Genomic DNA, 57,671 nt, shown 5'->3' with positions numbered 1-57,671 from the left:
ATAATGAATAGCATAATCGGTAGCAACATCACAGGCATGCAATGCAATCATGACATCGGTTTGTTTAGGAGCATGGGTTTTTACATCACCACACACAAAATCCAAACCGTGATGATCTAATGTTGCCGCAGTTTGATTACATAAATCAGCTAAAGCTTGACGTAACTCCACCCCAGTAACCTGTGCATCATTTTGTAATGTATGGCGTAAATAATCATGAATAGCAAAGGTTAAGTAACCTTTGCCAGATCCAAAATCGACATCATTAAGTGGTGTGCTTGTATCCCTTGGAGAAACTTCTAATGCCTGGCTAAAAATCTCAATAAATTTATTGATTTGCTTCCACTTATTAGACATAGCAGGGATCAATTTTTGGTTTTTATCAGTGACTTTTAACGCGGTTAAAAAAGGACGCTGAATGTCTACATAACGATGTTTTTCGCGATTATGAGCAGCTGGCGTAGCTTGCATTTGCTTAGCTTTATGTTGCGATATTTTTAACTTACCTTTTTTACTAAACTCTAATTGGATTTCTGAATCTTGCAGCGTTAAATAGGCACTTTTGAAGTCATCACCCAAAAGTGCAGTAATCTCCAGTAATGCATTTTGAAGGTTATGATTTTTGGTAATATGGTTAGTTTGATGTTCATAAACAAAACTTAATACCGCTTCATTTTGCAAAGTAAGTGGTCGAATATTCAGCCTATTTAAGCTTTTATCTTGACCTCGATATTTGCTCAAGAGTAGCTTCACCACTCCATTACTCTCAAGTTGAGTTGACAGTAATTGATAAAAATCTTCAAGCGAATTAAGTACAGCAGATGACATAGCAGTTTCCGAGAAAAATAAAAAAGACAATACAAACGAGCATTCTAACAGTTAAGACGAGACCAAATCTATTACTTAGCAGATCATTTGGCTTCGCCAAACAACTAACCATCACACAGCATTGATACTGAGTGCAATTTTGTTTAAACCATCATTCACTTTGTATCAACAATAGCCTCACAGACTACTACCTAAAAGTCGACCTCTTGATCATCCAATAACGGTACTTCACCATCCGCTAAGGCTTGCAAATAAACCTGATTCATTTTCAATGCCAAATACAGATCGGGTCTAATTAAGATGCCACCAGCAGCAATCGGGATTCCCACCACATTGCACCATTTCATCATTTGCCTTTTTCGGCCAGCAATAACTAAACGGACTCCCTGTTTTTTTAAATCTCGATGTAAATCATCTAACATTGCCATCACACTCACATCAAAATGCGTGAAACAAGGCACTCCATCAATAATCAAACATTCTGTTTGTGGCTCTGTGAGTAACTGCTCTAGTACTCTACGCTTAAAGTACATGGCATTAAAATAAGTCAATGGAGAGTTAAATCTATAAATGAATACCCCTGGAATAGTTTTAGTTCGATCTGATGAATCCATGCTACGAATGATTCCATTATCGTCTAAGCCTAGTACCTGATCCGTCGGGCGCATCACCGCACGTAAAAATTGAAATAATCCTAATAAAACGGCCAGTGTAATACCGGGAATAACACCAACAAACAAGACCGCTAACAGGGTAATTAACGCCAGCACAAAGGCGGATTTATCATGCTTTCTTAATAACCATAACGCCTTGAAATCAATTAAAGAAATAGATGCTAAGATTAATACAATTCCCAATGCGGCTTCAGGGACATACTGTAATGGAGTAGTGGCAAACAAGGCCACCAGCGCAATAATTAATGCAGCAATAATCGATACTAATTGTGTTTTGCCACCATTCTCATCGTTTACAGCAGTACGAGAACTGGCACCACTGACCGCAAATCCCTGTGATAATGCAGAAGCAATATTAGCAAGACCAAGCGCTCTAAACTCTTTATCTCCATCAATATCGTAGCCATTTTTTGCAGCAAAGCTGCGTGCAGTTAACATCATGCTAACAAAGCTTACCATCGCTAGATTCAATGCAGGCATCACCAACTGACGACTAATACCTAAGTCAAAAACAGGCGCTTGAAAATCAGGTAAACCCACTTTTATTTCACCAATAGTAGCAATATTAAAATCACCAAGTTTAAATAACCACACCAATAGACCAGTACTTGCCATCGCAAATAAAGCCGCAGGCCATTGTGGCACTAAGCGTTTGATAGCAATAAACACCAGCAATGCAATCAGACTGATAGATACCGTTGGCCAATGTGCAGACAACAGATAACTGTGTCCAGACATCACCTGTTCAAGTAAATAAGTTTCGTCAAAACGTACGCCTAATACTTTAGATAGTTGCCCAACAATAATAGTAATAGCGACACCATTAATTAATCCCATTAAAATAGGTTTAGACAGGAAATCAGCAAGTACTCCGAGTTTGAAGCGACTGGCTAATAAACACCAAACACCGGTCATTGCAGTCATGGTCATCACTAATTGCCAATGCTTAACTGCGTCACCTGCAGCTAATGGCGTGACCACTGCGGCAATCACAGCACAAGTGGCTGCATCAGGTCCAATAACCAACTGTCTTGAGGTACCAAAGAGTGCATAAACCAACATCGGAAGCACACAAGAATATAATCCGACAATTGCGTTTACACCCGTTAATTGTGCATATGCGATCGCTACTGGTAATGCAACGGCGGCAACAGATAACGCAGCTCGCAGATCATCACGTAACCACTGCTTTTGGTAGGTTACGAACAATTTAGTGCCTGGCATAAATGAATATAAACGAGCTAATGTCAAACAAATGCCTCCGCGACTCTACCATTTAAATGTTATTCGGCTGATATGATTAGTTACTAGCTTGCATCATAACCGCAATTCAATGAACTGGAAATAAGGAAAAATGCAATAAAAGAATGAGAATATTAATTGAATGGATCGCTAATAATGAGTAAAGGCTTCAGGGGGAGATTACCCTCCCCGTTAATGAGCAGATCAAGTATCGCTGAGGTCTTTGTGCTTATGTACTAACCCAAAATCCGCAAGAATCGCGTACGCACTTGGAATAATAAATAACACTAATAAAGTGGAAGTGAAAATACCAAACACAATAGAAATTACAATTGGTTTCACTATTTGCGCTTGTAAACTCGTTTCCAATAACAAAGGGAGCAAACCCGCCGCAGTGGTTAACGAGGTTAAAAATACCGCTCTAAAACGATCTCGGCTAGCTTTCACCACAGCATCATAAACATCAGCATCTTGATCGATGTGATGTCGAATATATTGCACTAATAATATGGAATCATTAACCACAATACCCGCTAATGATATAAACCCTAAAATGGATGGCATAGAAAGGTTATACCCCACTAACCAATGTCCCCACAGCACACCAATTAAAGCTAATGGAATTGCTAGCATCACAACAAAGGGCTCTAAATAGCTACGGAATTGGAAACTCAAAATAGCAAATAAACCAAATAGACCAATCATAAACCCTTTTAATAATGAGCTACCGGTTTTTGCTGACTCTTTAGCCGCACCTTCAAAATCAACCTTTAAACCAGGGAATTGTTGTTGTAATTCAGGCAAATAATTAATACGCATATTACTTATCACTTCATTGCCATTGGCCTTTCTATTATCGACATCGGCCATCACTGTGACAGTACGCTGGCTATTAATACGTTGTATGCGCACATAGGAGCGATCACTTTTTAACAAAGCAACTGCACTTAATGGGATTTGTCCGCCTTGATCTAACATGATTGGGAAGTTAGCCAGTGTTTGTAAGTTACCTGCCTGTTGTTCATTCAATAAAACTTGTATGGATATGTTTTCTGAGCCCACTTGGATTTCATCGGCGGTTTGTCCGAAGTACGCTGCACGTAATTGATTGGCAATCATCTGCCCGTCTACAGCATAGTTTTCCGCGCCAGGTTTAAGGGTAATAACCACCTCTTCTTTACCCGGACGCATATCATCTAAAATACCATTGATACCCGAGAATTGGCTTAAATAACCCTGTAGAGCGACCGATGCTTGCTTTAATACGTTTAAATCTTCATGTTGCAAACGTATTTCAATATCACGACCCGCAGGCCCCATTGAAGGTTGTTTAAAAACTAAAGATAAAGGTTCTGCCAACTCGCCTGTTTGCAAACGCCAAGATTCCATAAAAGAGTTGATTAAAGTATTGCGAGTTTCAGCAGATAATAGATCTAAGCGCACCGTAGCAACATGTGCTCCCGTCTCTCCAGCATCAGCATTTGAATTATAATGTGCAGTAATATCTTTTATTAACGGTTCACTTTCCTGGTTTTCTTGCGTCGCCTGTTGCCCCACAACTTGTGCACTTTTGATTACCTTCGCAACGATTGCTTCTGTTTGTTGCAACGTTGAGCCTGGCGGTAAAATAAGTCGTGCTTCAGCGATATCGCCATCCAATGCTGGAAATGCTAAAAATTTTAATGCCCCACCAGCGACTAAGGCAAAAGAAGTTAATAGTAAACCGATCGTTATACCGATACTTAGATAACGCCAGCGCACCACAAAGGCGACTTTATTGACTAAAGTAACATTTCGAAAGTGTTCAAATTTAGCTAAAAAAACACGTTTGAATTTAAGTGTAGAGTCTACTTTTTCTGGTTTAGCTAATGAATGGTTTAGGTGATTAGGTAAAATCAAAAAAGCTTCAATTAAACTGATACTAAGTACCATGATCAATACCATTGGCACCACAGATAATACTTTCCCCATTTGACCGTCTAACCACAATAAGCTGCCAAAAATAAAAATAGTGGTCAAAAAGGAAGAGATAACGCCGGGGGCCACTTTCTTAACACCTTCTATTACTGCGTCATTAACGCTAAGTTTTTTTTCAATGTGTGCAGCAATCGATTCTGCAATCACAATGGCATCATCCATCAGGATCCCAATCGCCATTAAAAGGCCAACTAAAGACATCACATTGATAGAGACACCAAACGCACTCATCAAAAACAATCCGCCCATAAAGGAGACCGGCAACCCTGCTGATACCCAAAATGAATAATGTAATGAAAAGAATAACCACATTGATAAGAAGACCAAGATGATCCCTTGCCATCCATTTTTCAACAACATCGACAGCCTATCTTGTAACAAAGATGACATATCATTAGTCAAAGTCAGCGTGATACCTTCGGGTGCTATTTTTTGTTCCATTTCTACAAAAGCACTAACTCGTTCTTTAATACGTAACGCATCATCTGCTTTATTCTTTTTAACCTTTAAAATAGCAGCCGGTTTATCATTAAAAAGAATCTTATTGTACTCAAACTCAAAGGCATCCTGTAGCGTTGCAACATCCTTTAAACGCACCACACCACCATCACCTAGAGACGCAATGATTATGTTGCCTAAAGCCTGAGTCGTTGTTTTCCTTTGGTCAAAACGAAGTAATAACTCCTTGTCACTTAAAGACACAGTACCCGCAGGCATTTTAACATTTTGACGGCCAACTTTATCTGCAACCTCTGCCACGGTTAACCCTAAACGGCGCATATCTTGTAAATTCAGTTGCACTTTAAACTGATGATCTGAAAACCCTGAAATGCTCACCAGACTAACATCGTAGTCTAACTTTAAACGCTTTTTTAACGCTTCGGCATAAGCCTTTAAATGCGGCCAACTTACGTCTCCAGCAACAGCGATATCAACCACAGGTTCTGCCCAATCAAGCTCTTTAACAGTGGGTGGCTCTATTTGCGTAGGAAAATCTTTAATGGCATTTATTTCAGTTTGAATATCAACTAATGAGCGGCCAACATCTGCATCATCAGACATTTTAACTCTCAATGAAGCAGAGCCTTCTTGTGCATCACAGGTAACTTCTTCAATGCCACTTAATCCATCAATAGCATCTTCCATACGTAAGCATAAGCTCTCTTCCACTTCGGCGGGAGAAGCACCGGGATAAACAACACTAGCAATAATATAAGACGAAGAAAACTCAGGGAAAGTTTCACGCTTAATGTTACTAAGACTACTTAAACCAAGCACAAAAAAACTCAGCATGATCAAGTTAGCTAGCGTAGGGTGACGAGTAAAAAGTTTAATCACAGAGACGACTCCTGAACTGAGGTCGCGGCTTTTTGCGGTTCCTGTACTTTTAATGTCATCCCAGGAATTGCAGGCACTAAATCATTTAAAATTAACCATTCTCCTTCCTTTATATCCCCACTAATAGCAACACCTTGTTTATTTCTAAAATGCACTTGTACTTTACGCATCGCAAGCTGTTTATTCTCTTGCATTACATAAATGAGATCGCCATGTAATGCCTTCTCTGGGATCATAAATTGTGAAGAAGCAAAACCGTGGATATTAGCACTAACAAACATTCCCTTAGTAAGTGGAGGTTTAGCGCCTAACTGAAACTGGGCAACATCCTGCTCAACTTCTAGATAAAAACCAATCGTTGCTTGTTCAGCATTAATATTATCTGCAATACGGGTCAATTTAGCTGGCCATTGATGTTGCTTTGCAGCAATTTGTAACTCAATATTGGCTCCAAAACCAAGCTCTTCCACGTTGGGTAACGATGCTTGTGTTGGAAATGATTGAACACTACTCATGAGGATATCTGCATCTTGCAAAGAGAGTTCTGCTTTAACTTCTACAGTGCCCAACTTATATGCTTCAAATAACACGCCACCTAATGCAACTACCTGTGCATTTTCTACATCAACATTCGCAATACGTGCATCAAAGGGCAACGTAATTTGAGTGTTCAATAATTGTCTTTGAGCATCATCTAACATGGCTTGATTAACATTCAACTCTGCTAAAGCTACTTTATTATCGTCAGGCAAAAGTTTTAACGTACTGTTTAAATCTAAAACCACGTTTTTTTGTGCCAGTAAGGTTTGTTTTTGCGTTTCCAAGTCAGAATTAGAGATCAAATTCTTTTTCTTTAACGAGAGTTTGCGACGGTATTCTTGATCAATTAATTGTAACTTCTCCTGCTCAATCTCCAAACCGGCACTGATATTTTTCTGCTCTTGTTGTAAACGTGTTAACTGAGCCTTACTGGCATTAACGTTAGCGATGGCTTGGGCTTTTTTTAACTCGTATTCAAATGGATCAATCTTTAATACCAGTGTACCCGCCTTTAATAAGCGGCCAGATTCTAACCCTGGATGGCGATAAATAACCTTACCATTCACTTCAGCAATCGCTTGCCAAGTCGTTTTAGGCAGAACACGCCCAAAGGCGAGAACCAGAGGTGCAGTTGGTTGTAGTATTAATGCTTGTACCGATACTAACCGTGCTTTATCGAAATTGGGTTGAATCGTTGGTGACGATTTGAAAAAGATTGATAATGCCAAGATAATAATTCCAACTAATACACCAAGGATCGTTAAGCGTTTTTTATTACTGCTCATTTTCATTATTTATCACTCTCAATAGGATTATTTTTAGGCGTATTTAGGCAACCAAACTGTAATAATTGGGCATTTTGTTGCCCTAGCTTCAACATAAATTCAGGAGTTATTTTGATACCTATCGTATTTTTTATCCGATCAGGAATAAGGAATGGAAAAATCATCATACTGAAAAAGCTAATTTGCGCGCACAGAGGGTCTACACCGTCTTTTAATAGTCCCTGCTGCTGCATTGAAGTAAATAAATTAATGTGTTTTGGACGAAAAACTTGATCCAGTATATTTTGAAAATCGATATTTTTATCGCTGATTGGAGTTGAAGCGATTTTAAACATTAACTTAGGAAAGTCGGGGTTTTCACTCATTACGCGATAGTAAGTCATCATTAATAACTCACTACTTTTTTCATCAATATTTTGGTTTGCTTTACTTAATTGTTCGGTAACAGGGGCGGCAGTCTCTTTAAGCATCGCCATAAATAAACCCAGTTTAGATTGGAAATAATAACGAATAAGCGCACTATCTACTTGTGCTTTTTTAGCGATTTTACGAAGTGATACTTTGTCGTAGTCCTGCTCCACAAAGAGCTCCCTGGCAGACGTGATCAGCCTAGCTCGATTATCTCTATTTTCACTTGGGCGTCCTACTTTATTCACTTGCTTCATCGTAACCTTCCGTCTGCGACTCTATATTCTTCACCTGTAGAATATAATAATGCAACAGTGATGACTGAAGCTAATAAAACAATTCTCTAAAGTGAACGGTTTAGTGAATAAAAAGAGAATTAGCTATACACATCACACTTGGTTAACTATACCAGTTATGAATCGAGATGCTTTATTCAGTCGTTAGCTTGCACAGCAAGGCAAGACGTAACTAAAAACAGTGCGAATAATTAATCACGTTAATTTTCTAGGAAGGTGTAAAAAAGAGTGTCACTTTTAAATAATGGATATTAAAGATAAAGAGGAGGCTCACAGAGAACTTAAGGACTTAAGTCCCCTGCAAGCAAGTAACTGGAATGACTGAGTGGTCATCAATAAGCGAAAAATGATTCAATGAAAACTAACAACTCTTCATTAAGCACTACTGTGCCCTTTGTTAATATGAGTTTGATTAGCTAAATCATTAGCTAACACTTGATAAGCCTGACCAAATCCTTTCACATAAAGGCCCTGCTCTACTTTCAGCTTCACCAAATGAAAGTCTTTGAATTGACTCAGCCCCTGTACCGTGTCGCCTAGCCTGTTAATCATCAATTCAATTACATCTTGCCACTGTTGCGTTTCACGTGAAACGATCATGGCATCAGCATCAAAGGTTAAGCGTACTCTTGCATATAAGTTCTTAGCTTTCGATTCTTCTTCAATTAACATCAAAGAAGCATTGGGGTTGTTTAATATATTTTGTGTATGTCGAGCCAATTCCGAAATCAATACATAAAAACTCTGCTCAAAGTAAACAAAAGGCGCATAGCTCGCATTAGGTTTAGCCTTTACATCAACGGTCGCTAGTTGCAGCGTTTTTTTACCGTTTATAAAATCTAGAATTTCAGCCTCTACAAGCAGATCAGCTTGAGATTTATTTAATATTCCTTCATTTAACGCCGACTGATTTATAATCGATTGTTTCATTACATGCCACCTTAGCTGAAAATTGAATACTCCATGTTCCAATTCCATATATTTTGATTGGTAATAGGTATATTACATTTTCCAATTCTGCCTAGGTACCTTTAAAAAAATCAATCAGCCTTCATTATGCAAAACAGTGAAACAATCTGTCTCCTTTTTATCCAAAGTACAAATAAAACCAACCATTAGATGATAACTATTATCATCAAAAAAATGTATCTTAATAAAAATATAAACTTAATACAAATGATAATTGATCTCATTGTTAATTTAATTGATAATGAGTCCTGTTACTGAATAGAATTTTTATATTGGAGTTATATCGTTATGTTTCGTTACCTAAGTGCTGGAATATTGTCTGTCGCGATTCATGCTTTAATTTTTGCCCCACTGTTTGATCAGCCAGTAATGGCGCAACCTATGAGCCAACAATCGCAAAGTGTTAGCATTAGTTTTAGTACCCCAAAAGCAACTCCTAAAAAGGTTGAAACAACACCCGTTCAAACAGAAACTCCACCAGTTCCAGTAAAAGAAGCAGCACCTACAGTAGCGAAACCCAAACCAGTGGTCAAAAAGACAGTTAAGAAGCGCATCGTTAAAGAAAAGAGCGTGACTAAAAAAGAGAAAAAACAGGTTCCTAAAGCGATCCAAAAAGTAAAGAAGCAAGCGGCACCAGTAAAGAAACCAAAGAAAAAAATACAACAGTCTAACAAACCAACCGCGACTGCGGCGGCAAAGAAAGAAACAAAACAGATAGAACAACCAACGGCAGCACCAAAAGCAAAGCAGACAATCAATGCGAAACAAGTTGTAAAAACTGACAATGGTTTACAGGGTAAACCTCAGCTAATACAAAAAAGTCGTTTTTTAAGTAAACCTAAACCACCTAGATATCCTCGTTTAGCAAAAAGAAAGGGGATCGAAGGCACGGTCACTTACGAGGTGTGGTTAGATGAGAAAGGTAAACAAGTTAAATTGTTATTAAAAGATTCTTCAGGCGCAAAAGTACTTGATCTTGCAGCTTTAAAAGCCATTAAAAAATGGAGATTTTCACCTCATAGTGTCAACGGGAAAACTGTTGCACATCGTATTTATGTCCCTATTAGCTTTCAATTGGATTAATCATGACTTTATTTAATTTAATACAACAACAACTTGGTTTAATGACTTGGCCATTATTAATTTGCTCGATTTTAACGTTAATGATCATAAGTGAACGATTATTAAAATTATTAAGCTTTGGTTCATTAAGCAAAAAAGAAATCACACAATTATTGAAAGGCCATGACCCAAAGAAAAGCGAACAATTACAATCACTTAGCGTACAACTAAAAACAGAAAAAAATCTTGCTAAACGTGGTATCGCAATGCTTTTTGCGCATCAACACTTTAGCCAACAATTGCGTGAAGATACTGCCAGCATTTGGGTACAAGATAAGCGTCAAGAGTTACACAGCGGATTAAAGCTATTAGCCTTGATTGGCGTGATCAGCCCATTACTGGGTTTATTAGGTACCGTATTAGGTTTAATTGAGATGTTTAAAGCCATAGCTTTAACCACAGGCTCAGTCACTCCCAATGATTTGGCTGATGGATTAGGCATTGCAATGCGCACCACAGCCGCGGGTTTATTAATTGCGTTACCTGCTATTTGTGGCGCGCAGCTATTAGGGTTATGGGCAAATAAAGTAACTTATCGTTTAGAATTTACACTCAATTTTTGTAACCTTTGGTTACAAGGCGTTAGTTTTCCTGAGCAAAAACGTACTGCAAAAACAACTATCGCAACAACGCAGGAAGTTAACTCGTGATTAGAAGTCAACGAGCCAATGATCAACAATCATTTCAAGTTGATCTCACTCCATTACTCGATATTATTTTTATTGTGATGGTATTTTTAATGCTCTCAGCAAATATTAAATTGCAGTCATTAGAAGTTGACTTACCAACTACAGATAGCAGTGCTAGCCAAGTGGTTGATGATAAGGCGGTTACCATTAATTTACTTCATCAAGCACCACACTGGGCGATTGATGGGGTAGCACAAGCAGATTGGCCAACGTTCCAACAAAAGTTAATTAAAATCACGAAGGAAAAACCTGCAACACAATGGGTTATTGCAGCGGATAAAACGGCTGATGTGCAGTATATGGTGCAGTTATTAGGCTTTTTACAACAGCATAATATTCAAGCAACGCAAATATTAATCGAAGAAGAGTCGTCGAAAAATTAAAGCCATACCATTAAAGGCACAGCATTCATGCTTCGACATACTAACTACAATTAAAATGCATTTCTAAAAGACTATTCTGCTAGATCCTTGATAATAAGGTAGGCGAATAGTCTTTATGCACTTCAATGTTGAACCTATCCTGATAAAAAATGTTAAGCGTTTTATATAAGCTGCAGATACAAATAAAAACACACCGCTACTTTTCCACTTTTAACTTCAAAGCTTAAACTCCAAAGTATTAACTTCACCCCTTTAATTTCAAATTAAAGTCATATGAAGTGGCTTCATTAATCTGTTACAAACATTAAATCACAATCTGTTCGCCAAAATATATTGAATAAAATTAAAAGCTATCTCTGTGATCTGATAGATTCATCATCAGGCGACACCTTACGCATTGGAATATTTTCCATGTAAAGTGACACAGCGAGCATATAATAATACAAATACTAACTTTTCAATAAATTTACGTTAATATTATTGAAGAGTAACTCCTTTTAATCTGGCAACAGCCGTAACTAACAAGAGACTGAAGATGACTGACAACAATAATCAAACATTAAGCAATCAAGCTTGTATCAAAGCTGCACAGGAACTATTAGCAAGACGTAAAAATAATCACAGAGGTGAAATGTTAAACGCTGATTGTCGTCCAACTAACCTAGATGATGCACTCGCAATACAAATGGCAACGGTTAAAGAAAACGGATCTAAAATAGAGGGGTGGAAATGTTTAGTGCCATTAAACCCTGAGCAAATGGTGGTTGCACCTGTATTAGAAGGTACTGTACAACAAGGCGCAGAGTGTTTAGTACAACCAACACAACCAGGCAAGACTTTAATTGAGCCTGAAATAGCATTTATCCTAGGTCAAGACTTACCAGCTCGAGATCAAGATTATACTGAACAAGAAATCGATGATGCCATTGTATCTTGCCATATGGCACTTGAGTTGTTGCAACGCCGTTACAGCCCTAATGATGACCTTGTTTTCTTTGATAATTTAGCCGATTGCCTACTTAACCAAGGCATATTTATTGGACCTGAAATCAGTAAAGAACAAGCTTACCAAACCTCTGAAATCAATATTGATATCACTACAATTGCAGCCACTGGACAACCTGAAACAAAAAATTACGATGGTAAGCACCCTAACCTGTCTGCACATAAACCAGTTTATTGGTTAATTAATTTCATGCGAGATAGAGGTGTCAGCTTCAAAAAAGGACAAGCTATCATTACTGGTTCTTATGCCGGTGCGATAGAAGTACCTATTGATACAACAGAAATTAAGTATCAAGATCTAGGTAAATACCAAGTAAGCTTTAAAGCTATTTAGATTATAGCTATTTAAATTATAGCAATGGAGTACTTGAACCTTTGTAAGTACTCCATTAATACTGCTAATGAGCCTTGCGTAACGCCTTCTTAAATGAAAATCCTGTCACTAACACGGTACCTGTGATCACTAATATTGCACCTAATAACGTATTCAACCCAATCGCTTCCCCTAAGAATAAACGCCCCCATAAAATACCAAACAGCGGCACTAAAAAAGTCACCGATAATGCCGATGCAGGACCATCGTCTTTCACTAATTTAAAATATAATAAATACGCAATACCTGTGCAGATAACACCAAGCACTAATACTGAAAGACTAATAGGTAAAGTAATAGGATCTCTAATAGGTATAAAAGGAAGCAATGGTAAAACAATAATCACGGATGCCCACATGCTGCCATGTGCATTTTCAAACGGCGCTACCGCAGGTGCAACCTTAGTATAATTTGCAGAAAACCCATACATTAAAGCGGCCAGCAAACAGGCCGCGATAGCCAGTAATCCCTGTTCACCAAGTGCCATTGCTTGCTGACCAACCAATACCGAGACACCCAACATACCCACTAGCAAACCTAGACCTGCTTTTAACGGTAAACGTTCTCTTTGCCACAAACTTGCTATCACAGCACCAAATAATGGTGCTGTTGAGTTAATAATCGCAAGTGTCGATGCATTTAAAGTTTGTGCTGCATAAGCAAACATTAGAAAAGGGAAGGCACTATTAAAGGCACCAATAATAAAAAAATGTTTAATATAAGAAATAAACTGTAATTTTCGACCAAGATAGAGGCTCATTAACAACAAAAATAATGCCGCCGCTAATACTCTTCCTTCAACTAACATCGCAGGACCTAAACTATTTGCAGTCAGGCGCATAAACAAAAATGAGCCGCCCCAAATAGAGGCTAATAAAATTAATCGTAAAACACTCGCGACAGGCATAGCAGGTCCTTTAAGTAAGCTTTAATGTAATAATTTGGCTTGAAAAAGCCCATTGAAATAAGTTTTCATAACTGCAAAGGTGGTAATAATAAACAGTGTTAAACAGCACTATAGATAAATGATATATAACATATTTTACAGGTTATGCCTTGCTATTAAATATTGTAATTGCGAACTAAGTCAACGGTATTGTTTAGGGTATTATTTAGGGGCTTACTAAGTAACGTATTTTTATTATCTATACGATTAATTTGTCAATGTGCAACAAAGCAAAGTAGACTGATGGTGACAATATAATGACATAACGATAAAATTGATAGAACGGTAAAACAGGAGGACAACATGCTAATTTTTTATATTATTTGTGGGTGTTTGATCTTTGCTATATCAGGTTTCATTGTGCAATATAATCGCTTAGCGATATATCGCCGCCGTGTCATTCGACACCTTGCTCGTCATGATTCACGAGTCAAATCAGAGCGCCCTCATCAACCACCTATTATTTTATCTGAGCAACAAGAGCAGCAAATAAAACAGTGTTTTTTAAAAGGGGTTAGCATTCCACAATGCATTGAGCAGCTTTAATAGTAATGATTTATAAGGTCTAGTGATGTTCTTCATAACTAGACCTCTACATGATTGAATAAACACCTCTCAAGCCTTAAGCTCCCAGTTAATGTTTTTTTCAAAAAATCAGTAAACCTTAATAAAAATCAATTCAGGAAAATAAGATGAGAATGGTGGCGGTTACGGCATGCCCAACAGGCATTGCACATACTTATATGGCGGCAGAAGCTTTAATCAAATCTGCAGCCAGTTTTGGTATCCAAATACAAGTCGAAACCCAAGGAGCAATGGGTATTGAAAATCAATTAACCCATCAAGATATTCACCAAGCAGATCTGATACTGATTGCGTCCGATATCAACATTGAAAATGCTGAACGCTTCCAACAATATCAAGTAATTAACACAACAATAGTTGAAGTCTTAACTGACCCAAATAAAGTCATTCAAGATTGTATCAAGCAAATCAGTTAGTCATCATGTCAACAATACGTATTACTCTGTATTTAGGGGAAAGTGGACTCACAGCTTGGTTAATTAAGGGTATTAACCACCGCTTACGTGACATACAAGGCGCTGCTGAGTTAATCAAAATAGATACGTTACAGCGAGTTAATGTACAACACCAGTTGTCAGCACTTAGCCTCGCTTTTAAGCCCTTTGAACTATGCCAAATTTTTCTTATTGGGGAGAATCTACAAACTCAGGTTGACGCACTCAAGTTATATTTACAACAATACTGTGTATTGGTAGCAGATACATACACGGCAACGCTCCATTCAAATTCGCCAATTCGCCATGATAACTTTCAGTTTCATCACTTCTCAGTCCCCAATAAAATGAGCGCCAAACACCGTTACCACGTTATGCCCTTTGCTAAAGATGCCACCATAGTCGATAAAGCACGCATCCTTAAACTGATCGCTAAAATGGCTTCCATCAAACACTATAAAAAAATAGAGTTACAACTCATACAAAGGGAAAAATTGTCCTCAACCGATATGGCAGGAGGCATTGCCCTACCGCATATAGTGAGTGAATATATCGATCAACCAATGATGATTTGTTTAACCTCCAAAGCAGCCATTGGCTGGCAGTCAGCACATGGTGGAGTGACTCATATCGTAGCGTTGCTATTACCTAAACCTTGCACTAAAGAGGCTATTTTAGCGGTACGGCATTTAGCAGTTAACTTACTCAATGCTGATAAAAAACAGTTTATTACTTATCATTATATGGGTCATCAATTACAAGCTATTTTAACTTGTTTCATGCAACCTACTGAGCAGTCTACCGAACAATATCGATAACCCTCTGACCTTATTTCACCTAGCATTAACCAGAATTAAGAGGGCCGTTGTTGATCACTGTAGATCGCCCTAAATTCACTCGGTGTACGCCCTAATTTACTTTTAAATACACGATAGAAATAGTTAACATCATTAAACCCGCAACGTAATGCAACTTCACTAAGTCGAAAGGAATAGCGTGTTAACATAAATTTAGCACGCTCTAAACGCACCCATGTAATGTAATCAGCCAAGCGCATGTGCCCTTGTTGACGAAATAAACGCGATAGATGATTGGGGCTAACATTAAAATGATGAGCGATATTATCGCGACTAATATGGCGATGAAAATTTTCTTGAATATAAATACAGACTCCCTGATACAAATCTTCACTGCGTCCTTGATTAGCGCTCTCAGGGGATAGCAACATACCATGACAATAAGTCATAAGGGCCATCAATAAATGCCCACCCGTTGGATGCTGAATTTTCTCTTTTGCTAAGGTATTTAACGCATTTAAAATATGATCCAAGGCATGGCCCGTACGAGTTTGCAGGCTATACTTTTGCACATCAAAAAAGGCCTCTTCCCCTTTGCGCTTTTGCACCAAACTAAATCCTAACTGACGCTTACCAAATAATAAACTAAGCACACTACAGTCGCTATTCCACTCAGGTTTATTCCAACTATTAGGTGGAATATATAAAATATCTCCAGGTAATATTTTCACCTCAGTCAGGCCAAATTCAGGATCTTCAATTTTATTAATGTACTCACCAGTGATAACAAATTCCATACGCGGAAAATTGACCTGATAACTAAATGAAGGCGGCGTTGAATGGTCACTGGCAAACCACACACGATTAAACTGATCTATTTCAGACAACACACCTTCTAATACATTAATAAATACTTGGCTCATGGTTATTATTCACTTTTATCGTCAACGGAAATAAGTTTAGGTGCAATATCAATATAATAACCCCTAGTATTTGTTGCACATAGATTAACCTAGTGACCCACTTCACAAAGGGATATTTAGGGTACAATAATCCAGTAAATGGATTGACTGTACACTATTTTTTCTCCGTAAAATATCCAACAATTGCCTCCATAAACTAAAACAATATTTTACACAGAGGAGGTGCAGTCATGATTACTCAAATGATTAATGAAAAGTTGATATGCTTAAATCTTAAAGCCACAACTAAAGATGAAGTACTAAATGAGATGGTCGAGCTATTAGCCAAACAAGGCAAACTGAGCGACCGAGATAGCTTTTTAAAAGATGTCTATGCCCGTGAAGCAATCGATAATACTGGTTTTGAAGAAGGTGTTGCGATACCTCATGCTAAAAGCTCGGCAGTCATTGAACCAGCTGTAGCCATTGGTATTAGTAAATCAGGTATTGAATACGGTGCTGAAGATGGTAAAAATTCAACACTATTTTTCATGATAGCTTCTCCCGATGGTGGTTTTGATCATCACATAGAAGTCTTAGCAGAACTCTCCTCTAAATTAATTGAAGATGGGTTTATTGATGCAATGCATAAAGCGACATCAACTAAACAGGCACTCGCTTTATTATTAGAGAAAAAAGAAATAACCGATAAAGTCGCCTTGGATAAAGGCTTCATTATTGGTGTAACGGGTTGCCCAACTGGCATTGCTCACACCTATTTAGCAGCGGAAGCATTAGAAAAAGCAGCGGCACAAATGGGGTACGAAATTAAAGTAGAGACCAATGGTTCTATTGGCGTAAAAAACGCACCGACAGCAGAAGAAATTGAACGCGCTGTGGCGATTGTTGTAAGTAGTGATAAGCAGGTTGATATGACTCGCTTTGATGGTAAAAAGCTCATTCAAACCCCAGTCAAAGCGCCGATTAGTAATGGTAAAGCAGTTATTCAACAAGCATTGGATGCACCTGCTTACCAAGCTGACTCAAAAAACTCATCACAAAACAATTCCTCTGCAACTTCAGGTAGATCTAACCTTTATCGTTATTTAATGAATGGTGTATCGCATATGATCCCATTTGTGGTCACCGGCGGTTTAATGATTGCGCTATCGCTTGCTTTGGGGGGAGAGCCGACAGCTAATGGCATGCAAATTCCTGAAGGCAGTTTATGGAATCAAGTACTTAATGTAGGTGTCGTTGCCTTTACCCTTATGATACCTATTTTGGCCGGTTACATTGCCTATGCCATTGGCGATCGTGCAGCGCTTGCTCCAGGGTTCATTGGTGGTTGGATTGCTAACAATGGTTCGTTTTACGATGCTTCGGCAGGAACTGGGTTCATCGGAGCCATTGTCGCAGGCCTATTAGTGGGTTACTTTGTGCGCTTTATTGCAACACGTGAGTACCACAAAATGGTTGCGCCACTTGTACCGATTATGATCGCGCCCATTTTAGGTACCGTCTTTATCGCTTCGTTATTTATTTTTGTTATTGGTGCACCTATTGCCAATTTAATGGAATGGTTAAACGCAGTCCTCACTGAAATGAGTACCGGTAATGTCGTTTTATTAGGCATTGTATTAGGCGGCATGGCAGGCTTTGATATGGGTGGACCATTTAACAAAGTGGCTTTCCTCTTCTCCGTAGGCATGATCGCAAGCGGCCAAACTCAGTTTATGGGTGCAATGGCAGTCGCTATTCCAATTGCTCCACTGGGTATGGCATTAGCCACCGTGATTGGCCGTAAACTAGAAATATTTGAAGACAGTGAAATCGAAGCGGGTAAAGCAGCCGGTGCGATGGGTCTCGTTGGTATCTCTGAAGGTGCAATCCCTTTTGCAGCGCAGGATCCTCTATCAGTCATTCCTGCCAACGTACTAGGCTCAATGGTCGGCGCAGTAATGGCTTTCTCCTTTGGTATCACCAACAGTGTTGCTCATGGCGGGCCAGTTGTCGTCTTACTTGGCGCAATGAACAAACCAGTGATGGCGATTATATGTATGGCAACGGGCACAGTCGTGACAGCCTTAGTTTGTGTTACATTGAAAAAAATGCGCATTGCACGTAAAGCAAAACAGCTGACTTCAGCAAGCGCATAAAACTTAGCGTATAAGCTAAATCATAAAAGGCAGATAATGTTCCCATTATCTGCCTTTTTTCGTTACTGCCAACGGAGTCTATTCTTTCCGTTTAGTAGAGAGTTATGTTTCTCGCTAATAAACTTAATTAATTTTATCAGCTGGAAATACAACCCCTGTTTGGCGGCGGATCTCAGTTGTCATACGAGAAACACTCAATGCTCTTGCCTTGGCTTTTTCACATAATTTGCCCTGTTTAATTTGCTGAGCAAAAAAACTCGCTTCATAGGTCATAGTATTTTCAACCTGTGCAACTTTAAACTCTTGCACTGCTTCTCCTCGACGCTGTAGAGAAATATGATCACACTCAGAAATATGCGGAACTAACATCACTCCCGCCTCTCCTTGTAACTCACTTGGTAACGTTGAATCAGAGACTTTAGAATGGCGGATCACCACTTCGAAATCAGGATAATAAAAAATAGCAGCTCCATGTGCATCGACACCCGAGTCAAGTAAATGCGCACTCGCTTTTATTTTTAATGGCTCACCGAACAAAGCAACAACACTGGATACACAATAAAAACCAATATCCATAATTGAACCATTGGAAAAAGCAGGATTAAAGGTATTTGGATTTTCTCCATCAAGATAACGCTGATAACGAGATGAGTATTGGCAGTAGTTAATGCTGACTTTATGTAAGCGACCTAATTTAGGTAAGTGTTCAGTGATTAAAGCGAAGTTAGGTAGATATTCAGTTTTAAATGCTTCAAACAATACTACATTGTTTTTTTCAGCAACCTCGAACATATGTTCAGCTTGGGTTATATTGGAAGCCACAGGTTTTTCGCAAATGACATGTTTGCCATTCTCTAGCATCAGAATACTTTGTTCGTAATGTAGTGAGTTTGGGCTAGCAATATAGATGGCATCAAAGGCATCGCTTTTAGCCATTTCTGTTAAATCAGTAAAACTAACAGCTGCACCATTGAAAGGAGCAGAGAATGCCTGTGCACGCTTTGTATCTCGAGAATACACTGCTGTTAATTCAAACTCTTGAGATGCTATCGCAGCTTCGACAAAACGTTCAGTGATCCAGTTGGTACCAATAATAGCGAGACGTAACATCTTTCCTCCAGTGCTTTTGATATAAAAATTATGCCTGAATATATCATGATCTAACCCGAATCACGTCCGCACAGTGAAAAATTTGGATTATAGGATGACATCCACCAGCTAGAAATTGTTAGCAGCAAGAAAAACGAGCGACAAGGCAATACCACGTTATTTTATGCGGCTTTCACGAATATAAAACGTATCACTTTGCTTATAAATGTAATCATCAGTTCGAAAGGCTAATAGCAATGATAACGTTTGTTGAAGCTGTGGCTGGTGGATATGAATGATCACATGACTTTGTAATTGATGAGTAAATTGACGTAATAAAGTCGCACCTTGTACTGTATGTAGGCTGGCAATAAGCGCAACATTTAGCAACAGCGTGAACATAAACATCACTCTAAAAGATTGCTTTTGGCTTTTATGGCGTAACCTCTGTTGCGCGATAATTGCCCCCGGCCAACCACATAAAATAGAACAAAAGTGTAAGGTTTTTTCAGGCGTTCGCCATCGATTAAGACGCGCTGCTTTTTTATCTTTTGCATAAATGAAATAAGTCACTAGGCTAGCAACCGCAAAAACAACAAAAATGAAGAGTGGCATGTATCCAAGAAAATAAGAAACAGCTAAACCTACAATAGCCAAATATATAGGCAGGTAATGATAATTCATAGGTTCTCTAACTAAGCTGTATAAGGTTTATTGGAAGTGATTTTAGCTAAGCCATTAATAATGCGATAAATAGACCACACCCAAGTCACAAACAAAACAAAATAACCCACAACAAAGAAAGCTAATATCACTCCCACTACTGACCAGGCTAATACCCACCAAAACGTACTCATAATATTGGTATAGTGATCTTCAAACAAAGTACCCCGTGCATCTTCTCTTTTAACCATTACCCAAATAGCACCGATTAACCAAAATATGCCGGTAAACATACCCAGAATCATCAAACCATAACCAATTAGCGCACTGGTTTTTGCTGCATCATCTTCAATAGATAAACTCAAGTTTGAGCGTAAATCGTTCATTTTAATCTCTTTTAATTTTTCATTTATATCAGGGCAATTCGTCTAAAGAATTGATCATTTTATTAAGCACAAAGCTATCAGAGGTTGCTATCAAAGGCATTAATACTCATGAACTCATGTTTTAAATCAGCACAGAGGTTGAAACGATTACTTATCTTAATACGCAGTTACCATTTTAATGCATTACAGCATAAAAATAACACGAACAGAAGGTTAGTTACAGGAGGTAGGAATCACTGGCTTTGAAGTGTTAGCCAGTGATTATTTGTGCTTATCTTGATAGGTTAAAACGCAGCTTCAATCGTGCCTTTGTATGTTTTATCTAAAAATTGACGTGTTGCTTCAGATTGAAGAATCTTAACAAACTTCTTATAAGTTGCATTGTCTTTATCTTGTACACGCGCAGCAACATTCATCACAGCAAATTCCGCATCTTTCGCTTCTAAATAAATACCTTGTTCAGCAGGATTTAAACCTGAAGACATAACGTAATTCATAGTAATAACCGATGCATCAACATCATCTAAAGTACGTGGTAATTGTGCCGCTTCCACTTCAATAAATTGAAAGTTTTTAGGATTTTCAACAATATCGTAAACCGTCGTTTTTGCACCAGCATCTGGCTTTAACGTGATCAGTTTTGCATCAGCTAATAACAGTAAACCACGACCACCATTGGTTGGATCGTTAGGAATTGAAATTTTTGCGTTGTCAGGTAAATCATTGATCGACTTGTACTTAGTCGAGTAAATACCCATACGCATTAAAATAGAATGACCGATAGAAACAATTTTTTGCTCGCTGTTACTATTAAAGTTACTCATGAAAGGTTGGTGCTGGTAACTGTTAAGGTCCAGGCTACCATCCGCTAACGCAGCATTAGGCGTGATATAATCAGAAAATATGACAACTTCAACGTTCAAACCTTGCTTAGCCGCTTCAATAGCGACAGCTTCAATAACTTCAGCATGAGGACCAACGGTTGCGCCTACTTTAATCACTTCAGTGTTTTCTTCTTGCCCACAGGCAGCTAATCCAAACACTAGGGGTAAAAGATAAAATAACCTTGAGATTTTCTTATTAAACATTTTCAGTTCCTTTAAATAAATGGCCGTATAGACGTCTAAATAAGATGATACAATAAAGATTATAATAGTCATAACTATTTTAACGGTGCTTGATATAACGGATGGTTATAAGTAATAGATATTATTACTTTATTTTTGCCACTAAAAACAAAAAACGGCTACTCAATTGAGTTAGCCGTTTTCATCGTTTTCTATTAATTCATTGCTTTATTAATTCAAGTGCAGCTATCAATTAGCAACATCAGATTAGCCATGGGTAGCGCGATCACCCCAAATCTCTTTTAAGCGTTGGTCTCGCCCACAGTTCCAACGATAAGCTTTGTAACGTATCGGACTATTTTTATAATAATCCTGATGGTAGCTTTCAGCTCCTTTAATAGGATAAAAAGTACTGCTATCTAAAATAGGTGTTACAACTTTTTGCTTAGGGAATTCAGCAATCACTGCCTGTTTAGATTTTTCAGCCAATGCTCGCTCCTGTTCGTTTGCAACAAAAACAGCACTTAAATAACTTTCGCCTTTATCACAAAATTGCCCTCTTCCATCAAAGGGGTCAATATTTACCCAGTAATGATCTAATATCTGTTGATAGCTCACTTGCTTGGCATCATAAGTAATTTCAACGGCTTCATAATGCCCTTGATGATTGCCTCGATAAGTTGGGTTATCTAACGTGCCACCAGTAAAACCAGACACAACATTAGTCACCCCCGGTAATTTTTCAAAATCAGATTCCATACACCAAAAACAACCACCCGCTAATACGGCTTTATCCGCATTTGCTAATGACACATAAAAAAGCATCGATGTTGATAAAACTAACCCTAATATTTTTTTCATAAAATATCGCCTTGTTGAATTTTTTGGATTCAAATTATTGTAAATAAACGCCATCAATGAATAAAAACCTATATTGATATAAGGAAGTAGACCTGACATTGATAAAAATTATTTCATTAATAATTAAATATAGATGCTAAATAAGAGCCAGTCTTCAACTAGATATTTGTAACAATAAAAAATCAACCAAAAAACAAAACCTTAATAAGGGTTCAGGCAAGCATATCATCAGATCGTAAATCTTCTATTCTTATTACATTTAACAAATAAACCAAAATAATTTGTCGAATAAATTTACAAGTTAATCATCTACACCTTCTTAAAAATACCTAATAAGGAATAAAACCAATTGGTTATATTTTTGGCGCATTACTTGCTTAAGGGTAGTGACATTCAAGGAAGGAAATAAAAATGAAAAAACTAATCGCTTCAATTGCACTTATTACAGCCTCTTTAAACGTGCAAGCAATACCTACTTATGTAGGCTCTTATGAGGTTAATGATGGACCGAGCTGGTCAGCAAATCCAGATGTGTATTCAGCAACAGATGCAGCAGCTTTAATTTTTGGTGGTAACTCATCTGACTATTACATATCAACTTTTCAATCATTTAACTATGCAGATATTACTCATACAGGCTGGTATGATGGTTGGGGGGAGCATTCAGGTATGGAGTTTAATGAAAATTATTCTCTTGATGTCAATGGAGATGGATATGCTAATCCGGGTGGTTCTAACACAGCGCACTCTGCATATGTTAATGATGGGTTGAATAATAGTTATGTTAATTACGTTTGGTTGTCTAATGTAGTTTCTGTACCGGAGCCAATTAGCATTGTTCTTCTGGGCTTAGGTTTGGCTGGACTTGGTTTTTCTCGAAAAAAGAAAAAAGTATAATAACTTATTAATATAACTTTAAAACCTCGGTCACCACCGAGGTTTTATATTTAATATCCTTGATGAATAAATAATTAATCTAGTCTCCTAGCTCTGCGATCACAAAGTCAATAAAACTACGTACCTTGGCTGACATATGCTTTCTACTCGGGTAAACCACATAAACCCCTATTGGCGGCTTAGGCCAATCATAGAAAATCTCTACTAATTTCCCTGTTTCCACTTCATCTTTTAAGGCAAATTGTGGCACGCGAATAATGCCTTGATCGGCAACGGCTAGGTCTATTTCCAAGGTCGCATTATTGGTTAGTACATGACTTTCAACATGAACCTGAATGGTTTCTCCTTGATGATCACGGAATAGCCAAATATTAGGTTGCTTCAAATTACTATAACTGATGATTTTATGACGATCTAAATCATAGGGGTGTTTTGGGGTACCGTGTTTCGCTAAATAGCGAGGAGAAGCTAATACTAAAGCTTCTGATTGACTCACCCTGCGACTAATTAAACTAGAGTCTTCGAGCTGCGTAGAGGCTCTGATCACGACATCAAAACCATCGGCGATAAGGTCTACTTTTCTATCATTTAGTTCTAACTCAAGTTGGATTTTTTGATGCTTTTCAGTAAATCGACTCAAGACAGGACTCAGGTTAGACAAACCATAGGAGATAGGACAACTTATGCGTAGCTTTCCTCTAGGCTCCCCTTGATTACCACTAATACTATTTTCTGCTTGTTCGGCATCTTCAATGAGTTGCTGGCACAATTGAAAATACAACTCACCTTCCTGCGTTAAACTCAAGGATCGTGTGGTTCTATGTAATAGGCGAATACCCAAACGCGCTTCTAACTTATTCACTTCTTTACTAATGTAAGAGGTGGAATGTCCACTATTCTCTGCAGCTAAGGTAAAACTACCTAATTTTGCTACATCAACAAAAACAACCATGCCATCAAATAATTTGCTTTTATTCGCCATCACATCACCTTTTATTTAAATAGACAACTACAAGTCATTTGGAAACAATCTATGCACAAAACGACTATTACTCAACAAATGATAATAATTTAAAGTGTATCCATCCACTGAGAGAAAGAACAGGAAATAATAATGAAAGTACTCGCATTCGCAGCAACAAGTAGCAAAAGCTCTATTAACAAACAGCTAGCTAATTACACAGCCAAACAAATTAACAACGCACAAGTAGAGTTGTTAGATATCAACGATTATGAAATGCCACTATTTAATGAAGACCGTGAAAAAGAATTAGGACAACCAGCGCTGGCTAAAGCCTTTTATAAAAAATTGGGTGAAGCTGATGTGATTGTTATCTCTTTTGCAGAGCATAACGGTTCTTATACTGCGGCTTATAAAAATCTATTTGATTGGACGTCTCGTATTGATCAAAAACTATTCCAAAACAAACCGGTCATTATGTTGTCAACTTCACCGGGCCCTGGTGGTGCCGCTAGCGTATTAGCATCAGCACAAGCTTCCGCACCATTTTTTGCAGCCGAGGTGAAAGGTGCCATTTCAGTACCTAGTTTCTACGATAATTTTGATCTAGAAAATGGCCAATTAACCAACCAAGACTTGGTTGATAAAATAATGAATGTCATTGATAAGCTGTAAAACTTAGATTCAAATATTAAAAAGCGAAATGATATGACTTAAGCTTTTAAAATAGGAATAACAGTGCTTGAATCGCTAATAACAAAAAACCGACTAACGTCGGTTTTTTTATGATCATAATGTAGGTAGACAATAAAGTTTGAAACTTTTTTCCTTTTAAGCCCTTATTAATACTCTTTATAAAAACAAAAAGAAACAATAAAGATTGAAACTTACATACTTTAAATTAATCACACTTCCAAAAAAAGACAATAAAGATTGAAACTTTTTATTGGTCTATAAAAAGGATTGCTTAATGAAGTAGAGTTATTAAATTTCAATAACTCGCTAAGTATCATTAGATTTAACACCCAGTCCTTTTATCACTTGGTATTAATTTATTCTCCTCCTGACGATATGATCACCATAATGTTAAGAAAATTTAAGCATAAAATATTTATCTCAAATAAATAATATAGATAGTTATTTTTATTCAGATAAATAAACCACCATTCATTTAAAAATACAGGTTTTATTAACGTTACCTTAATAAGTAATATATGGTAGCTTTATCATAATTATTTTCTTATCGCATATATAGCCGGTTACACTTATTACTGAATCTAAGATCATTAATATTAACTAAGAATAAATGGACGTTATGGTAGAAACAACAAACAGGGAAGCTGTAAAAACTTCAGGGAAAGGTCTATATTTTCAGAAAAATCGTGCTGTTATTCGTATACTTGAACACATAAAACAATTTGGCGATGAACCAGTATATTGCGCGGTAGAGTTTATAGAAGACTCTTTGCTAATTCATGACTCTTCTAGTGGTGCTCAATACAAGTTAGAAGAAAATAAATCCTATTCAAAGGCTATTAGCTTTAATAGTCATGCAATCAAAAATACACTTGTTGCTTTTGCCGATCAGCATTTGAAGTTTCTAGAAGATGAAAGATCCCTTAAATTCTCCGTTTATTGTTGCGCTAAAGTAGCAAAAGAAAAGCTTGGAAAAGAGTTATTGGCTGAATTAGGCATTGACGTAAGTAATGTAAAAAAAGAAAAAGAGTATTCAATTCTTCATAAAATAGTTAATGGTAATGAATTAAGTGATGAAGAAATTAAAGTATCAAAAGTGCTTTTTCTTGAGGAATACCAGAAACAGTACAAAGTTTTAGATGAAAATGGTGACGTTAAAGGATATTCAGGATTTTTTTCAAAGGTATCTTCTTGGACTGATGAGAAATTCCAAACTTTTTTGTCGCAAATTGAGTGGGTATTCGATGATTCAGACAAGTACCTAGATAATGCAGCTGTTGAAAAAATTAAGGAATGTCAGAATTTTTATTCAATAATTCATCATAAAGGTAAAGAAGAGCTGATACTACAAGCATGCAGAGGACTTCTTGAAAAAAGACAATTTAGTAAAAGTAAGATGGGCCGCTTTATTAACCCGTCTGATATTGAAAATATCTTTTTAAAAGTTGGTGGTAACATTGAAGATGACAAGCCAACCGATCCAGCTTGGAAAGCATTTGCCACTTTAGATAGTGAAGATGCCCGTAACTTGAAAGATAAGTACAAAGCTGTTTCTGACGTAATAACAACTAAGACTTTGAGCAGGTTAAGTCGGCAAGCTACTAACTCTAAACTTATTACAGGTGCTGAGTTCGGAAGAGAGTATGTATCATTAAGATATAAAGTTTTTGAGATTGGTGAAGAGTTTATTGGACAATTGGCATTAGATTTTACTAAAAAACATTCAGAAGAAGAGTTAGATCATATTGTGGAAGAAATAGTAAGTATTGCTGAAAAACAAATAAGTGATTGGAAAAAAACGTACAAAATACGTATCAATGATCGTCATAGCTTAAAAGGCATAGTTTTATCCTTATTTGACGATTGTTTTTTAGCTTTTGACGATATTTCATAGGTATTAGAAATGGATAACAAAAAAATAAGAAAGCTTAATCACTTATCGGGTGAAGATTACTATTATATGACTTATTTGTTAATTCTTTGTCTTAATGAGTTTTCAGCAAAGAAAAGCCGGATTTTTAATGATCATCGAAAGTTGTCATATTTAATACATATTATTTCTTCTAGTTCGGTTGTAAGTATTATAAATGCAAATAATGAGTCACATATTGCGAATGTAAGGGATCGAGACTTGTTATACACCTCATATACTAAGGGGGAATTTCATACTAAGGATGTATATAAGTTACTGTTAACTATGGAAATTAAAGGGTATATTGAGGTCGTAAAAACAAAGTCACCTGAAGTGCTAAATGTTAAAATACTCAATAAAAATATCCCAAAAGACTTTTTTGATAAAAATATTTTTGAAAAAGAGTTAAATAATATTACTGAATTAAAAAAGTCTTTAAATAGAGTCTCAGTAATAGGACTTAAGACGTTTGTTGAGAAGGTGTACACCAATAAAGGACTACGTGTATGGGTTCAATAAGAATAAATCAAGTAAGCTATTTTGGTAATAATTATAGTTATGTTTCTCCTAAGTTTGATCAAACGATCTCTATAATCGAGGGGCCAAACGGAACAGGAAAGTCTACTTTACTTAATCTAATTTATTTTGCTTTAGGTGGAAAAGTCGATGAATTTGTTAAAGGAAGTGAAGAAGAGCATAAAGAGATTGTTGATGACACAAATAACTTTGTGGAACTTGATGTTAAGTTATCTGGGCAATCATTTAATCTAGTACGTGACTTCAAAGAAAATAAAATTAAAATACTATCGGAGGAAGCCTTCTTAATTAATGGTGAAGAATACCTTAAGGCCGCTTCTTTATCTGTTAACAGAAGTAACTCTGATACTTATACTTTTTCAGATTGGTTCTTGGAGAAGTTAGGCATTCCAGTTATGGAGTTATTTAGTGCTGGGAAATCATTTAAGTTGGGCTTTTATGATTTAGCTCGATTAATTTATCATTCACAAGAGCCTGATCGTACACGTATTTATAAGCCTAACGATAAAAATAGTTTCGTAGCAGATACAGTACAAGTAAGAAATGCTATTTTCGAGATATTGGTTGGGAAAAACCTAAGAGATCTATACGCAGCGATTGGAGCTACTAAAAGCAAGCAAAATGACTACGATTCTAAACGAATAATATTGAATGAATATAAGTCTATTGTCTCTGAAATTTTATCTGAAAATGGTTTTAAGGAAGTAATAAATGAGCACCATTTAAGGAAGAATATAGAAGATACTCAAAATCAAATTGAAAGGTTAAATTCACTTAAGAAAGAGCACTATAGCTCGAAGGTAATTACCTCGTCTGGTATAGAGTTAATCGATAAAGACAAAAGACAATTAATTAAATTTGATCAATCATTAAAACAAGAAGAAAGAAATAATAAGGAATTGCTAAAAGAAAAATTAGACGTTAAAAGAGTTTATAACAAAACAGTAGAAGATATCTCTCGAATTGAAAAAATTCTACACACACATAAACAACTGAGTTTGTTTTCTAGTGACACCTGCCCTTATTGCTTAACTACTGTCCAAAGAGCTAAAAACAAATGTATTTGTGGTTCTGATATAGAAGAAGGACAGTATCAACGCTATTTTTACGAACCATCTGAATATTATGCGTTACTTTCATCTAAGGTTAAGTCGATAGAGACTATCAAGCTTGCGATATCGGATATTGAAGAAGACTTAATAGAAAGTTGTCGAGTTATAGACGAGCTAATAGATAAAATATCAGAATTAGAAAAAAAAATATATCACCGAATCGAACGTATAGAAGAGATTAGCAATCAAGATGTTGTAGAGGAGTTAGATGATAAAATATTTGATCTTAAATCATCAGTCAATGATCTAAAGCAGGCACTTAAATTAGAGGTAAAACTTTCTAGACATCAAAGCAGTGTTAGCGCAGCAAAAACAAATTTAGAAAAAGCAAAATTTCATGAACAAAAAATGCAAGCAAGTGCAGCCAATGAATTATTGGAACGAATTTCTGAATTTAATGAGATTTATAATGATTATATGGTCAATTGCTTAGTTGGTTGTAGAAATGCTGAAATCGACTCAGGAAACTATATCCCATCTGTTAATGATGGCGAGTATAAAGAAGCAAGTGCAAGGGTTCCTAGACGGTTCTTTTACTATTTATCTTTATTAAAGTTGTCTTTAGATAAGGATATACCTTTCCCACGTTTTCTGTTAATAGATACACCTGAAACCCATGGAATAGATTTAGATAACTTAAATCTAATGTTAAGTACTATCGCAGAGCTGAGTGGAAAAAACGATTTTCAGATAATTCTATCTACAGGCGTAAATAAATATCCTGAAAGCCTCAAAGATAATATTGTAATGACTTTAAGTAAAAAAAATAAGTTGCTAAATATAGTTAAACGTTAGAAGAAAATTTTGTATGGCTGCTTTTTAAAGTATTGTAATTAAGTGGTCTCTATTAGTAGATTTTCACTATGATGCAGATTTCACTTAAGCAATATTTAAAGGCTCTTTAATGACGAACTAGGATATTAAACTTTAGAATAAATCATTGATTGGAACTTTTAATGCTAACGATAGTTTCTCCACTTCAATATCTGTCACTCTTCTGACATTAGATTCGATCTTGGCTAAGGTACTTCTGCTAATTTGCCAGTCATTAAGATTACACTTAGCCACAAGCTGCTCTTGGGTCCAGCCCCGCTTCTCCCGAATTTTCTTTATGTTCTTACCTACAATATTCATGAACCAACCTGCTCCGATAACGGAGCTTGATTGTCACAGATAAAAAGCTTAGAATTGCTCCGATATAGGAGCAATTTATTTTTAGTTAATAGAGTTTGGAATTTCTTTTGAAAATAGACAGTTTGGTAATTAAAATAATTAAAGCACCCAACTTTAATAACTTTACAACAAGCGATGTCAGATCCGCTTATATGGCACTCAGTAAGGATCCTTTTTTAGACCCTATAATAATTCGTCGAAAGCTATACGCTGAACTATTAAAACTTGTTAACAAGGGATGGTTGAAGAAAAAAACAACTAGTAAAAAAAGAGGTACAAGCTTTAGTAAAACAGCTCAATTTGATGTCAAAAAGTTAATTGAGCACATTGCTGAAAGATCTTATGAAGCAACAAATTACGATGGTTGGAAAGATTCATTAACAGCAAAGTTAAATACTTATAAAGCCGAATTACTATTAAACATTGGTGAGACTGAGGCGTACAAAGAGCTCTATGATGAATTTCCTGAATTAGTCACTAAAATTCAGAGTAAGCAAAACCAAGCAAGAGATAATAACACTAAAATTTTAGGTAAAATTAAAGCCATAGAAAACTTAATTAATCAAGATAAACAACTAAGCACATGAAATTATTAGCTTTTTACTAAAAATTCAGCATTCAATAAATTTATAGGCCGATAAAAAATTTTAAAAATCAGCTCCGCATAAATATGCCACTTATCTTAATTAACATAAACACTTTGCCCTTGATTAGGGTACTTCTCGTATATATGCATATAAACTTCGCTACAGGTTTTAGGCCATAAATCATCGTTATATGATTCAGGTAAGCTATCTAAAACTTCTTCGATCATATTTTTCACTCTAGCCTTAGTTCGTTGTTTTTTGCGCCAATCGATAACTAAAATATCCTGCATTTTCACGGTTAACTCTTTGGCTATTTCTTTAACCTTTGCTCGTTCTTTATCGTTTAACGGTGCGTCTTGAATCATCAAGTCATATACTGCTAATTCTTCTTCTGTTAAACCTTCCCGAACGGTACGTTTTTCTTCATGCTCTAAATCATTAACAAATTCTTTTAAGCGATTAAAGAACTCCTCGGCGGTATAAGCACCTAGATTATATTGTTCAACTAAGTCTAAGAACTTTTGCTGTAAATCTTGGCGAGCTTTATTTTTTAATACCATTGGTTTTAGCTTGCGCTCAATCAGATTTTTTAAACGCTCAGCATCGGATTGCTTAGGTTTTTCAATTTTGGCAACCATAGTCGCTAGCGCATCAAAATCTATATCGGCAATATTAATCGGTTCTGGTAAATTACTTTTAATTTCAATCGTTGATATCGACTCATCAAGTAATTCATTTACTTGATTACGCACAACATCAAGTACATCTTCGTCATCAATTGATAAACCTGATTTCAAACGCATTTGAGAATAAATAATATTAATCGCGATTCGATAAGGTACATATTGATTAGCACTATCATCGGGCATGATCGCTTTAAAAATACGGTTGATTTGACGAAGAAATGCGGTAAATTCATCTTTATTTTTAGGATCTAAAAGAATTTCACTCGCGTTATCTAATAAAGATAGCTTAGCAAAGCCATCGGCTGGAGCTGACACTATTCCGGCTAAATCTATACCAATAGCATTTAAGAATACTTGTAACTCGCCAACCGCAATGCCAAGCGCTGTTACCAGTTCAGATTTATCTTTAGCAGGACTGTCTACTTGATAGCCTGGGCTATCTTCAGCGACACCACCACCGTACATGCCTAATGCTTGCTGAAGCGAGCTGAAAATATTGATGTAATCAACAATTTGCCCCGCAGATTTTCCTGCATACACACGGTTAGCACGAGCAATTGTTTGCATTAAGGTGTGACTTTTTAATGGCTTGTCTAAATAAAGTGTAGAGACCGTTGGGGCATCAAAGCCGGTTAACCACATGGCACAAACAAATACTATTCTTAAGTTGTCTTGAGGGTCTTTAAATTTCTCATCAATTTTTTCTTTTAAGAAGCGTTCACGATGGGGTTTGTAATTAAGACCTTTCTTAGCAAGGCGTTCATCATCATTTTGGCCACCTGATACAACCACCGCCATATCAGTTGATGTCATATGATCTATTTGGAAATTAAGTTTATTTAAACGGCTTCCTTTGACGACCTTAGCTTGTGCTTTTAAGCTAGTTAATTTAGTTTTCCAGGCTGCTTGGACCTTGTCATACATTTTTATCGTGGTTGCTTTATCAATAGAAACAACCATCGCTTTTCCTAACATACCATTAGAAAAAGGTGCACGATTAATATAATGTTCAACTAAGTCTTTCGCGACTGTTTCCAAACGGTCATCGCGTGTAATAATGTGATACGCTTTAGAAAATTCAGTTTCTAAACGAGTTTGTTGCTCCTCGGTTAAATCAGCATCATCTAATATCTCAGCAATTTCTTCGCCAATATACTCATTAGCTAATGACACTTCCGGTACCCTGTTTTCATAATACAGCGGTAAGGTTGCACCATCATCAACTGCATCTGAAAAATTATAAATACTAATGTAATCACCAAATACTTCTTGCGTTTTAGCCTCCCCAGCAAGCAAAGGAGTACCTGTAAATGCCATAAACGAGGCATTAGGCATAGCGTTGCGCATATTCATCGCTAAAGAGTCGTATTGACTTCTGTGGGCTTCATCAGTGATAACAATAATGTCATCCCTTTCAGATAAAACCGGATAATTGCCTTTTTCGTCACCTTTAAACTTTTGGATTAAAGTAAATACAAAACGGTGATCTTCTCCAAGTAATGCTTTTAATTGAACGCCTGAATCTGCTTGGCAGTTTTCGGTAACAATACCTGCTGAATTAAAGGTTTTATAAATTTGGTCATCAAGGTCGGTTCTGTCGGTCACTAAAACAAACGTCCAGTTACCGGTATATTTACGAAAGGCTTTTTTGCAGAAGAAAACCATTGAAAAGCTTTTACCACTACCTTGTGTATGCCAGAACACGCCTAGTTGGCCTGCACTAACTGAACTGGCGCGTTGTTTTACATTCGTTAAGCCTGACAAGGCTTGGTTAACACCGAGATATTGATGATACTTAGCAATAATTTTTACCGTCTGTTTCGTTTTAACAAACAGTACGTAGTTTTCAATAATATCGAGCAGGCGGTTTTGCTCACAGACACCGCGAATAACAACTTCTAAACTAACTCTACGCGCTTCTTTCTCACTTTCTATTTTCTTCCATTCGGCAAAATGTTCCCATTGACTTGAGATAGAGCCAACCTTTGATTGCACACCGTTTGATAAAAGAATTAATTGATTAAAAGTGAATAATTGGGGAATAGTTTTGCGATAATCGGCAAGGTTGTCTTTGTAAGCGGTTAATAAGTTCTTGTGGCTTGCTTTTAGCTCTACAAACACCAGTGGAAGGCCATTAACAAAGCCAAGTAAATCAGGCCGACGTGTTTCAATTTCTCCGGTGATGCTCATTTGGCTACAAAGCAAGAAGTCATTGTTACTGGCGTTTGACCAATCCAAATATTGAACAACACAATCTTCTTCATCTTCAGCATTCGTTGTATACACGTACCCATTGGTTAATAACTCATAAACTTCTTCATTAGCGGATATTGCCGTCATAGCACTTCTATCTCGCGCTATGTCGTCAATGGCTTCTTGTATTATCAATGGACTAATATCAGGGTTCAGCTTTAGTAGAGCGGCTTTTAATCGAGCAAATAAAACCACATCGTTGCGCGTTTCTCTGCCAAAAAACATTGTCCGATTAGCCAATGACTCATCATCTAATGAACCAAAGACTTCATCCCAGCAAGTCGCTGTTTCCCAGTTTAAATCTGAGAATAACTGAATGGCTGGCTGTTCTACTAAAGCATCTTCCGTGTATGTCATTATCTTCTCTTATTCAAATCTGAAAGCAAGTTGCTAATTAAATCTAAATCATCCTTCACTTCACTTATTTTTCTAGGTCTTTGCTGTAATCCCGTTGCAGTATCATGCCCTTGAAAAAATGTACTACAATTCGACATTCCACGGTCAATTATATCGTAATCTGTTTGGGTAATATCTCCTATCAGTTTACTGATACGTTGCGTTTGAATAGAACGCCCAAACCTTGTTACAACATTATTAAACAGCTTTTCTTCAATCAACCTTTCCCAAGCTTCCCGGAGTAAATTATAAAAACCGTAGCAGTGTTGTGAGTATTCAAGTTCAGTCCCTGTCCGGTCAACTTTGTCTATTGCTTGATAGCTTGCATTAAGTTGCCCAACTCTTGCTTTTATAGGTAAAGCATCCCAAGGAGGTGTATGGTCAACAAGGCCAGTATGCTTACGATTACGATCTAAACGAATTTGCGTAACTGAAGAGTCAGCTGTTTTCTCAACACATTCAAGTAAATATTTATAAAACACTATATCATGCGTAAATACAACCACTTGTCTTACGAGTGACTCCTCTACAAGACGTTTGCCTATATCCTCGCGCCATCTATGGTCAAGCGAGTTAACAGGATCGTCAAAAATAACCGCGGAGCGTCTACCATCTGAAATTATTTCAGCCATGAAGCAAGCAATGGCGATGCACCTTTGTTCGCCTTCGCTAGCTATTTCAGCAACCACGTTATTGCTGCCCTCAATAATTTCTAATTTAGAAAGTTGTTGACTAGAAGACCCTCTCGTTTTTACTTGGACGGTAAATCTATCAAACCCGAATTTCTTTAACTCATCTTCAAAGCACTTCAACAAAGGTTCAATAATTGTCGCTTTACTTAATTCATTTGCGAGAATAGTTACTTGCCTTGTATTTGCAACTGCTTCAATTGCTTTTAGCTTATTTTCAGAAACATAGCGCGATATGTTTTTGATAATGATTTCTTTGTTATCAGAAACTAATTTTCTTGACTCAAGCTCAGCTAATGCTTGTTCCTTCTCTACAATTAAGGTGTTATGAGATTCATCATCTTTACTTTCCAACTCGTTAACATCATTATTTAGCGCTTCTAATATGCCCTCGCAGTATTTAACAAGTGCTTCATCATAATCAGGGAAAGCATTTTCAGGATTAGAATTTAAAAATTGTAATTTGCGTAATTTAAGTGACTCAACAAGCTCTGCTATCGAGGTTTTAAACGCATTATCTTCAGTTGTCAGCTCATCAATAACAGCATCGTAATCGCTCAAATCTAACACGAGATCTTCGATTTTCTTAATTTCTGATTTAAGCGTTTTACTTACGTTTTCTGCCTCTTGGACCGCTTGATTAGCAACATACTCTCTAAAAGAAGCTAATTTCTGCGCACTATCACTGCAAATAGTTTGTAAACATAGTGGGCAAGTATCTGCCTCATTTGGTGGAAATGATATGTCACTCGATTGAGATTTAATAAAGGATTCCGCAGCTTGCCAAAGAGTTAGCCATTTGACATCGCCAATACCTTCAAATGGCAAGTTGGACAATACTCTTTCTCGTAGTTCTTTTGCGAGCTCAGCCTTTTCAGCAGCATCTTGCTTAACAGTATTTAAGACGGTATAAGCGTTATCGGATAAAACATTACCCAACGCTCTAAGCTTGTTGGAAAAAGGTGTTATCCTTGCGATCTTTGAATTTAAACCTTTTTTTATACTTGCCACAGATTGAGATTTCAGTTCAAAAACACTTTGTTGGGTTGGTGCTATTTGGCTAATTTCGTCTTCCGATGCGCAATGACTTTCAACCTCTTCTAACGTTGAAAGGTGGTTTAATCCATTAACAAACTTTCCACTAAAAGTGACAGATGAGAATACTGGTAACATTTGAAGACCGTTACCATGCATTAACTCTTCCCTAATTTGTCTTTTTACATAATCCAAAGCAATAGATAAGCTCTCTAGTACTTTAAGAACAAAAGGTTTGTAGCCAAGAGCCCCTTCTTTTTTACTTACATAATGCGAAGCAGTGTCTGTGTCGAATACTCGAATAGATTTCAAGTTTTCATCTGCTTCTGCTGTTTTTATCCAATCAACAGGTAAAAACTCATTATCATTACAAACAGTTAATTTTGCTGAAGACTCTTCACTCGAATTATCAAAAACATTACCCAATATGGGCGCAACGTCACCTCTCGTTAAACAGGCGTGTTTTAAAATACGAGCATAAGTTGATTTGCCCGTACCATTATCACCATAAACAATGTTTAAGCCTTTTGGGTTTAAAGTTAGATCTTGATTTGGCGCTAAAGAGCCGACATTCACCACATCAGTAATCGAAGATAAGTTTATCTCTGATACTTCTGATACTAATCCTGTTGCAGTTACCGGTGTTTCATAGAGCGCGTATAACTCACCTTTATCGATAACGTTATATTCCATCTGAGCTATTGCCCAGATCAAACGGTGCTGTGCCTCTGTTAACTCACCTTTGCTTAACGCAAGCTTGACGGCATGACGCCAAAAAACGGGTTTGTCTTTCACCCAATCAACTAATTTTTCTATCGGCTGCATAAATATCCTTATAATTCTATTTGTCCTGAAATTAACTTAGGCAACAACATATCGCGTTGTTTTTTGAGATTTTTATTTCTTTTTTGAAGGTTAAGAATGAGATCAAACGAGGAAGCTGTTTTCGAGCTGAATCCCTGAATGACTTCCTCGGGGGGAACAACAACTTCAATACCTTCGAACTTGCTCTTATTAACATTCGTCATGGTTGCCCCTGAAGAACCAAGTGCATGAATTTTTTGGTGTAGAGAAACGGCGAACAAGTAAAAATACTCCCTATATTTAGTATCATTCAACACAACAGAGTTTATTTGTTGGTTTGTCTGTAATTTCTCAGATGTAATTGTCACTACACCAGCTCTTGCACCAATACATGAAACGCAAACGGAGTTAGCTGGGACAAATTTATTTTTTTGACTGTTTGCGCCTTCTAAAGAAAGATAATCCCCTATATCTACCGAAAAAATTGCTCCATGCATATCAGGTGTTTTAAGGAATGGGACATCAGCATTATTGTAATATTCCTGTTTCTTCTTGCTAGGCGTTTTCCCTGTATTAACATCTCCTAAATCTTTAATACGCTTAACTTCCCACCCCGTTGGGATTTGGCCTAGTGGCGAGTCGATGAGCTTTGGTTTGCCGTCTGCATCAAGGTTATCTTCATGATTTGGGTAGCGGAAGTTAACAAACCATTCGCGATAAAGTGATTGCGCCATGTCTTCTAAAATTGCGATACGGCGGTTATTGTTTTCGATTAAGTTGTCGTAATTGGATAAAAGGCCAACTATTTGTATTTGGTCATCTATACTGTATTGTTTGATGTCAATGTTACGAATAACATCCAAATCAGCTCTTTGTCTTCCAGATGCTCCTACCATACTTTTTATTGCAGGCTCTTTAATTAACTCTGATTGGGATAAGTAATATACAAAATCAGATATAGAGACACCTTCCCTGCCTCTAAAAACAAAAAACTCAGTAGAACCAAATCCAATATTGTTTGTAAGATTCTTAACCTGACTTATCTTGCCATTTTGGAGACAAGGGGTTATTCGAGAAAATAATGTATCGCAATTACTAAATTTTGAACCGCTCCCTTTCAGCGGTTTCTCAACGCTAGAATTGACTGAACGAATGCTCGGTATCAGATCTGCCATTTCGACAAAGCTAACATCTGAATTTTTAGGTATCTGCACTTTCGGATTTATTTGTGCGAAGTCTTCAAATTTCATATTAGCTAAGCACCTTAGCCACATTAGTAGCAATACTGATTTCTAATTCATGTGCTTCTGCATTCAATACTTCTAATTCTTCTTGTAATGCTGTTAACTTAACAGAAAAGTCTTCATCACTGTCTTGTTCACCTTCGGCAACCCCCACATATCGACCAGGATTTAAACTATACCCTTGCTCAATTATTTTTTCTTTGGTGGCAACTTTACATAAGCCTGCTATATCTTGGTAAGCCAGTTCACCACTTTCATTAGTAAAGTGATCATCTAGTTTAAATTTTCCGTCGTTGCCTTGGTCGAGATGAGTTTCAAGATAAGTATTATCAATGTCTTGACCACGGTATAAACGCACAATATTGGCAATAAAATTAAGTTGCTCGCTGGTGTAATCACGCACTGCACGAGTCACTTGGCGGAAGATATGACGCGCGTCGATAAACAATACTTTATCTTTGTTGTGCGCAGGTTTATTTTTATCTAAAAACCATAACGCACAAGGTAAAGTAACGGTATAAAAGAAGTTGCTTGAAACAGCAACCATGACATCAACGCCATCTTCTTCAATCAGCTTTTGACGGATCTCTTGCTCTGAACCACGGGCATCACTGGCTGAGTTTGCCATGACAAAACCTGCACGGCCTTTTTGGTTAAGCGCTGAGTAAAACATTTGAATCCACAGGTAATTACCATTGTTATTACGTGGCATACCATAAGGAAAACGGTGTTTATCACCTTCTAATCGGTCTTTTTGAATTTCATTAACGTTAAACGGCGGGTTAGCCATTACATAGTCAAATTGACCGTATTGTTTACCGTCAATGACATCACCTTTTGCTAGCTCGAACGGGTCTTCATAATAAGAGTTACCTTCACGAATATCACCTTGTAAACCATGAACTGCAAGGTTTAACTTAGATAAACGAACGGTATCACCTGTTTTTTCTTGCCCGAATACAGACAACTCATCAGAGGCATCTTTATTATGTTTTGCAACAAAATCGGCAGAACTGATAAACATACCGCCACTACCACAAGCAGGGTCAAATACTTTGCCGTGGTAAGGTTCAATTACCTCAGTGATTAACTTTACTAATGCTGAGGGCGTGAAGAACTCACCACCGCCTTGACCTTCTGTTTTGGCAAATTCATTAAGGAAGTATTCGTAAATACGTCCAAAGATATCTGAACCAAGGCTGAAATCGATATCGTTAAAGTTTTTAAGTAAACTTTTTAGTATGTCGTTATCAAAGCGAGAGTAGGTTTTAGGCAGGGCATCTTTAATTGCTTCGTTGTCTGCTTCCAGTGCTTTCATGGCGTCATTTACTTTAACACCGATGTTTGAGCCTTCTGGTAATGCTAATAAATTAGAGAATAGGGCTTCATCAGGCACATACATGGCACCTTCTGCTTGAATTTTAGACTTAATATCGCCACCACCGCGACGACGTGAACTGGTTTGTTCGGCTAGTTTATCTTTTGCTAGGCTAAAACGATATTCTGCATACTTTAGGAAAATCAAACCTAAAATTGGACGCGAGTACTCTTGGGCTGTAAGGCCTGTGTTTGCACGTAATGAATCTGCTGCTGACCATAATCGTTTTTCTAATTCTTCTATTTTTTTAAAATCTGTCATGTTTATAATCCTTCTTATAATTCTCTTTATCTAAGGGGTACTTATCAAATATGAGTGTGAGTATGTGACTAGCTTATTGATATTTAGCCAATAATGATTTCAACGTCTTTTGAGACTGTTCAAACTCAACTTGATAGTTATTTAGTACTTTTAGCTCTTGGGTTATATCTAACTCTTCGACTTCAATGTGCTTTACAATGTAGCGAGAAATACTCAACTCGTTATTTTGTTCTCTAATTTCAGGCATAAATACGGCTTTGTAGCGTTCATCTTCTGCTAGCTTTCCAGCCGCTAAATCGGCGATCAAAGCAGCATCTTTTTCTGAAATAGTAATATTGTTTTTATTGGTTGTGCCTACTTCACTAGTATCAACGAATACCACCGGTGAACCTGCTGGTTTGTTTTTGTTAAGCACCAAAATGACAGGAGGGATGCTTGTGCCATCTAGAACATTAGCGGGTAAGCCGATCACAGCTTCTAGCAATTCATTTTCTAGTAAATATTCTCTCACTTTGGCATCATAACCACCTCGAAATAAAAAGCCTTGAGGCAGTAGAATATAACCTTTGCCTGTATCATTTAATTTACTTAAGGCTTGTTGTATCCATAAGCTGTCACCTGCGGTTGCTGATACAGAGTTACCTGTAGGCACTTGAATAAAAGGGGACTCCGCAAGTCTACGGCGTTCATCAGCGCCAAATTTTAAAGAAAATGGCGGTTCCATCACGACAAGATCAAACTGTTGCTTATATTCAAAGGCCGACTCTAAAAGCGAGTCACCAACAACTAATCTGAAATTTTTACCTTCTAAGGTTAATAAACGATATGCAGTAACATAAATGCTATGACTTTTTTCTTCTAGGTAAAGCTCTTCGGCATTTAAACTAGATGCTAACCTCGCTAATCCGCATGCACCGTCATACAACGTTTTCTTATTACAGGCACCGACGAGCGCAGTAAAAACTCTTTCCATGTTCAAGTTGGTTGAATCTACAGAGTACCTAGCAAGTGTCTGAGTACTCAACTCTCTTAGAGCGCTGGCAAGAACAGCAAAGTTTGTAATAGTCGCAATAACATTAACAACATGGTTAATGATCTTTCCATCAATTCTATAATGCTCTGGTGCTGTGCATACTTCCGCTGGGTGGATCTCTTCTAGCACCTTTCCTGCTTCTATTAGCATATCTAGTTGTTTAGCATGACCACTATTTATAATGATTTGGAATGAATCAGGATTTTCTTTTGCAATAAAAGCCACATAAGAAATCAATTCTATTGTATGTGATACTTCCATTGAGCCGCGACTACTATCCATTAAGTTTAATAACTGTTTTGTTAAGTTTTCCATTACGCAGCTCCTTTCATAAGTTTGCTGATACAAGCTGTAGTAACTTTCTTCTGCTGTTCAGCTAGCTTAATTGTTGCTTGATAAGCTTGGTTACGTGCATTAAAGAGCTCTGCAATTTCATGCTGTTTACTTAGCTCTGGCAGCTCAAGCTCCATCTTTTTGATATTTGATAAGTTTATATTCTTAATTGCTGCACCTGTACTTGTGGCATCTAACATGCTCTGACCAACAGCTGAGTTAAAGTAGGTTACAAGTACCTCGCCAAGTAATTGATTGTTGTTTGGTCTAAGTAAAATAAAATTGGCAGAAACAATTACATTAAGTTGGGCAATATTTTCAGTTACGTAACCCGCTCGAATTGAATTTCCTTTGGCAAGAAGCACTACATCACCTTCTTGTAATAAAAAACGCTGAATATCCTTACCGTCTTTTATCGTTACTTGGCTTAGATGCTGCTCAATAATTTCACCGTTTAGGTTTACTGAGCTACCCGTTAATAAATGCAATGTACCTTCAACGTTATTTTCAATTTTTTCAAATAGTGCGTTTGTTGCACCAGTGGTTAATTCATTACATAATACCTCGATAGTTTTCATATTAATCCCCTTTCGTTTTCAACCTACGAATTAAGTTGTTGAAGTGATATTAGCTAACAAAAAACATATTATCAAGTAGTTTTTTGAATTATTTAAATTCGTTCTTTAAAAACGAATTGAAAATATTAGTGTTCATGAACTTATTTTCTGTTTTTACAAGGTTATTTGATCTGCTAAATTTAGGGGGAATTTACTTTAGCGGTTGTTAATTTGGGGGGGTTATTAGTTCGAACTTACTTTATTTATGTTTTCTTGAATTTGGACGCATTTTTATTCTCTACAACTTAGTTTTACATATGTTGAAGACTATGAGCGATTTACTTACCTTTTCATAATCCTATAATTTGGATTTATTATAGTTTATTAGCAACTCTCCCTGCCCAATCTAAAATTGATTCAGTAGGGATGCCTGTCGGATGTCCTTCTACAGACGTAGGGTGAGAAATGCCGATATGCTTTTTATAACCAAACATGGCATCCATGTCTTGCGTAGGCCAGCTAAGAGATTTATTTATTACCCCTTTTTTGATTCGAGACAATTGTTCTTGCCAATTACGAGTATCAATTTTCCGAACACACTTGGTAGATAGCCATTTACTCAATCCTGTTACATCAACTTCGAGTAAATAATTAATATGCCCATTACGTTCTACTACAACACAACGAATTGTTCTTTTTGCCTCAGAGCTAATCAAATGGCATTTACTACGCCCTACTTGATCTAATTCATGGGTGTAGGAATCGATGATTGTACAGTCGTATTTTTCCTCTAGCATTTGTACCATCATATTAAAAGCGGTGAAGCGTGAGGCATATTCCTCTGAGTAATCGGTACTATCTTCCATTCCCCCTCCCATATCAGCAGAAGGTATATCTCCGTTGCTACCAGGTTCATTAGTACTTACCGTATCACTTGCTTTTTTTGATGGTTCATGAATACTACCTGACCTATGCCCCCTTTTAGGTGTCGTTATTTTTGACGTCGAAAAATGATTCTTAAACTTTAATGAGCAGGTGTTTTCACCCAGTAAAAAAGCATGGTTAGCACCGGACGCCTCCCTTTCATCATCAACTAAATGTTCATCTGGTCGCTCATACGGCTCTGTTCCATTACCACTCATTGTTGGTGGCTTCTCTTCGTCTGGGTGAGTAAAATCTAGATTATGAAAAAAGACTCTAGAGGGTATTTGTGCATTAATTTCTATACTAGTTATCTTCTCAACCAGAAAATATTCTCCACTTGTATCAATTCGACCCTCATAAGAAAAAGACCATCCTGTCATTTCTGGAGGATCGAAGTGAAATAGCCAGCGCTTATAACCGGATGAAGGCTCTAAGTTGCTCTCCGCATTAAAGTATCTAAAAATTGATTCAAATGAACGCTTTGCATTCCGATCAATAAGCAACCAGCTCAGCATTGCTCTTGTTGCAGAATCATTGAAAGCAGAAGCAGGAAAATTTGATGTGTGCAAAACTTCTATATTGGCGTAACCCTCCTTTGCGTTAACCTCGACTTTAAAATCCGTTAACAAACGAGAGGACATCAATGACGCTCGCGATAAATAAGAACTGGCGTAAAACAAAACCCTAGCCAATTCAAGTTGAGGAATAACCAGTTTAGGAGCATTTTTTCTATCCAATATAAATGCATTTTGCTCCGACTCTTTCTTTCTCAAAGACTCTGCTGAAGCTAAATTTGGAAAGTCTTTTAGTGTACTTTTTCGGAGGTAATCATTGGTTCTAAATGTATGGCGTTCTTTTTCCACATAGGTTTCTGATCGTTCCCTTTGATTTATTATTTTACCTCGATACAACGCTGGCACATTTGAAAATGCAGTGGCATAAAACCCATTTTTTTGCTGAGGTGGGTAACACCAAACTTCAATTGAAGGTCGATAAGATGTGTCACTTATTCGCACCAATACTCTACCGATGTGAACTATACGAACATCATCATCGCATTTGTAAAATCTAGCTCCCATCTTACTTCCTTATTTGATGTTTGATTCTGTAACAACCCAATCAAGCAGGTTATTCACTATCGGTAATATTCTTTCTTTCGAAAGGCTAGCTGAACGCATTAATTGCCAACGGTTCATTCCTTCACCTGTTTGTGATCTAGCTTTTACTGTCATCGCAAGCCGACGCGCTTGATACTCAAAGACGCTCTCTTGATATTTATTTAAAGTACTGTTCAACATGGGCAAGAAGTACAACCTCTTACTCACTGTGCTGGAGTGTTTTAACTGATTAAGCAAGAAACTCTTAGATCTTTGGGGACCTTCAATGACAATATCTAATTGATCAATAACTTTAAGAAGTTGCTTAGTCAATGCACGATCTCTTGCACTCCAATCAACTTTATTCTTTCTTTCAACTGATTGGTCATGATGGGTTCGATTGAAGGCTAATAGCCAATTTTTATCATTTCGATATAGCCAAGCATACAATGCTCCGCCACCTAATAGCGAACGTGCTTTCTTAATTGACGTTGTACTTATTAAGGTTTGCCATTCAATACGCTTTTCTTCGATATGTTCTGATTCAGGCTTAAGGCTTTTAGTCACATTAATAGTCACTTTTTCTTTCGTTTTAACTTCTTTAATGATTTCACTTACTGTCATATCAGAAATGAAAGCTGACCAAACTGTTAAGTGCTGTAAATAACTAAATGATTTGCGGTGGCTACGAAATATCGTTCGCAACCAATTAGTATCCACATTAAAGTCAACGACGAGTTCAGGAGTTGCTATATTGTTAATTACACGATCCATAATTAATTCATGTGAAACCTGTTTCGTGCCTTTTCCACAATTAAAGTCGTGTGCTAAATGATTATAGAATTTACTCCATTGGGACTTAGTAGGAGATTTTTGACAAGGCAAAAATAAAACTTCTTGTGCTTTTTGCACTAAGTAGGACAGTTGATCTATTTTGCTATTTCCATCACCTAGATAAGAGTTGCAAAGTATACGACCACAAGCATGAAATGAGTGTCTATTATCATGGTAAGAAGCTGTAGATTGGTTTAAAAAACCATGTTTCTGACAATATGGTAGGCCGGGAAGATACCACAACCTAGACCAATAACTTTCTCCATATTCTTGCTCTTGCTCAGCTTCGCATAAACTACATGAACGGAAATTACCTGACGTTTTAACAATCGAAGCGGGAGCCCCAAGCATTAAATGCACTGCTCCTTTGGAACACTTTTCCATTCTGCTTAACGCCCTAATTCTTATACTTTCATCAGTAAATGGGGCATAAATGGGAAACATAGTATGTTCATAAATAAGCTGTTGAACATCAAATTTATCAGTATTAATCAACTGCCTAGAGATCGCCGATAAATGACTAGGTAGATCTATTGTTGCAATAACTTTTCGGTTACCAAAGACTTGTTCAAGTAATTGCTTAGGGCTTGTAATAGCACTACGAACTCCTGCCCTAGCAACTAAGCTATAAATTAACTCATCTGGATATGGGACAGGAAAATTGTGCAATATTAACCAGCCTTTTCTAACAAGGATTGGATATCTAAAACTAAACCTGACTTTGACAATGTCGAGTACATTGTAGAATCAGAATCGGATTGAGAGTAAATAAACCTCAAATCATCACTATCAAGTGTATTCCACTGAGTCTGTTTAATTGATACTGGTTTATTACCTGTTTTACGAGGTTTAATTTCTTTAGGTGTAAGTTGCTCTGGATTAGTTAAATTTTCATGCACCAAGGGCAATAAACTGATCCAAGTTAAACCTGGATTCTGATCAAATAGTTGTCGAATTACAGGCGCTAAAAGTGTTGAGTCAAAGTCATCCTTTAAAGCCATGTAAACACGCCGCTCTTCTTCAGTTCTAAGTTGTTGATAAGCAAATTCTTCCGGAGTCTGTTGAGCAGATGCAGCTACATCTTGTCGTAATTGCAATACTCGTTTGTCGGTATCACTTAATTTCAGGTCTGAAAATTTAATTATTTCTTCGATATCACCGGAACGCAAAGCTGCTAGCATTGGATGAACGGGTCTTAATTCATCCTCGTAAACCTGTTGCATTAATTTTGGCGTAATTCTTTCTACTTTTGTCGCAATTGCTCTCAACTGACTCAACATGAATAGCTTTACCACAATATCAAGCACACCTTGACTAAGGTCATACCATAAAGCTCGAATATCATCCGATAGAACTTCATCACGCTTCTGAAGCCATTGAAGAGACCATAACTTATCGGTTAATGCCCTCCATTCCCTGCCTTCTTCCATCGGGTCCCAAAAGATCGCCCCAAGCCCAGAACCTCGTCTTGCAGATCGCATATCTGCTTCAAATATCTCTCTTGCTCGTGGGGTTCCGACCAAAATAACAGGAAGTCCGATTGTATTAACTAACGTCACAAAGAAATTGAGCATTTTTTCAGAACCACCCGATCGTGAACGACTAAGGTGTTGTATTTCATCGATAATAAGCACACCTAAAGCATGTGCATTTGCAACTTGTGCCATTGCAGCCAGAAGTGTTTCAATACTAGGCCGTTTACTCATTGAGTATTGTTTTTCGTAGTTTGATGTTCCTAGTGCTCGATCCATCGCACGAAAAAAGTTCAAACAGAGTTCTTTAAGAGAACCATCATGAGAGCAATCGATTTTTAGATAAACTACTTGCTCAAGATTTCTGTCTGGGTGATAAATAACCTGTGGGTATAGCGATAAAAGCTGCTTCATCGCAGTTGTTTTTCCATTACCACTACACCCTATCAGCGTCATACTTTGTGCAGTTGAACTCACCTCTGTGAATTTTATCGCTTTTAAATCACCAGAAATCACACGCTCATAACCATTTTGTATATGTCTGGCCCAATCACCTGTCTCAGGGTTTCTTCCTACGTAACCACCCCTTATCATTAATGAAATCCGCTCATGCAACTGTATGTGCTGACTTAGCGGTTGAAAAAAATCATCAATAATACGACAAATATTGTGTGCTCTTTCTACTCCATCTGAATGAATATCTTCAGGGGAGCAGCGTAACGAATCCTTCAGCGCGCTTAAGTCATCTATAAAACTATTTAGAGGAGGAAGTGCCTCTATCAACGGGTTACCCTGATAAACTGACAGCTTTGCCGTTTGATAAGCTGCAATAACACGGTGGCTTTGACTTTTCTGCATCAGCTATCATCCTCATCATCAAAAAACTCAGGTATAAAGTCAGGAAGTTGATAGTTTTCTTCCTCTCCTTTTAACGGTACAACCTGTGCCAATTTCTCTTGTTTAGGTCTATTCGGTTTTATAGCTAATTCCTTTCTCTCTTGCTCACGTAATTGTTGCTTGTTCCCTTTAATTTCTTTTATTTTTTGCGCATTACTTAATGTGCTTGTTTTACGATTATTTCTAGCCTTTTTAATTTTCTTTTCAAGAAGATCATCAAAATCTCTTTCGACCGGTGAATACTTGTATTTTGCTTCTGCTAAAGTTTGTTTTTGAGCGTCTTGTCGTTCCCAAACTTGATACCAAGTCATATCACGGAATTCGCGACTTCTAGTAGATATATCGCAAATCCAGAAAGTATTTTTTCCTGATTCAGGGAATAGATAGATATGATTAACCGCACCCAGCTCATACGCTGCGTACAGTTTTTTAGGTCTAGTTATTTCTGAAGAGCGGTGCATCCAACCAGCTTGAATAATTTCTTTTCCTGTATAAATGACCCCCCAAAGTTTTACCCCTAATTCAGATACACTGACCCTTTCACGAGGTAATAGTAAGATTTTTGCGATGTCAGTATCTATAGTTCGTAAACGCCCTGTACGATGCTGAAGCCCCCATTTCCAAAGTTCAATAGGAATAGATGGGAGGCTTTCTGGCATATCAGGAGCACGATCATATTTTTCTAAAGGTTTATTCATGTTATGCGCAAGAATTGAGTAAAGCATAATCTCAAAAAAATCAGATTTTGCTACAGCAGCCTCAACTCTATAGTCTTTTTCACCGTGTTTTTTAACCTTGTTTCCCGATACTACACCGGGCATATAAGGTTTAAATTTAGCCTGAAAAGTGCCAAATGAACGCTCAACAATACCTTTCGCATCTCCTCTACGTGGAGGAGCGCTTTCTAATCGAACTCCAATAGCATCGACTAAGTAATTAGCTTGATGACTCATTAATTCACCACGGTCAGCGAGTAAAACATCAGGGATCCCCACACAAGGCCATTGGTCATCGGAAATATCAATGCCGTATCGTTTACAATCATCGACTTTACTAATGAAACTCGATATCAATGCTTTCATCGCAACAGGAAAAGAAGGGTTATCGAAACCAATATAAAATCCCGCAACCATACGACTAAAAACATCAATGACCATGTATATGGTTGGTCTACCGATAACTCTGTCCGAATCGTTATCATCTACTAAATATATATCTGCGATAGTGGCATCAATTTCATATCGACTTCCAGGCCCTAAAGCTTGTTCAGTTGCAGTCCCATGAAGTGGCCGCACATCCTTGTTATATACGCCTTTAGGCGTCTGTAAGGTAAGTTGGGTAGTCTTGGTATACTCTGTTTTATAAAAGTACTGAAATTGACGAAATGTTGGAATCTCATATTCCTCCACTTCAGGATATTTTAATTTGTAGGCTGTTCCAAACTTGCTATATGCATGCCGAATTGAATAGCCTTTATCGTTCATTAAATACTTATCGCAAATAATTCGAAATTGCTTTCTAATACTTTCATTTACAGGTTCACCGCTACCGATACCGTAAACTCTCGGTCTACCAGCTTTGTTAGTTGTGAAATTCCTTCTCTTTCCGGCCCCACCTGAGTTTTTGTAATCAGGCAAAAATGCATTTTTTATTTGGCCTCGTTGCCAATAGCGCCGAACCAAACGATAAATTACTGATTTATTTTTACCAGACGTAGTAATCGCATTATTAATTCTTGTCGCACGAGTTTTCTTATTAAAAACATCTTCACCTTCGACAATAGGCTTGATCAATTCATAGTTTTTAAAGCTTTCTTGGTAATGATTAGCCTCTGTATCCCAGAATTCAGCCTGTAAATAGGCATATGGGTCTGGAATTCTCTCTATACGCCCTTCATCAACCCAATTATTACATTCATCAAAATAAACTCTTTCTGGAAAGCCTTTTTGCTCATCCATAGCAATCCAATAAAAATAATTATTTTCAGTAAAAAGTATCCTATAAGACTTATCATCAAATATGAGAGTTTCGTTAACTTGCCACATTAATACGCCCCTCATGTAAAGAAACGCTTCTAAACATAATATTTTTTGCTTTCAGGTTATGAAAAGAATAACGAATATCAAAAGTAATAAGTCTTGCAGCGCACATTAAGCGAATATCATATAGTGACTTACCTAACTCTTGCTCATATGCTTTGTCATATTCCTTACATATATCAATCACTTTCCTATTCGGATAGAGATCAAAATAAGCCTTCATATTTTCAAATAATAATTTCAACTCGTCAGTGATTATCTCATCAAAATATCCCTTAACGCCGTATAACCACTCGATATTAGATACAACAACTTTATCTATCTCTTTTTCTGTCACGAGGAACCAAGGGATTTTTTTAAGCTGCCAATATCGCCGCTCAATTTCAAGCTTTTCAACAGTTCTTGGATCTTTTAACGCCTCAGAGTACTTTACTTGAATGGCAAATTTGGGTTGATTTATGGAACTTGAATTGACTAAAAAATCCGAAGACATTACAAGGTTAACACCGCCTTGCGAAGGGTGAAGAATCTGACATTCTTTAGATATATTAACAGTGTCATCCCTATTTAGTGGGAACTGCTCGCGAATATCAGTTACGGTAGAGTTGTGATCGAGAAGAAGAAATACTGCGAATTCAAGGTCAGATAATACATGGTGAATCCGGCATGTGAGGTGAGAATAGACTCTTTGAGATCGCCCGTCTGATGGAACTTCATTAACATATAACCACGGCTTGTAACCAGAAAGTGCTCCAGCACCTCGGCCATCTTTAATCCGTTTAATAATTTTATTTTCAGTTAGAACGTACTTTGATCTTGCCATAAAAAAATCCGGTTAACTTTTATTCAGTTTAACCGGATTAAAAAAGTTTTCAACTTTATTGTTTAGTTGCAATCTTTATTGTTTAGTTGCAAACTTTATTGTCTGACGACACATAAATAAAAACTTACTTGATTATTTATTCCACTGTAACAGCTTTGGCTAGGTTACGTGGTTGGTCTACATCAGTCCCTTTAATCAATGCCACATGGTATGACAATAATTGCATCGGTACCGTATGGAATATAGGTGCGATGATTGGATTTACATGAGGTAATGAGATAATTTTCATTCCATCACATGCTTCAAAGCCTGAGTTTTCATCAGCAAATACATACAATAAACCGCCACGTGCACGCACTTCTTCAACATTTGACTTCAATTTCTCTAATAAGTCATTATTTGGTGCAACCACTACTACAGGCATATCTGCATCCACTAACGCTAATGGACCATGTTTTAATTCACCTGCTGCGTAAGCTTCTGCATGAATGTAAGAGATCTCTTTTAGTTTTAACGCCGCTTCCATCGCGATTGGGTAGTACTCACCACGACCTAAGAATAATGTGTGGTGTTTATCGGCAAAGTCTGGTGCTAATGCAGCAATTTCTTTATCAAACGCTAACGCTTTTTCAATTTCAGTTGGTAATGAATGCAGCGCATGTACAATTTCAGCTTCTTTTTGCGGACTAATAGTACCTTGCTCTTTACCAATAGCAGTCACCAAGATCAGCATTGCAGCAAGTTGTGTAGTAAATGCTTTAGTCGATGCCACACCAATTTCAGTCCCAGCGCGAGTCATAAACGCAAGGTCAGATTCACGTACTAGTGAAGAACCAGATACGTTACAGATAGACATCGCAGACATGTAACCTTTCTCTTTCGCTAAACGCAATGCAGCTAACGTGTCCGCTGTTTCGCCTGATTGAGAAAGTGTAAGCAATAAACTATTTGGGCGAACAACAAAATCGCGGTAACGGAATTCAGAAGCGATTTCAACATCACAACTTACGCCAGCAAGTGATTCAAACCAATAACGAGCCGCCATACCTGAGTTGTATGAAGTCCCACAAGCGATGATTTGAACATGTTCAACTTTAGATAAAATCTCTTTTGCGCCATTACCAATGCTTTCAACAATGATGCTGTCTTCGTTTATACGGCCTTCTAATGCACTGATTAATGCAGTAGGCTGTTCAAAAATTTCTTTTTGCATAAAGTGACGGTATTTACCTTTACTACCTGCATCATGCTCAACGGTAGATTCAATCACTTCACGTTCAATCGCTTCACCACTTGCATCAAAAATATTAACTTCACGACGAGTTATTTCCGCTACATCACCTTCTTCAAGGTAAGTAAAACGACGTGTTACGTTTAATAGCGCTAGTTGGTCTGATGCAAGGAAGTTTTCACCAATACCATGACCTATAACTATTGGGCTACCTGAACGTGCAACGACTAAACGAGATGGGTCACGGCTATCTAATGCAACCATGCCGTAAGCACCTTCTAATTGAGGCACTGCTTTTTGTACTGCTTCACGTAATGAAGCTGCTGTTTTTAGCTCCCATTCTACTAAATGAGCAATTACTTCAGTATCAGTTTGAGATTCAAAAACATAACCACGCTCTTGTAGCAAGCGACGTAGTGATTCGTGGTTTTCGATAATACCGTTATGTACGATAGAGATAGCACCAGAAACATGTGGGTGAGCATTAACTTCTGAAGGTTCGCCGTGTGTTGCCCAACGTGTATGAGCAATACCTGTTCCGCCCATTGTATGCATTGCATCAACAGCATCAGCTAATTCTTTTACTTTACCTAAACGACGTACGCGAGTTAATTTACCTTCGCTATCAACAATGGCAACACCTGCTGAGTCATAACCACGATATTCTAATTTTTTTAAACCTTCGATTAAAATTTCAGACACTTCTCTTTGCGCAACTGCACCAACGATACCGCACATAAACTACCCCTTTTAATTAGTTTCAAATTATATAAACACGCACTCTAGTGCATTTTTAAACATAAATCACTTAAAAAAACGCACAAACGCGCATAAAACTTATGTTTAACATCATTTAGTCAAACTAAAAGCAAAAAGGTGCAAAATAATGCAGCTTTTATTTATCATCAACCTCTCGTAGATAACGTGCGTCATGCTTATTTTTTACGCTTGCCTATTCACTTCTTTATAATTACTGGTTAAAGTTACAGTTCTTACGTTGTCGATTGGAAAAAACATGTTGAATCACCCGCTTACTCAAGCATTATCCTTAGCTTGGAAACTACTAACGGTTTTGATCTTACCTGTCATTATGGCTGTCTATGTAGAAGTGGTGGACACCTATTATATTGCGTTTTCTTTTTCTGATTTAGACCAGGGTAAAAATTTGCATAAGTGGGCTATTCTCGGGATTTATCTGCTATTTCTACTGTGTTGGAATAGACTTAACCCACATGTGATCAATACATTAAAGAAAATGGAATATTAAATGCCAGCAGATTTATTGGCAAATAACAGCCTATTATTAATGAGTATTATAAGTGCTTTACTTTTTATCAGCTTATTAATCGCCCTTAACCGTTTATCTCACCACAAAACAGATCTTACTGAGCAGTATTTAGCCCTGAAGCTAAGTGAACAAAATCTGCAACACCAAACACAACAAAATCAATTGCTAGACAGTAAAATAGCGGCTTTATCGTTACATAATGAAAGCTTGCAAGCACAGGTCAGTAAATTAACCACGCGCGTTAGAGAATCCGACGTTCGCTTGCAGGCAGGAGAACAACGATTACAAGATCAACAAGCAACGGAGGCAAAATTAAGCCAACAGTTTGAAGTGTTGTCACAGCGTATTTTTAACGACAAATCAACACAGTTCCAACAATTAAACAAACAATCCATCAAACAACTATTAGACCCTTTAAGTACTCAACTCGAAGGTTTTAAAAAGCAAGTAAGCGATTGTTATATCAATGAAAGCAAAGAACGTTTTAACTTAAAACGAGAAATCGACCAACTGGCTAACTTAAATAGCCTGATGCACCAAGAAACTCAGAACCTGACGAATGCTTTAAAAGGCGACAATAAGCAACAAGGAAACTGGGGAGAGGTTGTTTTACAGCGCATACTAGAAAACTCAGGTTTACGTGAAGGGCATGAGTACCAAACTCAGGTCAATTTAAAGGATACACGAGGGCAACGCTTTCTTCCCGATGTAGTGGTTAATTTACCGCAACAGCGTAATATAATTATTGATTCAAAAGTGTCTTTAGTTGCCTATGAACGTTACTTTAATAGTGAAAATATTGGGGAGCAAAAACAAGCGCTTGATGCACATTGTTTATCTATTCGTCAACATATTAAGGGCTTAGGGAAAAAAGATTATCAGGATTTAATTGGTGCCAACACACTCGACTATGTATTATTATTTGTGGCCGTTGAACCCGCCTTTATTACAGCTTTAGAGCACGATCCAAGCTTAGTTCAACTGGCGCTCGATAATAATATTTTATTAGCTAGCCCGAGTAACTTAATGATTGCACTCCGCACTATCGAAAACCTATGGCGCTTTGAACGACAAGAAAAAAATGGGCAGTTAATTGCGCAACAGGCGAGCAAGTTATACGACAAACTACGCTTATTCAGTGACAACTTTTTAGAGGTTGGTTCACAGCTAGATAAAGCGCAAAAAACTTACCATAGCGCCCTCAAGCAGTTGAGCGTCGGTCGTGGTAATGTGATTCAACAAGCAGAGCAATTAAAGGGCTTAGGAGTGCCGATTAAAAGGCCGATTGCAGAGCAATTAACGCAACACAATAGCGAGCCAGAACAATTAAGTGAAGAATAGTTCTTACTTTAACAGTTGCATTATTTTAGTTTCAAACCATTGATAACGAGCAGGTAATTGACGATAACGCTTTTGCGTTAAATACAGAGGTTCGTGCGTTGCATTAGCTAATGGTACTATTTTTAATTGTTGCTGTTGGCTAAATTGCTGTACAGCACGCTTTTGCAAAATAGTGAAACCAACCCCCTCTGCAACGGGTAATAGTATTTGCTGTATTTGATTCACATAACCTTTGATATGAAGGCTACTAGGGCCTTTATAATCCGCTGCAAAGTTACTTGAAAAAACCTCATCAAGAAAGTGTAAACCATCCGGGTGATTAATAAATCCCAATTTATTGAGTACTGCAAACCCAACATCTTCGCTTATATCAATTTTCGCCGGCAATACTAGTTGTAGCTCCTCGTAACCCACTAATGTTTGCTTGAGTTGTTCATGTACTGTTTGTCGAGTCACAATACCAAGGTCTATTTTATTATTGAGTAAGTCAGTAATGATGTTTTGATTTGGCGCCGCTTCTACAAATACGCTTAATTGCGGGTGTGCACTTTGTTGTTTTACAAAATAGGGATAGAGGAAGTTTGCGAGGGCACCTGAACAAGTGATTGAACAGACGCCTTGCGTTGCATCATCATGATTAATACTTTCACTTAATTTCGCTTCGAGATCTCGCATACTTAAGCCCATTTGATAGAGCTTTTCACCGGCTAATGTTAATTCAAACTGTTTGCCATAACGTGCTAACAACAAGGTATCAAAGTGTTTTTCAAGCTTTTTAATATGTTGAGTAACACCGGGTTGAGTCATAAACAACTGCTCTGCGGTATGCGTAAAGTGCTTTGTCTCAACCAACTTCATAAAGGTGTTTAAATGCTTTTGATTAATCATGAGTATCTTCTCTTAATACGTTTTACCGCTGGAGCATGCGTTCCAATTAATCAAGACTATCGCAGAGGAAATTGCTCACACTCACCACAACATGGTTAACGACGCCAAAAGTGTCCTGTAAACATAACCGCTACAGTTAATATCTCTAAACGCCCCATTAACATACAAATAGATAATATCCACTTAGAAACATTCGGCAGTTCAGCAAAATTACCAGAGGGCCCTATCGACTCAACTAACCCTGGTCCAACATTTGATACCGCAGTAATTGATGCTGTTAATGCCAGCATGGCCTGTGATCCAAATAAAGTAAGCAATAATGTAGAGACTGCAATGGTCGCCATATAGGCAATTACAAAGGCCACTAATGAACGTAAAATTTCATCACTCACTTTACGATTATTGTATTTTTGCGTGAATAGCGCATGTGGGTGCATTAATAACATTAGATGACGTTTTAATAGGCTGAAGGCAATTTGAAAACGGAATATTTTCATGCCACCAGAAGTAGATCCAGAACAAGCACCGGTAAACAACAAAACAGCAAAAATAATTAAACTGAAATCCCCCCACGTTAGAAAATCATCTAAGCCAAAGCCAGTGGTAGTGATCACTGAAACCACATTAAATACACTCAACCTAATAGCATCAGCCCATAAGAACTGACCACTAATGACTAAATAAGCACTTAGACTTAATGAACAAGCAATCACTAACCATGCAAAACCTTGAATCTGGGCATCTTTCCATAACGGTTGTAATGACTTTTGCTTCATACCTCGAATCAACAATAAAAAAGGTAACCCACCTAAAAACATAAAGATAATTGCATTCCAATGCGCAATATGTGAAAAGTGTCCCATCGAACTATCGGAGGTGGAATATCCTCCTGTGGAAATAGTTGTCATGGCATGATTGACGGCATCAAAATTATCCATACCTGCAATTCGATAACCAATAAAACAACAGATAGATAAGAACACATAAACAAATAATATATCTAAGGCAACACGACGTGTTTTGGCCGTGGATTTATCGGACCAGTCAGAAGACTCGGTTTGGAACAAGCGCATGCCACCAACATTTAAAAATGGCAAAATCGCTACGCCCATCACTATGAAACCAACACCACCTAACCATTGCAAAATAGATCGCCAAAGCAAAATACTAGGGTGCATAGTATCTAAGCCATGCAATACCGTACTGCCGGTCGTAGTAATACCAGACATAGTTTCAAAGAAGGCATCGCTATAACTAATATGTTCAATAAAAACAAAGGGCAAGGCCGCAAATAAACTAGAAAGCACCCACACACCAGTGGTTAATAAAAACATCTCTCTTACACCCAAATGCGAATGTTGTTTTTCGCCACCTAGGTATAAGAAAATAGCAGAAGCAATGTGCGTAATAATAATAGAAATTAAAAATTCGACGCCGCCCAAGGTGTTATTATAAAAAGCTAATAACATGGGAAAATACATAAATACTGCCATTTTAGACAGTACTAAACCTGTAATAAAAAACAGAGGACGGTAAGTCATAATTCGCAGCTTATAAGAAGAATGGACTTGGTTGGAATAGTTTTTCGATGTCGTTAATGTACTTCTTATTCACCAAGAACAGGATCACATGGTCATCACTTTCAATCACCGTATCATCATGTGCAATTAATACTTGTTCATCACGAACAATTGCCCCCACACTGGTTCCTTTTGGCAATTTCAACTGTGATATCTCTTTGCCCACTACTTTCGAGGTCATATTATCGCCTCGCGCAACAATCTCAATCGCCTCTGCTAAGCCTTCTCGCAACGAATAAACGTGTTTTAAGTCCGCTTTACGTACATGTGTTAGTAGTGCGGATAACGTGGCCTGTTGTGGTGAAATGGCGATATCCAGAATATTACCTTGGATCAGATCCACATAGGCATTACGTTGAATTAGCACCATCGCTTTTCTCGCGCCCAAGCGCTTTGCCAACATCGCCGACATAATATTGGCTTCATCATCGTTAGTCACAGTGATAAAGAGGTCAGTCTGGTCGATATGTTCTTCTAGTAGTAAATCTTGGTCAGAAGGATCGCCACAGAACACGATAGTATTGGATAAAGTTTCAGATAAATATTCAGCTCGACGAAAATTCTTTTCAATCAATTTAACCGAATTTTCTTTTTCTAAACGCTTCGCTAAACTTTCACCGATATAACCACCACCGACAATCATAATGCGTTTATAGGGGTGCTCAAGCTTTTGCATTTCGCCCATAATGGCACGAATATTAGGGCTTGCAGTGATAAAGAACACCTCATCATCGGCTTCGATTATGGTTGTGCCCTGCGGTCGAATGGCTTTACCACGCCTAAATATTGCCGCTACGCGTGCTTCAATATTGGGCATATGTTCTTTTAACGCAGAAATAGCATTACCAACCAAAGAGCCGCCATAATAAGCACGGATCGCCACTAATCCAACTTTGCCATTAGCAAAGTTAGCTACTTGTAAAGCACCCGGATATTCAATTAGCTGAGTTATATAATCACTCACTAATTTTTCAGGAGCAATGATGTGGTCAATCGGAAAAGCATCTTTATTGAATAATTCTTTCTCATGCATAACCACACTTTGAGAACGAATACGGGCAATTTTTTTAGGTACGTTAAACAGTGTAAATGCGATCTGGCAAGCAACCATATTGACTTCGTCACTATTGGTTACCGCAATCAACATATCAGCATCGATAGCACCAGCATCACCGAGAGTATGTGGACTTGACGCACTACCTTGTACAACGCGTAAATCAAAGCGATCTTGTAACTCTTGCAAAGCTTCGTGGTTTTCGTCCACCACCGTGATATCGTTATTTTCGCCGACCAAGTTTTCCGCTAAAGAAGCCCCCACTTGCCCGGCACCTAAAATAATAATTTTCATGTCATCTCACTGCTTATCGATTTACTGAATGTCGCTGGCTACTTATAACGCTTTTTGTAACTTAGCGTAATAAAACCCATCCATTTTTTCTTCGTTTGGTAATATTTGGCGAGTTACTGCTTGGCCATTATAGTGCGCAGCTAATGGCATCAGCGATGCGTCACTTGTTGCGGCTAAAAAGGCCTTAATTTGATCATCATTTTCATCGGGCAAAATAGAGCACGTGGCATATAACAGCACACCACCCGGTTTTAGTTTTTGCCATAACGCATGTAAAATATTTTTCTGTAAAGTGACCAGTTCACTAATATCACTATCACGTCGTAACCAACGAATATCTGGATGGCGACGTATCACTCCCGTTGCACTACAAGGGGCATCACACAAAATACGGTCAAACTGCTCTCCAGACCACCAATCATCTGGTTTAGCTGCATCACCATGAATAACCGTCGCTTGTAGATTAAGTCTTTGTAGATTTTCATTAACACGTACTAAACGTTTTTCATCAAAATCCACGGCAACCATCTGCTTTAACTCTGGTTGTAGCTCTAAAGTATGCACGGTTTTGCCACCAGGCGCAGAACAAGCATCCAGAACTAAATCACCCGGTTGTGCATCCAAATAATGCGCCGCTAATTGCGCTGCGCCATCTTGTACTGATACCCAACCTTCTGCAAAACCCGGTAATTGGTAAACATCACAAGCATTTTCTAAACACAATGCATTGTCATTAAACGCTGTCATTTGTGCTTGTTTATCTTGCTCGGTTAATAATGCAAGATATTGTTCACGATCATGAAAACGTGAATTTACACGTAACCACATTGGTGCTTGCTGGTTGTTT

At 37.5% G+C, this 57,671-nt stretch carries 47 protein-coding genes (2 of these 47 cut by a window edge); 16 read left to right on the top strand and 31 right to left on the bottom strand.

Going from position 1 to position 57,671, the window contains the following annotated elements; genetic code table 11:
- From MT390_RS13325 to MT390_RS13300, 6 genes are all read right to left on the bottom strand, one after another.
- Positions 1-828 carry the 5' portion of a class I SAM-dependent methyltransferase gene (locus MT390_RS13325; protein WP_499441614.1) on the bottom strand. 375 nt of this gene lie to the left of the window's left edge, so only the first 828 of its 1,203 coding nucleotides appear in the window; it begins with the start codon at positions 826-828; the stop codon falls past the left edge of the window.
- A 191-nt stretch (positions 829-1,019) separates the two neighbouring features.
- On the bottom strand, positions 1,020-2,726 hold the full coding sequence (locus tag MT390_RS13320) for a SulP family inorganic anion transporter (protein ID WP_299667079.1): 1,707 nt from the start codon (positions 2,724-2,726) through the stop codon (positions 1,020-1,022).
- A 222-nt stretch (positions 2,727-2,948) separates the two neighbouring features.
- Positions 2,949-6,059 carry an efflux RND transporter permease subunit gene (locus tag MT390_RS13315; RefSeq protein ID WP_499441612.1) on the bottom strand — a complete coding sequence of 1,037 codons (3,111 nt, stop codon included), beginning with the start codon at positions 6,057-6,059 and terminating at the stop codon, positions 2,949-2,951.
- Positions 6,056-7,390, bottom strand: coding sequence for an efflux RND transporter periplasmic adaptor subunit (locus tag MT390_RS13310; protein ID WP_499441610.1), 1,335 nt, complete (start codon positions 7,388-7,390; stop codon positions 6,056-6,058). Before MT390_RS13310 ends, MT390_RS13315 begins: the two co-directional genes overlap by 4 nt.
- Entirely contained in the window at positions 7,390-8,049 is a 660-nt protein-coding gene (locus tag MT390_RS13305) for a TetR/AcrR family transcriptional regulator (protein ID WP_499441608.1), read from the bottom strand. The genes MT390_RS13310 and MT390_RS13305 overlap by 1 nt, the downstream gene beginning before the upstream one ends.
- 414 nt (positions 8,050-8,463) lie before the next feature.
- Positions 8,464-9,018, bottom strand: a complete 555-nt coding sequence (locus MT390_RS13300) for a pyridoxamine 5'-phosphate oxidase family protein (RefSeq protein WP_499441607.1) — start codon at positions 9,016-9,018, stop codon at positions 8,464-8,466.
- 327 nt (positions 9,019-9,345) lie between these two features.
- Here MT390_RS13300 and MT390_RS13295 point away from each other — a divergent pair, with 327 nt between their 5' ends.
- The 4 genes from MT390_RS13295 (at position 9,346) to MT390_RS13280 (ending at position 12,590) form a co-directional block, all read left to right on the top strand.
- A complete protein-coding gene (locus MT390_RS13295) occupies positions 9,346-10,140 on the top strand; it encodes an energy transducer TonB (RefSeq protein ID WP_499441605.1) in 795 nt (264 codons plus the stop codon).
- 2 nt (positions 10,141-10,142) lie between these two features.
- Complete coding sequence (locus MT390_RS13290; protein WP_499441603.1) at positions 10,143-10,829, top strand: MotA/TolQ/ExbB proton channel family protein; 687 nt, start codon at positions 10,143-10,145, stop codon at positions 10,827-10,829.
- Positions 10,826-11,251, top strand: coding sequence for a biopolymer transporter ExbD (locus tag MT390_RS13285; RefSeq protein ID WP_166372620.1), 426 nt, complete (start codon positions 10,826-10,828; stop codon positions 11,249-11,251). The genes MT390_RS13290 and MT390_RS13285 overlap by 4 nt, the downstream gene beginning before the upstream one ends.
- Before the next feature lie 535 nt (positions 11,252-11,786).
- Complete coding sequence (locus tag MT390_RS13280; RefSeq protein WP_499441602.1) at positions 11,787-12,590, top strand: hydratase; 804 nt, start codon at positions 11,787-11,789, stop codon at positions 12,588-12,590.
- A gap of 64 nt (positions 12,591-12,654) precedes the next feature.
- Here MT390_RS13280 and MT390_RS13275 read toward each other — a convergent pair whose 3' ends face one another.
- Positions 12,655-13,536, bottom strand: a complete 882-nt coding sequence (locus tag MT390_RS13275) for a DMT family transporter (protein ID WP_166372618.1) — start codon at positions 13,534-13,536, stop codon at positions 12,655-12,657.
- 342 nt (positions 13,537-13,878) lie between these two features.
- On the opposite strand from MT390_RS13275, the gene MT390_RS13270 reads away from it, so the two are divergent.
- The 3 genes from MT390_RS13270 to MT390_RS13260 all read left to right on the top strand — a co-directional run bounded on the left by MT390_RS13270 (position 13,879) and on the right by MT390_RS13260 (position 15,412).
- A complete protein-coding gene (locus tag MT390_RS13270) occupies positions 13,879-14,121 on the top strand; it encodes a hypothetical protein (protein WP_499441600.1) in 243 nt (80 codons plus the stop codon).
- Positions 14,122-14,267: 146 nt separating this feature from the next.
- The gene (locus MT390_RS13265) at positions 14,268-14,576 is read left to right on the top strand and encodes a PTS fructose transporter subunit IIB (protein WP_166372616.1); all 309 of its coding nucleotides are present in this window, start codon (positions 14,268-14,270) and stop codon (positions 14,574-14,576) included.
- Positions 14,577-14,581: 5 nt separating this feature from the next.
- On the top strand, positions 14,582-15,412 hold the full coding sequence (locus MT390_RS13260; protein WP_499441597.1) for a PTS sugar transporter subunit IIA: 831 nt from the start codon (positions 14,582-14,584) through the stop codon (positions 15,410-15,412).
- 35 nt (positions 15,413-15,447) lie between these two features.
- Here MT390_RS13260 and MT390_RS13255 read toward each other — a convergent pair whose 3' ends face one another.
- The gene (locus tag MT390_RS13255) at positions 15,448-16,314 is read right to left on the bottom strand and encodes a helix-turn-helix transcriptional regulator (protein WP_166372614.1); all 867 of its coding nucleotides are present in this window, start codon (positions 16,312-16,314) and stop codon (positions 15,448-15,450) included.
- A gap of 230 nt (positions 16,315-16,544) precedes the next feature.
- Between MT390_RS13255 and MT390_RS13250 the strand changes: the two genes are divergently transcribed.
- Positions 16,545-18,452: a PTS fructose transporter subunit IIABC gene (locus tag MT390_RS13250; RefSeq protein ID WP_166372613.1), complete on the top strand. Its 1,908-nt coding sequence runs from the start codon at positions 16,545-16,547 to the stop codon at positions 18,450-18,452.
- A gap of 123 nt (positions 18,453-18,575) precedes the next feature.
- Here MT390_RS13250 and MT390_RS13245 read toward each other — a convergent pair whose 3' ends face one another.
- From MT390_RS13245 to msrA, 5 genes are all read right to left on the bottom strand, one after another.
- Positions 18,576-19,562, bottom strand: a complete 987-nt coding sequence (locus MT390_RS13245; protein WP_499441596.1) for a Gfo/Idh/MocA family protein — start codon at positions 19,560-19,562, stop codon at positions 18,576-18,578.
- A 156-nt stretch (positions 19,563-19,718) separates the two neighbouring features.
- The gene (locus MT390_RS13240) at positions 19,719-20,225 is read right to left on the bottom strand and encodes a DUF1294 domain-containing protein (RefSeq protein WP_299666973.1); all 507 of its coding nucleotides are present in this window, start codon (positions 20,223-20,225) and stop codon (positions 19,719-19,721) included.
- 11 nt (positions 20,226-20,236) lie between these two features.
- Positions 20,237-20,590, bottom strand: coding sequence for a DUF4870 family protein (locus MT390_RS13235; RefSeq protein ID WP_028869333.1), 354 nt, complete (start codon positions 20,588-20,590; stop codon positions 20,237-20,239).
- A 284-nt stretch (positions 20,591-20,874) separates the two neighbouring features.
- Positions 20,875-21,678 carry a MetQ/NlpA family ABC transporter substrate-binding protein gene (locus MT390_RS13230; RefSeq protein ID WP_166372610.1) on the bottom strand — a complete coding sequence of 268 codons (804 nt, stop codon included), beginning with the start codon at positions 21,676-21,678 and terminating at the stop codon, positions 20,875-20,877.
- A gap of 246 nt (positions 21,679-21,924) precedes the next feature.
- Positions 21,925-22,518 (bottom strand): peptide-methionine (S)-S-oxide reductase MsrA, encoded by a 594-nt coding sequence (gene msrA, locus MT390_RS13225; protein WP_499441594.1) that lies wholly within the window; start codon positions 22,516-22,518, stop codon positions 21,925-21,927.
- Positions 22,519-22,929: 411 nt separating this feature from the next.
- On the opposite strand from msrA, the gene MT390_RS13220 reads away from it, so the two are divergent.
- Complete coding sequence (locus MT390_RS13220) at positions 22,930-23,415, top strand: PEP-CTERM sorting domain-containing protein (RefSeq protein ID WP_299666966.1); 486 nt, start codon at positions 22,930-22,932, stop codon at positions 23,413-23,415.
- A gap of 79 nt (positions 23,416-23,494) precedes the next feature.
- On the opposite strand, the gene MT390_RS13215 is transcribed toward MT390_RS13220, so the two are convergent.
- On the bottom strand, positions 23,495-24,397 hold the full coding sequence (locus tag MT390_RS13215; protein ID WP_499441592.1) for a LysR family transcriptional regulator: 903 nt from the start codon (positions 24,395-24,397) through the stop codon (positions 23,495-23,497).
- 132 nt (positions 24,398-24,529) lie between these two features.
- Here MT390_RS13215 and MT390_RS13210 point away from each other — a divergent pair, with 132 nt between their 5' ends.
- From MT390_RS13210 to MT390_RS13195, 4 genes are all read left to right on the top strand, one after another.
- Positions 24,530-25,051 carry an NADPH-dependent FMN reductase gene (locus tag MT390_RS13210; protein WP_499441590.1) on the top strand — a complete coding sequence of 174 codons (522 nt, stop codon included), beginning with the start codon at positions 24,530-24,532 and terminating at the stop codon, positions 25,049-25,051.
- Between the two features lie 640 nt (positions 25,052-25,691).
- On the top strand, positions 25,692-26,966 hold the full coding sequence (locus MT390_RS13205; protein ID WP_499441589.1) for a hypothetical protein: 1,275 nt from the start codon (positions 25,692-25,694) through the stop codon (positions 26,964-26,966).
- A 9-nt stretch (positions 26,967-26,975) separates the two neighbouring features.
- A complete protein-coding gene (locus MT390_RS13200) occupies positions 26,976-27,503 on the top strand; it encodes a hypothetical protein (RefSeq protein WP_499441587.1) in 528 nt (175 codons plus the stop codon).
- Positions 27,491-29,428 carry an AAA family ATPase gene (locus MT390_RS13195; protein WP_499441585.1) on the top strand — a complete coding sequence of 646 codons (1,938 nt, stop codon included), beginning with the start codon at positions 27,491-27,493 and terminating at the stop codon, positions 29,426-29,428. Before MT390_RS13200 ends, MT390_RS13195 begins: the two co-directional genes overlap by 13 nt.
- Before the next feature lie 132 nt (positions 29,429-29,560).
- Here MT390_RS13195 and MT390_RS13190 read toward each other — a convergent pair whose 3' ends face one another.
- Positions 29,561-29,767, bottom strand: coding sequence for a helix-turn-helix domain-containing protein (locus MT390_RS13190; RefSeq protein WP_499441584.1), 207 nt, complete (start codon positions 29,765-29,767; stop codon positions 29,561-29,563).
- Positions 29,768-29,874: 107 nt separating this feature from the next.
- On the opposite strand from MT390_RS13190, the gene MT390_RS13185 reads away from it, so the two are divergent.
- A complete protein-coding gene (locus tag MT390_RS13185) occupies positions 29,875-30,393 on the top strand; it encodes a VspR family transcription factor (protein ID WP_499441583.1) in 519 nt (172 codons plus the stop codon).
- Between the two features lie 95 nt (positions 30,394-30,488).
- Here the strand turns inward: MT390_RS13185 and MT390_RS13180 are convergent, their stop codons facing one another.
- The 12 genes from MT390_RS13180 to glmS all read right to left on the bottom strand — a co-directional run bounded on the left by MT390_RS13180 (position 30,489) and on the right by glmS (position 51,117).
- On the bottom strand, positions 30,489-33,689 hold the full coding sequence (locus tag MT390_RS13180) for a type I restriction endonuclease subunit R (RefSeq protein ID WP_499441581.1): 3,201 nt from the start codon (positions 33,687-33,689) through the stop codon (positions 30,489-30,491).
- Positions 33,689-36,277 (bottom strand): AAA family ATPase, encoded by a 2,589-nt coding sequence (locus MT390_RS13175; protein WP_499441579.1) that lies wholly within the window; start codon positions 36,275-36,277, stop codon positions 33,689-33,691. The genes MT390_RS13180 and MT390_RS13175 overlap by 1 nt, the downstream gene beginning before the upstream one ends.
- 8 nt (positions 36,278-36,285) lie before the next feature.
- Positions 36,286-37,506, bottom strand: coding sequence for a restriction endonuclease subunit S (locus MT390_RS13170; protein WP_499441578.1), 1,221 nt, complete (start codon positions 37,504-37,506; stop codon positions 36,286-36,288).
- 1 nt (position 37,507) lies between these two features.
- A complete protein-coding gene (locus tag MT390_RS13165; RefSeq protein ID WP_499441576.1) occupies positions 37,508-39,139 on the bottom strand; it encodes a class I SAM-dependent DNA methyltransferase in 1,632 nt (543 codons plus the stop codon).
- 73 nt (positions 39,140-39,212) lie between these two features.
- Complete coding sequence (locus MT390_RS13160) at positions 39,213-40,487, bottom strand: N-6 DNA methylase (RefSeq protein ID WP_499441574.1); 1,275 nt, start codon at positions 40,485-40,487, stop codon at positions 39,213-39,215.
- Positions 40,487-41,083, bottom strand: a complete 597-nt coding sequence (locus MT390_RS13155) for a restriction endonuclease subunit S (RefSeq protein WP_499441572.1) — start codon at positions 41,081-41,083, stop codon at positions 40,487-40,489. Before MT390_RS13155 ends, MT390_RS13160 begins: the two co-directional genes overlap by 1 nt.
- A 353-nt stretch (positions 41,084-41,436) precedes the next feature.
- Positions 41,437-43,065, bottom strand: a complete 1,629-nt coding sequence (locus MT390_RS13150) for a Tn7-like element transposition protein TnsE (protein WP_499441570.1) — start codon at positions 43,063-43,065, stop codon at positions 41,437-41,439.
- Between the two features lie 9 nt (positions 43,066-43,074).
- Positions 43,075-44,586, bottom strand: coding sequence for a TnsD family Tn7-like transposition protein (locus MT390_RS13145; protein WP_499441568.1), 1,512 nt, complete (start codon positions 44,584-44,586; stop codon positions 43,075-43,077).
- Between the two features lie 2 nt (positions 44,587-44,588).
- The gene (locus MT390_RS13140) at positions 44,589-46,247 is read right to left on the bottom strand and encodes an AAA family ATPase (protein ID WP_499441566.1); all 1,659 of its coding nucleotides are present in this window, start codon (positions 46,245-46,247) and stop codon (positions 44,589-44,591) included.
- Positions 46,247-48,331 carry a TnsB C-terminal domain-containing protein gene (locus MT390_RS13135; RefSeq protein WP_499441564.1) on the bottom strand — a complete coding sequence of 695 codons (2,085 nt, stop codon included), beginning with the start codon at positions 48,329-48,331 and terminating at the stop codon, positions 46,247-46,249. The genes MT390_RS13140 and MT390_RS13135 overlap by 1 nt, the downstream gene beginning before the upstream one ends.
- Positions 48,318-49,148, bottom strand: coding sequence for a TnsA endonuclease N-terminal domain-containing protein (locus tag MT390_RS13130; RefSeq protein WP_499441562.1), 831 nt, complete (start codon positions 49,146-49,148; stop codon positions 48,318-48,320). The genes MT390_RS13135 and MT390_RS13130 overlap by 14 nt, the downstream gene beginning before the upstream one ends.
- 136 nt (positions 49,149-49,284) lie before the next feature.
- The gene (gene glmS, locus MT390_RS13125; RefSeq protein WP_166372605.1) at positions 49,285-51,117 is read right to left on the bottom strand and encodes a glutamine--fructose-6-phosphate transaminase (isomerizing); all 1,833 of its coding nucleotides are present in this window, start codon (positions 51,115-51,117) and stop codon (positions 49,285-49,287) included.
- 277 nt (positions 51,118-51,394) lie between these two features.
- On the opposite strand from glmS, the gene MT390_RS13120 reads away from it, so the two are divergent.
- Both MT390_RS13120 and rmuC read left to right on the top strand, forming a co-directional pair.
- The gene (locus MT390_RS13120; protein WP_028869371.1) at positions 51,395-51,646 is read left to right on the top strand and encodes a hypothetical protein; all 252 of its coding nucleotides are present in this window, start codon (positions 51,395-51,397) and stop codon (positions 51,644-51,646) included.
- Positions 51,647-53,008, top strand: a complete 1,362-nt coding sequence (gene rmuC / locus MT390_RS13115; protein ID WP_499441560.1) for a DNA recombination protein RmuC — start codon at positions 51,647-51,649, stop codon at positions 53,006-53,008.
- A gap of 3 nt (positions 53,009-53,011) precedes the next feature.
- Here the strand turns inward: rmuC and MT390_RS13110 are convergent, their stop codons facing one another.
- The 4 genes from MT390_RS13110 to rsmB form a co-directional block, all read right to left on the bottom strand.
- On the bottom strand, positions 53,012-53,896 hold the full coding sequence (locus MT390_RS13110; RefSeq protein ID WP_499441559.1) for a LysR family transcriptional regulator: 885 nt from the start codon (positions 53,894-53,896) through the stop codon (positions 53,012-53,014).
- 95 nt (positions 53,897-53,991) lie between these two features.
- The gene (locus tag MT390_RS13105; RefSeq protein ID WP_499441633.1) at positions 53,992-55,440 is read right to left on the bottom strand and encodes a TrkH family potassium uptake protein; all 1,449 of its coding nucleotides are present in this window, start codon (positions 55,438-55,440) and stop codon (positions 53,992-53,994) included.
- A 7-nt stretch (positions 55,441-55,447) separates the two neighbouring features.
- Complete coding sequence (gene trkA / locus MT390_RS13100; protein WP_028869375.1) at positions 55,448-56,824, bottom strand: Trk system potassium transporter TrkA; 1,377 nt, start codon at positions 56,822-56,824, stop codon at positions 55,448-55,450.
- A 42-nt stretch (positions 56,825-56,866) separates the two neighbouring features.
- Positions 56,867-57,671 carry the 3' portion of a 16S rRNA (cytosine(967)-C(5))-methyltransferase RsmB gene (gene rsmB, locus MT390_RS13095; protein WP_499441557.1) on the bottom strand. Its footprint extends 494 nt past the window's final position, so only the last 805 of its 1,299 coding nucleotides appear in the window; its start codon lies off the right edge, out of view; the stop codon is at positions 56,867-56,869.

The organism is Vibrio sp. 2-Bac 85 (assembly GCF_037546705.1).
Classification (GTDB): Bacteria; Pseudomonadota; Gammaproteobacteria; order Enterobacterales; family Psychromonadaceae; genus Psychromonas.
The sequence above is the reverse complement of the archived record's forward strand: the minus strand, read 5'-3'. Positions and strand labels throughout refer to the sequence as shown.

Excerpts from the sequence above, each read along its gene's own strand:
- MT390_RS13320 (WP_299667079.1), bottom strand. The coding sequence starts at position 2,726 with ATGCCAGGCACTAAATTGTTCGTAACCTACCAAAAGCAGTGGTTACGT.
- MT390_RS13310 (WP_499441610.1), bottom strand. The coding sequence starts at position 7,390 with ATGAAAATGAGCAGTAATAAAAAACGCTTAACGATCCTTGGTGTATTA.
- MT390_RS13305 (WP_499441608.1), bottom strand. The coding sequence starts at position 8,049 with ATGAAGCAAGTGAATAAAGTAGGACGCCCAAGTGAAAATAGAGATAAT.
- MT390_RS13300 (WP_499441607.1), bottom strand. The coding sequence starts at position 9,018 with ATGAAACAATCGATTATAAATCAGTCGGCGTTAAATGAAGGAATATTA.
- MT390_RS13295 (WP_499441605.1), top strand. The coding sequence starts at position 9,346 with ATGTTTCGTTACCTAAGTGCTGGAATATTGTCTGTCGCGATTCATGCT.
- MT390_RS13290 (WP_499441603.1), top strand. The coding sequence starts at position 10,143 with ATGACTTTATTTAATTTAATACAACAACAACTTGGTTTAATGACTTGG.
- MT390_RS13280 (WP_499441602.1), top strand. The coding sequence starts at position 11,787 with ATGACTGACAACAATAATCAAACATTAAGCAATCAAGCTTGTATCAAA.
- MT390_RS13275 (WP_166372618.1), bottom strand. The coding sequence starts at position 13,536 with ATGCCTGTCGCGAGTGTTTTACGATTAATTTTATTAGCCTCTATTTGG.
- MT390_RS13270 (WP_499441600.1), top strand. The coding sequence starts at position 13,879 with ATGCTAATTTTTTATATTATTTGTGGGTGTTTGATCTTTGCTATATCA.
- MT390_RS13265 (WP_166372616.1), top strand. The coding sequence starts at position 14,268 with ATGAGAATGGTGGCGGTTACGGCATGCCCAACAGGCATTGCACATACT.
- MT390_RS13260 (WP_499441597.1), top strand. The coding sequence starts at position 14,582 with ATGTCAACAATACGTATTACTCTGTATTTAGGGGAAAGTGGACTCACA.
- MT390_RS13255 (WP_166372614.1), bottom strand. The coding sequence starts at position 16,314 with ATGAGCCAAGTATTTATTAATGTATTAGAAGGTGTGTTGTCTGAAATA.
- MT390_RS13250 (WP_166372613.1), top strand. The coding sequence starts at position 16,545 with ATGATTACTCAAATGATTAATGAAAAGTTGATATGCTTAAATCTTAAA.
- MT390_RS13245 (WP_499441596.1), bottom strand. The coding sequence starts at position 19,562 with ATGTTACGTCTCGCTATTATTGGTACCAACTGGATCACTGAACGTTTT.
- MT390_RS13240 (WP_299666973.1), bottom strand. The coding sequence starts at position 20,225 with ATGAATTATCATTACCTGCCTATATATTTGGCTATTGTAGGTTTAGCT.
- MT390_RS13235 (WP_028869333.1), bottom strand. The coding sequence starts at position 20,590 with ATGAACGATTTACGCTCAAACTTGAGTTTATCTATTGAAGATGATGCA.
- MT390_RS13230 (WP_166372610.1), bottom strand. The coding sequence starts at position 21,678 with ATGTTTAATAAGAAAATCTCAAGGTTATTTTATCTTTTACCCCTAGTG.
- msrA (WP_499441594.1), bottom strand. The coding sequence starts at position 22,518 with ATGAAAAAAATATTAGGGTTAGTTTTATCAACATCGATGCTTTTTTAT.
- MT390_RS13220 (WP_299666966.1), top strand. The coding sequence starts at position 22,930 with ATGAAAAAACTAATCGCTTCAATTGCACTTATTACAGCCTCTTTAAAC.
- MT390_RS13215 (WP_499441592.1), bottom strand. The coding sequence starts at position 24,397 with ATGGCGAATAAAAGCAAATTATTTGATGGCATGGTTGTTTTTGTTGAT.
- MT390_RS13210 (WP_499441590.1), top strand. The coding sequence starts at position 24,530 with ATGAAAGTACTCGCATTCGCAGCAACAAGTAGCAAAAGCTCTATTAAC.
- MT390_RS13205 (WP_499441589.1), top strand. The coding sequence starts at position 25,692 with ATGGTAGAAACAACAAACAGGGAAGCTGTAAAAACTTCAGGGAAAGGT.
- MT390_RS13200 (WP_499441587.1), top strand. The coding sequence starts at position 26,976 with ATGGATAACAAAAAAATAAGAAAGCTTAATCACTTATCGGGTGAAGAT.
- MT390_RS13195 (WP_499441585.1), top strand. The coding sequence starts at position 27,491 with ATGGGTTCAATAAGAATAAATCAAGTAAGCTATTTTGGTAATAATTAT.
- MT390_RS13190 (WP_499441584.1), bottom strand. The coding sequence starts at position 29,767 with ATGAATATTGTAGGTAAGAACATAAAGAAAATTCGGGAGAAGCGGGGC.
- MT390_RS13180 (WP_499441581.1), bottom strand. The coding sequence starts at position 33,689 with ATGACATACACGGAAGATGCTTTAGTAGAACAGCCAGCCATTCAGTTA.
- MT390_RS13175 (WP_499441579.1), bottom strand. The coding sequence starts at position 36,277 with ATGCAGCCGATAGAAAAATTAGTTGATTGGGTGAAAGACAAACCCGTT.
- MT390_RS13170 (WP_499441578.1), bottom strand. The coding sequence starts at position 37,506 with ATGAAATTTGAAGACTTCGCACAAATAAATCCGAAAGTGCAGATACCT.
- MT390_RS13165 (WP_499441576.1), bottom strand. The coding sequence starts at position 39,139 with ATGACAGATTTTAAAAAAATAGAAGAATTAGAAAAACGATTATGGTCA.
- MT390_RS13160 (WP_499441574.1), bottom strand. The coding sequence starts at position 40,487 with ATGGAAAACTTAACAAAACAGTTATTAAACTTAATGGATAGTAGTCGC.
- MT390_RS13155 (WP_499441572.1), bottom strand. The coding sequence starts at position 41,083 with ATGAAAACTATCGAGGTATTATGTAATGAATTAACCACTGGTGCAACA.
- MT390_RS13150 (WP_499441570.1), bottom strand. The coding sequence starts at position 43,065 with ATGGGAGCTAGATTTTACAAATGCGATGATGATGTTCGTATAGTTCAC.
- MT390_RS13140 (WP_499441566.1), bottom strand. The coding sequence starts at position 46,247 with ATGCAGAAAAGTCAAAGCCACCGTGTTATTGCAGCTTATCAAACGGCA.
- MT390_RS13135 (WP_499441564.1), bottom strand. The coding sequence starts at position 48,331 with ATGTGGCAAGTTAACGAAACTCTCATATTTGATGATAAGTCTTATAGG.
- MT390_RS13130 (WP_499441562.1), bottom strand. The coding sequence starts at position 49,148 with ATGGCAAGATCAAAGTACGTTCTAACTGAAAATAAAATTATTAAACGG.
- glmS (WP_166372605.1), bottom strand. The coding sequence starts at position 51,117 with ATGTGCGGTATCGTTGGTGCAGTTGCGCAAAGAGAAGTGTCTGAAATT.
- MT390_RS13120 (WP_028869371.1), top strand. The coding sequence starts at position 51,395 with ATGTTGAATCACCCGCTTACTCAAGCATTATCCTTAGCTTGGAAACTA.
- rmuC (WP_499441560.1), top strand. The coding sequence starts at position 51,647 with ATGCCAGCAGATTTATTGGCAAATAACAGCCTATTATTAATGAGTATT.
- MT390_RS13110 (WP_499441559.1), bottom strand. The coding sequence starts at position 53,896 with ATGATTAATCAAAAGCATTTAAACACCTTTATGAAGTTGGTTGAGACA.
- trkA (WP_028869375.1), bottom strand. The coding sequence starts at position 56,824 with ATGAAAATTATTATTTTAGGTGCCGGGCAAGTGGGGGCTTCTTTAGCG.